The following is a 56,511-nucleotide window of genomic DNA, read 5'->3' as shown; positions in this document are numbered from 1 at the left end:
CCGAAGAGGATCAGCAGCGCGGCGCAGACCAGGGGGTAGGCGTCGACGATCCACAGCAGCGCGGTGGAGCTGGGGCGCAGGTCCTCGGTGAGGGAGGGGACGGCGACATGGAGGATGGTCGCGTCGAGCGCGACGAGCAGCAGGCTGACGCACAGGACGAGCAGGACGACCCAGCGGTTGGTTCCGCCGGCGACGGCGCGCAGGCGTGATCCGGCCGTGGTCGTCCCCGACATGTATGTACCTCCCAGTGCTTCCTCGCGGTCGGCGGGCGCCGGCCGGGGTGGTCAGCCCCCCGGGGCGGCCCGGCATCGACGGGCGAGTGAGCCGTCAGCGTACGCGAGTTCGCGCCGGTGGCGCGTGGTCCAGCTCTCACCTCCACCGGCCACGGAGTGTGGCGTACGCCACTTCGAGCCCGGCCGCGCGTCGCCCGGCGCCGCGCCGGCAATTCCCTCGACGGCGCCGCGCGACGCATTTCACCGGCGTACAAACCGACTTAACGAAACCCCGTCCCCGCCATTAGGGGACGAGGTCACCGCGCTTTCTGGATTGCCCGGGAATAATCCACGGACTGAGACAGACCCCACATCACATGGTCATCACGAAGGGCGCGGATCGACCGGGATCGGCGCTCACTCGCTGTAACGTCGATTGGGTGCGTACCGACATCTTTGCCCGGCTGGACCGGGAGCCGGAACCGCCGAAGATTGAGATCCCGCGGATGACCCGCACGCGTCTCGCCCTCTTCGGCGGGACGCTGGCCTTCTATCTCGCCATCGTCGTCGCCGTGCTCATCACGTCCTGGCTCGTCACGCTCGACTGGAAGATCATGCTCTTCCGGCCGTACCAGCAGTGGCCGCAACTGCACGCCTTCCTCGACTACTACGTGGTCCTCGGCCAGCGCGGCCCGACCGCCGTGATGGTCGCCGCCTGGCTGGGCTGGCGCTCCTGGCGTCAGCACACGCTGCGACCGCTGCTCGCCCTGGGCGCCTCGCTGCTGCTGCTCAATGTCACCGTCGGCTCGGTCAAGCTCGGCCTCGGCCGGCTCGGCCCCCACTACGCGACGCAGATCGGCTCCGCCGAGCTCTTCGCGGGCGGCGATATATTTCCGTCGGGCCATACCGCCAACGCGGTTGTGACCTGGGGAATCCTGGCCTATCTGGCCACCACTCCGCGCGCGAGGCGCTATCTGTCGGCCGTCTCGGCCGTGGTCGCCCTCGGCGTCGGGCTCACCACCGTCTACATCGGTACGCACTGGCTGAGCGATGTGCTGCTCGGCTGGGCCGCGGGTCTGCTGATCCTGCTGGCGCTGCCCTGGTGCGAGCCGCTGATCGCCCGGGCCGAGGCGTTCATCCTCGGGGTGCGCGACCAGCTGCGGGAGCGCCGCCGGCTGGTGCCATCGCTGCCGGTCGCGGCCGGTGGACCGCGGCCCGCGATGTTCCCGCAGCACGGGCCCGCGGCCGTGGACGAGGACGAGGAGCCGACGTGCGCGCCGGTCGGCGCGGGCGGCGGGCGGGTCGCCGCCCGTCCGGCCGCCCATCTCGCCCCGCCGCACGGCCCCCAGCGGGCGCACCCGGTGCGCTCGGAGCGGACGCCGGTCACCCCGGTCGCCGGCCGCCGGCCGCCGCGCTCGCGGCCGGTGGGCACGGGCGGCTGACCGCGGACCGCCGCGCGGGTCCCTGATCCGACCGCGGGGGCGGTACGCACAGCAGCACCTCGCAGGGCGAAGGCCCCGGCTCCGGCCGGGGCCTTCGTCGTACGTGAGGGCCGGTCAGCCGAGCCAGCAGCGGGTCACGGTGCCGTCCTCGACCTCGAAATTGATGCGTTCCGCCATGTACTCCATGGTGATGATCGAGCCCGGGGGCAGGGTGCGCACCAGCGTCCAGCCGCGGGCGTGGGCGAGTTCTTCGGCGCCTTCCGCCTCGAGTCCGACATAGGACTCGGGGGCGTCTTCGGGCGGTACGGGCGAGGTCGGAATCGGTGCCATGTTTCTCACCGTAGGCCGCATCGGACGGTGACGGAAGCCGGGGTCCGACAGATGTGTCAGCACCCTCACGTACCTCACCGGTCACACTTGTGTCACAGGATCTCGACATATGTTTGACACGAACGCCGTCACTCGAACGGGCAGTTCCGGTCCGCTTGCGCGGTAATTCCGAACAGCTCGCACAGCCGCTCGCCCGCGCCCGCGCGAATTCCATCGCGGCAGCCCGTGAAGGGAATTACGGGCCCCTTTCCAGCCCGGTTTCACGGCCCCCCGCGGGCGCCGTACCCCGGTCCGTGAGCCAGTCGGCCTATCCGTCCGGATCGCGCTCTGTCCCGGCCCGCACCGGCGCGCGCATCATGTGGCGATGGTGTCAGCGATGGGTACGGAGACCGACAAGGCGGCGGTCGCACCGGGACCGGTACGGCACGGCAGGATCGTGGTGGACTGGCTCACGACCACCGACCACAAGAAGATCGGCCACCTCTACCTGATCACGTCGTTCTTCTTCTTCCTGGCCGCCGGACTGATGGCCATGCTGATGCGGGCCGAGCTGGCCCGCCCGGGCCTTCAGCTGATGTCGAACCAGGAGTACAACGCGGCGTTCACCCTGCACGGCACGATCATGCTCCTGCTCTTCGCCACGCCCACCTTCGCGGGCTTCGCCAACGAACTGGTGCCGCTGCAGATCGGCTCGCCGGACGTCGCCTTCCCACGGCTGAACATGCTCTCGTACTGGCTCTTCCTCTTCGGCGGTCTGATGGTGATCGCCTCCCTGATCGTGCCCACCGGGCCCCCCGCCTTCGGCTGGACCGCCTACGCCCCGCTCAACAGCATGGAGCGCTCGCCCGGCCTCGGCGCCGACCTGTGGATCATGGGGCTCGCGCTCTCCGGCTTCGGCACCATCCTCACCTCGGTCAACTTCCTGGCGACGATCGTCGGGATGCGCGCCCCGGGCATGACCATGTTCCGGATGCCGATCTTCACCTGGAACGTGCTCTTCACCGCGATCCTGGTGCTCGCGGCCTTCCCCGTCCTCGCGGCGGCGCTGCTGGTCCTGGAGTCCGACCGGCGCCTCGGCTCGGTGGTCTTCCAGTCGGAGAACGGCGGTGCGCTGCTGTGGCAGCACCTGTTCTGGTTCTTCGGCCATCCCGAGGTCTACATCATCGCCCTGCCGTTCTTCGGCATCATCAGCGAGATCATCCCGGTCTTCGCCCGCAAGCCGATCTTCGGCTACGCGACCCTGGTCGCCGCCACCATGGCCATCACCGGACTCTCGCTGGTGGTGTGGGCGCACCACATGTTCGCCACCGGAGCGGTGCTGCTGCCCTTCTTCTCCCTGCTGTCGTTCCTGATCGCCGTGCCGACCGGGGTGAAGTTCTTCAACTGGACGGGCACGATGCTGCGCGGCTCGCTCTCCTTCGAGACCCCGATGCTGTGGTCGGTCGGCTTCCTCGTGACGTTCCTCTTCGGCGGGCTGACCGGGGTGATCCTCGCCTCGCCGCCGCTGGACTTCCATGTCACCGACACGTACTTCGTGGTCGCCCACTTCCACTACACGGTCTTCGGCACGGTCGTCTTCGCGACCTTCGCCGGCTTCTACTTCTGGTGGCCCAAGTTCACCGGCAAGCTCCTCGACGAACGCCTCGGCAAGATCCACTTCTGGACGCTGTTCGCCGGGTTCCAGATCACCTTCCTGGTGCAGCACTGGCTGGGCGCCGAGGGCATGCCCCGGCGGTACTCCGACTACCTGGCCGCCGACGGCTTCACCGCGCTCAACACCGTCTCCAGCATGGGCTCGTTCCTGCTCGGCATCTCCACGCTGCCGTTCCTCTACAACGTATGGAAGACCGGCCGCTACGGCGTGAAGGTCGAGGTGGACGACCCTTGGGGGTACGGGCGTTCGCTGGAGTGGGCGACCTCCTGCCCGCCGCCCCGGCACAACTTCGTGACCATCCCCAAGGTCCGCTCCGAGGCGCCCGCCTTCGATCTGCACCATCCCGAGTACGCCACTTTCGAGGACGTACGCGCCAAGGTCATCGAGAAAGAGCTCGAGACAGACGGTCCCGGACCTTCCTGATGTGCTCCTCCAGGGAGACCGGCTCGATCACCTCGAACTCGAACCCCATCAGCACCACATGGATGACCAGCACATCCAGACTCGTCCCACCGGTGCGCAGCACACACGTCGTGGCGGTCTCGGCCTCCAGGACCCCGTCGGACGGTCCCACGGTCAAGGCCGCCTCCTCCACCGGTACGTGGAGGCGGAACACCGCCCTCGCCGCGTACGCCGTCGTGGAGACACCCTTGGACACATAGGCGGCCAGATCCTCGGCGGGCGGCTCCCGGGGCGGGAAGCGGGGGCCGTGCGGCGGCTTGGGCACGATCCGGTCGGCCCGGAAGGTCCGCCAGTCCGCGCGGTCCACGTCCCAGGCGACCAGGTACCAGCGCCGCTCGGTACACACCAGCCGGTGCGGCTCGACCGTGCGGCGGGTCGCCGAGCCGCCGTGGTCGCGGTACTCGAAGCGCAGCCGCTCGCTGTCGCGGCAGGCGTTGGCCAGCTCGGTGAGCACCGAGGGGTCGAGCGCCTGCGGCTGGGGGGCGCGCAGCATCGGCACGGTGAAGGTGTTCAGGGCGGAGACCCGGCGGCGCAGCCGGCCTGGCAGCACCTGCTCCAGTTTCGACAGGGCCCGTACGGACGTCTCGCCGATGCCCTCGATGCCCTGGCCGGCGGCGGTGCGCAGGCCCACGGCGACGGCGACGGCCTCCTCGTCGTCCAGGAGCAGCGGCGGCAGTTCGGCGCCCGCGCCGAGCTGGTAGCCGCCGCCCGTGCCGGGGCTGGCGTTGACCGGATAGCCGAGCGCGCGGAGCCGGTCGACGTCACGCCGTACGGTGCGCGGGGTGACGCCGAGCCGGTCCGCGAGGTCGGGGCCGGACCATTCGCGGTGGGCCTGCAGCAGTGAGAGCAGGCGGAGCAGTCGTGCCGAGGTCTCCAGCATGCGGCGATTCTCGCAGCCCTCGCGGACAGGGAGTGTCCGCGAGGGTGCCGGGACGGCTCAGGGGGTGACGCGCACGCAGAGGTCGTTGTCGGCGGTGTAGCAGGGGGTGGCCCGGTGGTCGCCGACCGCCGTGACCGGATAGACGAAAACGTTCCTGCGGTCCCAGAGGTCGTCCAGGATCCGGGAGATCCGCACGGACTCGGCGTCCTCGGCGGGGCGCAGCCACAGCTCCCACAGCCGCTCACGGTCGAGCGGCTCCTCCGCGAGCGGCCCGTAGGGCAGCGTCACGGAGAAGACCCCGTCGATGCAGGTGGCCTCGACGCTGTGGACCCGCCCGTCGTGCCGGGCCTCGGCGACCGCGCCCGGGCCGGCCACGGTCCCGTACAGGCGCCCTTCGACGGTGCAGCCGGCCTCGGTGAAGGTCAGGTCTCCGGCTTCGGCGTGCGGGGCGCGCAGCCAGGCGCGTACGGCGAGCCGGCCTTCGGCGGTGGGGTACGGGATCCGGACGGCGACCCGGTCGCCGGAGCCGGGGCGCCGGTCCACCAGTTCGCGTACGTCGCGGATGCCGGCCTCGACGGGCCGCTCGTCGGCGAACAGGTCCCAGCGGCCTTCGGCGAGTTCGGTGCCGGCGGGCAGGACGGCGGTGCCGTCGGGACCGGTCTCCAGCCGCAGCTCCTCGTCGCCGTCGCGCAGCTTCAGTACGAGGTCGCCGGCGCCGTCGGTGAGGGTGAAGCTGATCTCTCCGGTGGCCCGGGCGGTGCAGTCGGCCCGTACGCCGGTGGTGGTCGTGGTCACTTCCGCTTTCCCTTCCGCAGCACGTCGGCGGCCTTGTAGCGCACGGTGTAGGCGGCGTCCAGGACGGCGCCACGCACGCGGTGGAGCCCGTCGCGCAGGGCCCCGCGGGAGCGGGCGCCCTCGCCTTGGGCGACCAGCTCGGCGAAGAGGGCCTCATGGCGCTCGGCGATCCGGGCCGGGTCGAAGCGCTCCGAGGCGGCGAGCGCCGCCTGGCCGGTCTTGCGGCGCAGTTCGTCGTCGTTGATGAGGGCGAGCAGGGCGGCGGCGACCGCGTCCGCGTCGCCGACCGGCACGAGCCGTCCGTCGACCCCGTCCTCGATGATCTCGCGGGGGCCGTGCGGGCAGTCGGTGGAGACCACCGGCACTCCGCAGCGCATAGCCTCCACGATGGTCATGCCGAAGGACTCGATCCGGGAGGTGACGGCGGCGATCGAGCCCTTCACCCACTCCGGCTCCAGCGGGTTGGCCGGGCCCATCAGGAAGACGTGGTTGTGCAGCCGGTGCAGTTCGATCAGGGCGCGCAGGGCGTTCTTCTCGTTGCCGGTGGCGTCCCCCGAGCCGTAGATCCGCAGCCGCCAGTCCGGGCGTTCGGCGACGACCTGGGCGAACGCCTTGACCAGCAGGTCGTACCGCTTGACGTTGGTGAGCCGGCCGGCGGCGACGACCCACTTGGCGGTGGAGTCGGCGGGCGGCACGGACGGGGCGGGCACGCTGTTGGGGACCGCGTCGATCCGTACGCCGGGCAGCTTGAGCCGGGTCCGGTAGGAGCGGGCGTCGGCCTCGGTGACTGTGGTGACGGCGTCCAGGAGGGCGTAGCGGTGCCCTATTTCGCGGCGCAGGCGGTAGCCGTGGCTGTCCAGGGTCAGGTGTTCCTGGCCGACGCGGACCGGGCCGCGCCGGGCCTGGCGGGCGATGTGGACGTTGAGGCCGGGGCGGGTGCCGACGACGACATCGGCCTGAAGGTTCTTCAGGTGCGCGCCGAGCCGGGCGTCGGTGAGGCGGCTGTACTGCTTCCAGCGGCCGTCGCCGCGCGGGAAGACCCGGGCCGGCTTCTTGTAGTCGGGGTGGTCGCCGTCGTAGTCGGGGCTGTTCTTTCGAAGGTCGACCAGGTGCCGCATGGTCACGCCGGGCGGGGCGCCGAGGGTCGGCTCCTCGCGGTGGCGGAAGACGGAGACGATCTCGACGTCGTGCCGCTCGGCCAGGACCTGGGCGAGGTTGAACGTCGTGCGAATCGTGCCGCCAATGCCGTAGGCGTTGTGGAGCAGGAATGAGATGCGCATCGGGCCGCCGTGTCTCCCCCGGTCTTTCATGGTCGTCAAGGGTGGACTGTACTTGGCCGCCCCGGCCCGCCTCAGGGCCGGTAGGCCAGCTGGGGCACGGTGGCGCAGTTGTCGTTCATGTCGCCGCCCTGGGTGACCCAGCCTCGGCCGTCCTGCCAGCGGGCCACGGACAGACAGGTGTGGCGCTCCTTCGGCGGCTCGGCGAGCCGTTCGAAGCGGACGGGCAGCAGGAGCCCGTCGGCGGTGTAGGGCTCGGGGCGGTTCAGGTACCGCTCGACGCACGCGCGCGTGAGGCCGTTCCCGCAGGAGCGGGCGGCGTCGGTGAACCACATGGCGGCGGCCCAGCCCTCCAGTTGCCATTGCGAGACCTCCTTGCCGCGCATGGCGTCGCGGAACGCCTTGACCGCCGGGTGGCCGGTGTCCTCGTAGTTGCGGCTGGCGCCGGTGACCCAGAGGGTGTTGCGGCACACGGGCGCCTTGGCGAACTCCTCGGGCACGGTCGAGGACCAGTTCTGCACATTGGTCACCTTGGCCGTGACCCGCAGGCCGACCGCGTCCATCGCCTCGCAGAGCCGGGCGTTGCCGTGGCTGTCGAGGGCGTCGAAGACGAGGTCGGCGCCCTGCTCGCGCAGGTCGGCGGCGACCGCGCGGAAGTTGGGGAGCGCGAAGTCGACCTGCTCGGACACGACACGGTAGCCCTCCGCCTTCAGTCCTTCGGTGACGAGGCGGGCGTAGGCCGCGGACGAGGCCTGGTTGTAGGCGACGACCCCGGCCGTACGGGCGCCTTGGGTCTGCTTGAAGAAGCGGTAGACCTCGGTGCCGCCGTAGAGCGTCCCGCCCCAGCCGGGGGCCTTGCCGGTGCGCGGGGCGATGCTGCCGTAGATCGAGTACAGATGCGGATAGGTGTCGTAGGCGGGGCCGATGGGCTGGCCGCCGACGTCGGGGACGCCCGCCTCGGCGACCCGCGGCGCGCCCGCGTAGTCGAGGGCGGTGGTGGCGACGAGCGCGAAGACCTTCTCCTCGTCGACGAGCCGGTGGACGCATTCGTTGTTGCCGACGCCGCTGCCGCCGTCGTCGCAGGTGACGACCTCGACCCGGCGTCCGTCGAGGCCACCGCGCGCGTTGAGGGCGTCGAAGTAGGCGCGGGCGCCGTCGCCGGGGCCGGTGAACGCGGCGCCGCCGACCGGGCTGGTGGCGCTGGAGATCACGCCGACCCGGATCGGCTCCGCGCCGGTCGCGCTGGACGGCGCGGGCCGCCGTCCGGGGAAGTCGCTCTCCGGCAGGCGGCTGCCGCATGCGGCGCAGCAGCACAGCAGCGCCGCCAGGAGCAGGACCTCAGCAGCCCGGAACGGCATTGCCGGAGAGCTTGACCAGGCCGCAGAGCGTCTTCACGGACACCTTCCAGGTGTCGTCCTGGAGGACCGCGGTGCCCTTGGAGTCCGGCAGGGTGGGGGTGCCGCCGACCAGCAGGTCGTACGTCACGTTCGCCTCGGTGGCGGAGGTGAAGGCGACGTCGGTGATCTTCGCGGAGGTCTGCGAGGCGGCGGGGTCGCCGGCCATCGCCTCGAGCACCGACCGCATCCGCTCGCCGTTCTCGAGCACCTCGACCTTGTCGTCGGTCGAGGCCTCCGGGTCGAAGAAGGTCGTCCAGTTCTTCTCGATCTCGGCCCGGGCCGCGGCCGGATCGGCCGGACCCGCCGTCCGCCCGCCGTCGGTCGCCGGCGGGCTGGGCTGTGTCACGGCCGGGCTCCGGTTCGACTCCGTCCCGCCGCCGTTGTCGCCGCAGGCCACGGCGGCCGGTGTGACCACGAGGACCGCGGCCGCCGCCAGTGCCGCGATACGTCTGCGCGGGTGTCCGTCGCGTCTGCTGAGGCCCATCTGGCTCACCACCGGGTGTCCGAGCAGGCCGTGCGGCCTGATGCTTCCAGGGTCGGACGGTTCCGGAGATAGCGCAAAAGACGGCCGGCGGACCGGCCGGGCACGGAAGGGGGCGCACCATGTCGGCAACGCGGCTGCTGTGGTGGGGCGGTCTCCTCGCGGCCGTCGCCGGGGCCGTGCTGTGCGTGGTGGGCTGGTACGGCGTGTCGGGGGAACGGTTCGCCGAGCGGCAACTCCCCTACCTGGCGTCCTGCACGGTACCGGGGGGCGCGCTGCTGGTGGCCGGGTCGGTGCTGTGGGCCGCGGCGGTACGGGCTGGGTCCGCGCCGCGGGCCCGCGAGGAGCCCTCCGGGGTGTCCGAGACGTCCGAACCCGAGGCGGCCGGCGGGCCGCCGCCTTCGTCCGACGAGCCGCCGCTGCGTGTCCCCGGCGGCACCCTCGCCCACCGGCCCGACTGCCCGCTCGTGGTGGGCAAACCCGAGGCCGTGCCGGTCGGCGACGCGCGGCTGGCGCCCTGCCCGGTGTGTGAGCCGTGGCCTCGCTGACGTACGAACTCACCCTCGCCGGCCTCGCGATCGGCAGCGCGGCCGCCCTCACCGGAATCGGACTGATCGTCACCTATCGGGCGACCGGGGCGCTCAACCTCGCGCACGGCGCCATCGCGATGGTCTGCGCGTACGTCCTGCGGCAGTTCGTGGTCGGCTGGGGGTGGCCGCTGCCACTGGCCGCGTGTCTGACGCTGCTGGTCGTGGCGCCCGGCATCGGACTCGCCCTGGACCGGGCGGTGTTCCGGCCGCTGTCGGTCCTCGGCTCCGATCCGGCGCGCACGCTGGTCGCCTCGATCGGTGTGTTCGTGCTGCTGGTCGGCGGGGCGGCGCTGGTGTGGGGCGGCGGGGCCCGGGCGGACGCGCCCGTACTGCTCTCGGACGACCCCTGGCTCCAGCTCACGGCCGCCCTGCTGACCGCGGCGGCCGTGGGCGCGGCGACCCGCTGGACGCCCCTCGGGCGGGAGTTGCGGGCGGTCGTCGACAACCGGGAGCTGGCCGCGCTCGGCGGGATCGACGCGGACCGGGTCTCGGCGGCCGGTTGGGCGTTCGGCTCCTTCACGGCCGGGCTGACCGGGGTGCTGCTCGCCCCGTACGTACGGCTGGACCCGTACGGGCTGCCGCTGCTGGTCGTCGAGGTGATCGCGGTCGCCGTGGTGGCCCGGATGCGGAGCCTGCCCGTCGCCGTGGCGAGCGCCCTGGCCATCGGCGTCGCGCAGGCCCAGATGACCCGGCTGCACCCCTCGGGGTGGGCGGGCCCGCTGGTCCAGGCGGTCGGGGCGAACCTGTTCGTGGTCGCCCTGCTGATCGCGGCGCTGGCCATGCCGGGGGTGGGCACGCGCGATGCGCTGCCGCGCACGGCCACGGCGGGCGTCCGGGTCCCGCCGGGCCTGTGGCTGGTGACCGGGGTCCTCTTCCTGCTGCCGCTCGGCCTGGCGGGCGCGGACCTGCACACGTCCGTCCAGGTCCCGGCGCTGGCGCTGATCCTGCTGTCGCTGGTGGTGGTGACGGGGCGGGGCGGGCAGATCTCGCTGGGCCAGGCCGCCTACGCGGGCCTTGGCGCCCTCTTCACGGCCCTCCTCGCGGCGGGCCGCTTCCCCGGGCTGCCCCGGCTGCCGGAGCTGGTGGCGCTGCTGGTGGCGGTGGTGCTGGTGGCCCCGCTGGGGCTGCTCACCGGGTGGTCGGCGATCGGCCGGCGCGGTCTGGCGCTCGCGCTGGCGACGCTGGCGGTGGGGGTCGCGGTGAGCCGGTTCGTCTTCGCCCAGCCGTACGCCACGGCCGGCCTGGAGCTCGGCCGCCCGGCGGGCCTGGCCGACGACCGCGCGTACTACCTCCTGGAGCTGCTCCTCCTGGCCTGCGCCCTGGCCGGGGTGGCCGCGCTGCGCCGGGGCCGTACGGGCAGGGCCCTGGCAGCCCTACGGGACCACGAGTCGGGCGCGGCGGCGGCCGGGGTGCCGGTGCCGTCCCTGAAACTCCTGGCGTTCGTGACCGGCGCGGCGCTGGCGGCCCTGGGCGGCGGGCTGCTGGGAATGGGCCTGCGCGCCTTCGACCCGGAGGCGTACGACCCGGTGCGCGGCCTGCTCTGGTTCGCCGCGATCGTGGTCCTCGGCGCGGACAGCCTCCTGTCCCCCCTGGCCGCGGCGGCCCTCCTCGTGGGCCTCGACGCGGGCACCCGCGGCGGCGTGGCAGCGGCCACGATCGGCCTCCTCGCAGCCCTGACGGGCCGGGTTCCCCCTCTGACCTCCCTCCTGTCCCGCCTCACCACGGCGCTCCCGTGCGGGGCGGGCGGGCCGCGGGCCGTGCGCGACCGGCTGGACCGTGCGCGTCGCGGGCGGGATCGGCAGGAGGGGCCGGCACGGCCGGGGTCCCGGTGGCCCCGGCGCCGCTGGGCAGCGGACACGGCCACGGAGGCCCTGCGGTCCGGCGGCCGCGGGACCGCGGGCGCAGGCACCGGCGCGGAGGCCACGGCCGGGCTGGGGCCCCGGTGGCCCCGGCGCCGCGCAGCGGACACGGCCACGGAGGCCCCGCCCTCCGGCCGCGGCCGGACCGTCCTCCCACGGCTGCGCCTCCCGTGGCCCGCCCGCGGCCTTCGGCCGAGGCCCAGCCGGGCAGCGGGCGCGGGCCCGGCCATCCTGCGGTCCGGCGGCCGCCGGACCGCGGGCGCGCGCACCGGCGCCGAGGCCCCGGCACAGCTGAGGCCTCGATGGCCCCGGCGCCGCGCAGCGGACACGGCCACGGAGGCCCCGCCCTCCGGCCGCGGCCGGACCGTCCTCCCACGGCTGCGCCTCCCGTGGCCCGCCCGCGGCCTTCGGCCGAGGCCCCGCCGGGCAGCGGGCACAACCACTCCCGCCCCTCCGGGTCAGCCTCCCCACGGCCCGCGCCCCGACCAGCCGCTCGGTGACGGTCCCGGCGCCCCGGGGCCGGCGGAGGGGCCACGCGCGCGTGGCGCCCCCGGGAGCGGGGGGTCACGGCCGCGGGCCGGTCGCGGCGCCCCCGGCCCGGGCGGCAAGGCGACGACGGCGCGGCTGTGGGCCGAGGGGCTTGTGGTGCGGTACGCGGGGGTCGTCGCGCTCGACGGGGTGGGGCTCGACGTGGCGCAGGGGCGGGTGACCGCGCTCGTGGGGGCCAACGGGGCCGGGAAGAGCACCCTCTTCCACTGTCTGGCCGGGACCGTGCGCCCCGACGCGGGGCGGGTCGTGCTGGACGGTGTCGAGGTCACCGCCCGGCCCGCGTACGCGCGGAGCCGGCTCGGCGTCGCGCGGACGTTCCAGCAGCTCGCCGTCTTCCCGTCGCTGACCGTCGAGGAGAACGTCCGCGTGGGAGCCGAGCAGGGGCGGGTGCGCGACCCGGGGGCCGTCGAGCAGGCCCTGCGGCTGTTCGCCCTGGACGGGCCCGTACGGCACCGCCCGACCGCCGCGCTGGACACCGGCACCCTGCGCCGGGTCGAGCTCGCCCGGGCGCTCGCCGGACGGCCGCACACCCTGCTGCTCGACGAACCGGCGGCGGGTCTGGACGCCGCCGAGACCGCCGCGCTCGCCCGGGTGCTGCGGGCGCTCGCCGCGGACGGGCTCGCCGTGCTCGTCGTCGAGCACGACCCCGACCTCGTCGCGGGGATCGCCGACGCCGTCCACGTCATGGAGGCGGGGCGGATCGTGTCATGAGCGTCGAGATGGAGCTGCGGGCGGCCAGGGTGCGCTACGGCCCCCTTGAGGCGCTGCACGGCATCGACCTGCCCGTCCCGGCCGGCACCCTCACCGTCCTGCTCGGCCGCAACGGCGCGGGACGCACCACGGCCCTGCGGGCCCTCGCCGGGATCGTCCCCCTCTCGGCCGGGCGGGTCCTGTGGCGTGGCCGCGACGTGACCGGGCTGCGCGCCCACGACCGGGCCCGCCGCGGCCTGTGCTTCGTACCGGACCTGCGGGCCGTCTACGCCGGACTCACCGTCGCCGAGAACCTCGAACTGGCGTCCCCGAAGGGGACGTACGACTCCGCCCTCGGTGTCTACCCGGAGCTGCGCCCCCTGCTGGCCAGGCGCGCGGGCACGCTCTCGGGCGGGGAGCGCCGGATGCTCGCCCTGGCGCGGGTCGCCCTGGCCCCGGCGCGGGTCGTCCTCGTCGACGAGCCGTGCCTGGGCATGGCGCCGGCCGTCGCCGCCCGTACGTACGCCCTGCTCGCCTCCCTCGACGCGGCCGTCGTCGTGGCGGAGCAGCGGCTCCCGGCCGGGCTGCCGGCCGGGAGCCTCGTGCACGAACTGCGGCGCGGTCGCCTCGCCTTCAGCGGGGAGAGCGGGGAGCGCCCACCCGGGTCTTCCCGATAGTCGGCCGCGCGCCCGGGGCTTCCCGATGGTCAGCCGCGCGCCAGGGGCTTCCCGACAGTCAGCATCATGCCCACCTTGATCCGGTTCGGGTCCGCGCCGATCAGCGCCTTGTTCGTGGCGTAGAGCGCCGGCCAGCCGCCCTTGATCTTGAAGCGGCGGGCGATCGACGAGAGCGTGTCCCCCGGCTGGACGGTGTGCACCCGGCCGCTGAGCCCGTACCGCTTGGAGCAGACCGGCCACGCCTCCCAGCCCTGGGTGCGCAGCACCTCCTCGGCGATCTTGATCTGCTGCTGGCGGGTGGCGAGGTCGGCGCGCCGGGCGTAGCGCAGCCCGCCGTGCTCCTCCCAGGTCGGCTGGTAGAACTGCAGGCCGCCGTAGAAGCCGTTGCCGGTGTTGAGATGCCAGCGGCCGCTGCTCTCGCATTGGGCGACGCAGCCCCAGGGCCACTGGTCGGAGGCGCACGCGGGGGCGCGTTTTCGGGGGACGTCAGGAGCCAGGGCGGAAGCCGGCGCGGGAACGAGCGCGAGCAGCGCGGCGGTCAGGACACCCGCCGTACACCATCTGATCTTCGACATCGGGTCACGCTAGGCAGGGCCGCGCGGAGGAGGCGGCGCACCGCGCCCGGCGGAGCCCCCGGCCCACCCGGTCGGCGGTCCGCCGCGCCCCCGGGCGGCCGATTCGGTTGCTCCTCACGCGTGACCCCGGACCTGGCTCCCCCGTTGAACGCTTCATGAGACGAGCCGGGATCCGCCCGCCTCGCACGTACGGATTTCCGAGGAGCCACCCGTGCCGCGCATGCTCGACGTCAGCGAGGACGTACGCGCCGAGATCGGCGATGAAGAGGCCGAACGGCTGCTCGCCGGCGAGAACGCCCCGGGCAGCTACGACTGCACCTCCTGCCGCACCCCGGGCGACTCCGAGCAGGAGCGCACCAGCACGGTGCTGTTCGTCGGCGAGGAGACCGCCGTGCTGGCGTTCGCCCACGCCAGCTGCATCCCCTCGCAGGTCGTGCAGGTCGAGGAGGCCCAGCTGCAGGGCGCCGTCCAGTCGATCACCGGTGGCGTCGCCCCCGCCCCCGTCACGGTCCCGCCGATCGTGCCGGGCTCGCCCGAGCAGGCCGTTCTCGGGATCACCAGCGGTCTGGTGCTGATCCAGGGCGAGCTGCACCCGGCGCTGGTGGTGGAGCCGACCGCGCCGGTCGTCCGCCCCGGCTCGGCCGGTACGACCGACGAGTTCCTCGACCTCCTGGTCGAGCAGGGCTTCCAGGCCACGAGCGACCTGGAGAGCGTCCCTGCGACGCTGCCCGGCTGGTCGGTGCTGGTGGCCATGGGCCAGCTGCACTCCGTGCTCCAGCCCGGTACGGGCGGCAGCGGGCAGGTCGCCTGGTGGCAGGCGCACCAGCCGCTCCAGGTGACCGACGGCTGGCGGGCCGCGGCGAACAAGTCGCACACGGTGCTGGTGTACGCGGCCCCGTCCGGGTTCATCGGCCAGCAGCCGCGCGAGGACCTGCTGCGGGACGCCCTGGAGAAGGCGGCGGCCAACGGCCGTCTGGTGGCGGCCGCGATGCCGCTGGCCGGCACCTGATGGGCGATGCCCGTCCGGGTATAGGACCGGCGTATTTCCCGGGGCTACCAGCCGTTCCGCGCCCGCGGCGGGCACCTCTTTCCGAGACCCGCCCGCATCCGACGGACGGCGGGCTCGTTGGCACCTACGTGCACGCATACGACCCCAGCCGCCAGCCCTACTCGTCCCCGATCCCCTCGATGCGCCCGGCGCACGACACGTCGGCCGGCGCGGGCCAGTCGGCGACGCCGATCTACGACGCGCTGTACTCGGAGTACCGCCGGTCCTTCCGGGCCCTGCCGGGAGACCGCAGCGGTGAGGAGGACCTGGGGTTCCAGGGCTTCGGATCCAGGACCGGGTACGGGTACTCGTCGGCGTCGTCATCGTCGTCCTCGTACACGCCGTACGTCGGACGGTGGCGACCGTACTCGTCCCCCCACACCCCGGCGGCGCTGCCACCGGCCCCGCGCCGGGGGCTCTGAACATCCTCGTACGACGGCTGAGGGCCGGGGCGATCGCCCCGGCCCTCAGCCGTCGTACAGCACATGCCTCAGCTCTTGCGGCCGCGCTTCTCGCGCACCCGCACCGAGATGTGGATCGGGGTGCCCTCGAAGCCGAACTCCTCACGCAGCCGGCGCTCGACGAAGCGGCGGTAGCCGTGCTCCAGGAAGCCGGAGGCGAAGAGGACGAACCGGGGCGGCTTCGTGCCCGCCTGCGTACCGAAGAGGATGCGGGGCTGCTTGCCGCCGCGGATCGGGTGCGGGTGGGCGGCGACGAGCTCACCGAGGAAGGCGTTCAGCCTGCCGGTGGGGACCCGGGTCTCCCAGCCGGCCAGGGCGGTCTCGATCGCCGGGACCAGCTTCTCCATGTGGCGGCCGGTCAGCGCGGAGACGTTGACCCGCGGGGCCCAGGAGACCTGCTGCATCTCGGTCTCGATCTCGCGCTCCAGGTAGTAGCGGCGCTCCTCGTCGAGGGTGTCCCACTTGTTGTACGCGATGACGAGGGCGCGGCCCGCCTCGACGGCCATGGTGAGGATGCGCTGGTCCTGGACGCTGATCGACTCGCTGGCGTCGATCAGGACGACCGCGACCTCGGCCTTCTCGACGGCGGCGGCCGTACGCAGCGAGGCGTAGTAGTCGGCGCCCTGCTGGAGGTGGACGCGCTTGCGGATACCGGCGGTGTCGACGAACTTCCAGGTGACTCCGCCGAGTTCGATCAGTTCGTCGACCGGGTCGCGGGTGGTGCCGGCCAGCTCGTTGACGACCACACGCTCCTCCCGGGCCACCTTGTTGAGCAGGGAGGACTTGCCGACGTTCGGGCGGCCGATGAGGGCGATCCGGCGCGGGCCGCCGACGCCACCGGCGCCGAAGGTCTGGGCGGGGGCCTCGGGCAGCGCCTTGAGGACCTCGTCGAGCATGTCGCCGGTGCCCCGGCCGTGCAGGGCGGAGACGGGCATCGGCTCGCCGAGACCCAGCGACCACAGCGTGGCGGCGTCGGCCTCGCCGGAGGGGCCGTCGACCTTGTTGGCGCAGAGCACGACGGGCTTGCCGGCCCGGCGCAGCAGCTTGACGACGGCCTCGTCGGTGTCGGTGGCGCCGACGGTGGCGTCCACGACGAAGACGACGGCGTCGGCGGCCTCGATGGCGTACTCGGCCTGGGCGGCGACGGAGGCGTCGATGCCGAGGACGTCCTGCTCCCAGCCGCCGGTGTCGACGACCTTGAAGCGGCGGCCGGCCCACTCGGCCTCGTAGGTGACGCGGTCGCGGGTGACGCCCGGCTTGTCCTCGACGACGGCCTCGCGGCGGCCGATGATGCGGTTCACCAGGGTCGACTTGCCGACATTCGGGCGGCCGACGACGGCGAGGACGGGGAGCGGGCCGTGTCCGGCCTCCTCGATCGCGCCCTCGACCTCTTCGATGTCGAAGCCCTCTTCGGCGGCGAGCTCCATGAACTCCGCGTACTCGGCGTCGCCAAGTGCCCCGTGGTCGTGCTGGTCGTTCATGAAGTCCGTTCCTCGTTCATTCATCGTGGTCGGTGACCCTCGGGCCCGGGTGGGCCGGGAGGTTCACTACTCAAGTCTCGCCTAGCGCCCGGTGAGGCGCCTGGCGTTTTCCAGGTGGCCGGTGAGCCGCTGCTGGATCCGTACGGTGGCATCGTCCAGCGCCTTGCGGGTCCGGCGGCCGGAGCCGTCGCCCGCCTGGAAGGGGTCGCCGAAGACGACGTCGACGCGGCTGCGCAGCGGAGGCAGCGCCGGTATCAACCGTCCGCGCCGCTCGGTGCTTCCCAGAACGGCGACCGGGACGATCGGGGCGCCGCTGCGGACGGCGAAGTAGGCGAGCCCGCCGCGGATGGCGGCGAAGTCGCCCTCGCCGCGGGTGCCCTCGGGGAAGATCCCGAGGACGCCGCCGTCGGCGAGGACGCCGAGCGCCCGGGTGACGGCGGTGCGGTCCGTGCTCTCACGGTCCACCTTCAGCTGGCCGATCCCTTCCAGGAACGGCCCGAGAGGCCCGACGAAGGCCTCCTGCTTGATCAGGAAGTGGACCGGGCGGGGCGCGGTGCCCATGAGCATGGGGCCGTCGATGTTGTGCGCGTGGTTGACGGCCAGGATCACCGGGCCGGTGGCCGGGACGCGCCAGGCGCCCAGCACGCGCGGCTTCCACAGCCCGTACATCAGGCCGATGCCGATGGACCGGCCGACGGCGGCACCCCGGGCGGCCCGCGCGGCCGGCGGGGAGGGTTTGGTCACGCCGTGGCCCGCTTCTCCTCGACGAGGGTGACGACGCACTCGATGACCTGCTCCAGGGTGAGCTCGGTGGTGTCGACCTCGACGGCGTCGTCGGCCTTGGCGAGCGGGGAGGTCTTACGGCTGGAGTCGGCCGCGTCCCGCTTGATCAGGGCCTGCTGGGTGGTGACCACGTCGGCGCCCTTGAGCTCGCCGGAGCGGCGGGCGGCGCGGGCCTCCGGGGAGGCGGTCAGGAAGATCTTGAGGTCGGCGTCGGGCAGGACGGTGGTGCCGATGTCCCGGCCTTCGACGACGATGCCGAGCGGGGCGTCGGCGGCGATGGACCGCTGCAGCTCGGTGATGCGCTCGCGCACCTCGGGGACCGCGCTGACCGCGCTGACCTTGGAGGTGACCTCTTCGGTACGGATCGGACCGGCGGCGTCCACGCCGTCGACGGTGATCGTCGGGCGGGCCGGGTCCGTCCCGGAGACGATGACGGGCTTGCCGGCGGCATCGGCGACGGCGACGGCGTCCTGCACGTCGATGCCGTTGCTGATCATCCACCAGGTGATCGCACGGTACTGCGCCCCGGTGTCCAGGTAGCTGAGCCCCAGCTTGGCGGCGACCGCCTTGGAGGTGCTCGACTTGCCCGTGCCGGAGGGGCCGTCGATGGCGACGATCACGGATTCCACGGTGGAGGACACCTTCCTGATACGCGATGAGGGCCCGACGGACTGCCAGGGGCCCCGCCCCAAGGTTACCGATTCCCGACGGCCCCCCGCGCCTGGCCCTTGGGAGGGCGTCGGACCGGGGGGCTCGGGGCGTCCCGTCAGGGGCGATCCGCTCAGCTCGTCCGCAGGGCCCAGCCGCGCTCCCGGAGGGCCGTGCTCAGGGCCTCGGCCGCCGACGGCTCGACCATGAGCTGGACCAGGCCCGCCTGCTGGCCCGTCGCGTGCTCGATGCGGACGTCCTCGATGTTGACGCCCGCCCGGCCCGCGTCGGCGAAGATACGGGCCAGCTCGCCGGGCTGGTCGCTGATCAGGACCGCGACCGTCTCGTAGACCGTCGGCGCCGCGCCGTGCTTGCCGGGGACCCGGGCGCGGCCGGCGTTGCCACGGCGCAGGACGTCCTCGACGCCCGTCGCGCCGCCGCGGCGCTTGTCCTCGTCGGAGGACTGGAGCGCCCGCAGCGCCTGGACCGTCTCGTCGAGGTCCGCCGCCACCCCGGCGAGGACGTCGGCCACCGGTCCGGGGTTGGCGGAGAGGATCTCGATCCACATCCGGGGGTCGGACGCGGCGATCCGGGTGACGTCCCGGATGCCCTGGCCGCACAGCCGTACCGCCGTCTCGTCGGCATCCTCCAGCCGCGCCGCGACCATCGAGGAGATCAGCTGAGGGGTGTGCGAGACAAGGGCGACGGCCCGGTCGTGGGCGTCGGCGTCCATGACGACGGGCACGGCGCGGCAGAGCGCGACCAGCTCCAGGGCGAGGTTCAGGACCTCGGTGTCGGTGTCGCGGGTGGGGGTGAGCACCCACGGCCGACCCTCGAAGAGGTCGGCGGTGGCCGCGAGGGGGCCCGAGCGCTCCTTGCCGGACATGGGGTGGGTCCCGATGTACGCGGTGAGGTCGAGGCCCAGCTGTTCCAGCTCCCGCTTGGGGCCGCCCTTGACGCTGGCCACGTCCAGGTAGCCGCGGGCGATGCCGCCGCGGATCGCCTCGGCGAGGGTGGCGGCGACATGCGCGGGCGGTACGGCGACGATCGCCAGGTCGACCGGGCCCTCGGGCGGCTCGTCCGTGCCGGCGCCGAGCGCCGCCGCGGTCCTGGCCCGGGCCGGGTCGTGGTCGGTGAGGTGGACCGTGACGCCCCGGCCGGCCAGGGCGAGGGCGGCCGACGTGCCGATGAGGCCCGTCCCGATGACGACGGCGGTCCTCACTGGGCGATGTCCTTGCGCAGGGCCGCCGCGGCGCCGAGGTAGACGTGCGCGATGCGGGACTTCGGCAGATCGGACTCGACGTGCGCGAGAAGGCGGACGACCCGGGGCATGGCGCCCTCGATGTCGAGCTCCTGCGCGCAGATGAGGGGCACGTCCACGATGCCCAGCTTGCGCGCGGCCGCGGCGGGGAAGTCGCTGTGCAGATCGGGGGTGGCCGTGAACCAGACGCTGATCAGGTCGTCCGCGGTGAGGCCGTTGCGCTCCAGCACGGCGGTCAGCAGCTCTTCCACCTGCTCATGCATGTGTACGGCGTCGTCCCGCTCCAGCTGGACGGCTCCCCGGACCGCTCGTACCGCCACGTCGTGCTCCTTCACCTCGGCGAGTGCTGCCGTCTCCAGCCTAGTCAGCCGCTCGGACACACCGGCGCGGCGACCACCTCCATGTGCGCTACAACTGTCGGCATGCTGTTTCATGTCGTGCCCCGGGACGAATGGACCGCGGAGCCGGGCGGCCCGTACGCCCCCGCGTCGCTGGCCGCCGAGGGCTTCGTGCACTGTTCGCCGGACGAGTCCGCGGCGCTGGCGATCGCCGACGCCCACTACCGGGACGTACCGGGCCCGCTGCTGGTGCTGGTCCTCGACGAGGAGCGGCTGGGCGGCGAGGTCCGCTGGGAGGGCTCGGGAGACCAGGTGTTCCCGCATGTGTACGGGGCGATCGAGCGGGCCGCCGTGAGCGCCGTGCTGGAGGTCCGCCGGGACGGGGACGGCCGTGCGAGGGAGCTGGCACCCTGGTCGTAGGCGTGTTTGCCGGGCTCGGGAGGGGCCGCCGAGCAAGCTGGGCGGCATGAGTACTGATGCCACACCCCGTCGTACCGTGCTGCTGGCCGGTGCGGGTTCAGTCGCCGCGCTGGCGACCGGCTGCGGAGACGACGGCCAGGAGACCGCCCCCGAACCGGAAACCGCCCCCGAACTCGGGTCGCCGCCGCCCGAGCCCCCGGCGTCCGCGCCCGCATCCCCCGGGCAGACGCTCGCGAAGACGTCCGAGATCCCGGTCGGCGGGGGGACGATCTTCGAAGAGCAGAAGGTCGTCGTGACGCAGCCCGAGGCGGGCCAGTTCAAGGCCTTCTCGGCGGTCTGCACCCATCAGGCGTGCCTGGTCAGCAGGGTGGCGGACGGCACCATCAACTGCCCGTGCCATGCCTCCCGGTTCAGCATCACGGACGGCTCGGTGGCCGGCGGCCCGGCGCGGCGGCCGCTGCCGGAGGAGGAGATCACGGTGTCGGGGGACGTCATCAGCCTCGCGTAGCCTGGCGCGCATGACTCCGGAAGAGCTGGTGCGCGACCACACGATCTACTCCTGTGTCATGGGGTCGCGTGCCTTCGGTCTGGCGACCGAGGGCAGCGACACCGACCGCCGGGGGGTGTTCCTCGCCCCGACGCCGCTCTTCTGGCGCTTCGACAAGCCGCCGACGCATGTGGACGGGCCTGCGGAGGAGCAGTTCAGCTGGGAGCTGGAACGTTTCTGCGAACTGGCGCTGCGGGCCAACCCGAACATCTTGGAGTGTCTCCACTCCCCCGTCGTGGAGCGCATCGACGACACGGGCCGTGAACTGCTCTCCCTGCGGGAGGCGTTCCTCTCCCGCCAGGTCCACCAGACCTTCGTCCGCTACGCGCTCGGGCAGCGCAAGAAGCTCGACGCGGACATGCGCCAGTACGGCGCGCCCCGCTGGAAGCACGCGATGCACCTGCTGCGCCTGCTGACGAGCTGCCGCGACCTGCTGCGCACGGGCCGCCTGGCCCTGGACGTCGGCCCCGACCGCGAGCGTCTGCTCGCGGTCAAGCACGGCGAGGTCTCCTGGCCCGAGGTCGACTCCTGGATGACCCGCCTCTCCGAGGAGGCCGACCGTGCGGCCCTGACGACCCCACTGCCGTCGGAGCCCGACCGCCCCCGCGTCGAGGCCTTCCTCCTGCGCACCCGCCGCGCCTCGGCGGCGGGCTAGCGCCGGCGCCCGCACCGGTCAGGCGTCCCAGAGCGCCCCCAGCGTCAGCAGCTCGCTGCGGTACTCGATGCGTTCCGCCCATTCCTTCGGCCACACGCCCGCACCCAGGTGCGCCCCCGCGAACGCGCCCGTCAGGCAGGCGATGGAGTCCGAATCGCCCTTCGTGCAGGCCGCGCGGCGCAGGGCGGTGAGGGGCGATTCGGGGAAGAGGAGGAAGCAGAGCAGTCCGGTGGTGAGGGCCTCTTCGGCGATCCAGCCGTCGCCGGTGTAGAGACACGGGTCGACCTCCGGGCTCGCCGTGCGCAAGGCGGAGGCGAGGGTCTCCAGGGCGGCCAGGCATTCGTCCCAGCCGCGTTCGATGAAGGCGGTGGGGCTCGCGTCATGGGAGTACGTCCACAGGTCGCCGAGCCAGGTGTGGTGGTAGCGGGAGCGGTTCTCGTAGGCGTACGAGCGCAGCTGGCCCACGAGGCCGAGCGGCTCCGCGCCCTGGGCCAGGAGGTGGACGGCCCGGGCGGTCAGGTCGGAGGCGGCCAGTGCGGTGGGGTGGCCGTGGGTGAGCGCCGACTGGAGCTGGGCCGCGCCCGCGCGCTGTTCGGCGCTCAGGCCGGGGACCAGGCCGATCGGCGCGACCCGCATGTTGGCGCCGCAGCCCTTGGAGCCGATCTGGCTGGCCTGCTGCCAGGGCCGGTCGCTGTCGAGCGCGGCGCAGGCGACCATGCACGTACGGCCGGGCGCGCGGTTGTTCTCCGGCGAGTGGTACCAGTCGACGAACTCCTCCCGCACGGGCTGGGCCAGCCGCAGCGGTGCGAGCACGCCCCGGTCCATGGCGGTCCGTATGCCGCGCGCGAGGGCGAGCGTCATCTGGGTGTCGTCCGTGACGATCGCCGGGTCGGGCAGGCTCATCTCCCGCCAGGGCCCGCACTTGGCGAGGATGGAGGGCACGTCGTTGAACTCGGTGGGGAAGCCCAGCGCGTCCCCGAGGGCCAGCCCGACGAGCGCCCCCGTCGCGGCCTGCTTGGTGATGGTCCGTGCGGCGATCACGAGGAACGTCCTTCCGGTCGCAGAAGTGGCGGGTGCAGCGCGCTCGCCGCGCCCGCCCGGTAGAGAGCGGCCGGTTTCCCCCGTCCGCCGGTGCGGCGCGGCGGTCCTTCCACGGCTTCGACGAAGCCGGGCGTGGTGAGGACCTTGCGCCGGAAGTTGGGGCGGTCGAGTGCGACGCCCCAGACGGTCTCGTACACCTGCCGCAGCTCGCCGAGGGTGAACTCGGGCGGGCAGAAGGCGGTGGCGAGACAGGTGTATTCGAGCTTGGCGCCGATGCGCTCGTGCGCGTCGGCGAGGATCCGCTCGTGGTCGAAGGCGAGCGGCCCGTCGGTGCCGTAGGGCGTCCACCGCGCGCGTGCCGCGTCGCCGCCGCCGCGCGGTTCGGGCAGGTCGGGCACGAGCGCGGTGTACGCGACGGAGACCACCCGCATCCTGGGATCGCGGTCCGGGTCGCTGTACGTACGCAGCTGTTCCAGGTGGAGGCCGGCCACGGTCCGCGGCAGGAGGCCGGTCTCCTCGGCCAGTTCGCGCCGCGCGGCCTGTTCGGCGGACTCCTGGGGCAGGACGAACCCGCCGGGCAGCGCCCAGGCCCCCCGGAAGGGCTCCTGGCCGCGTTCGACGAGCAGGACGTGGAGCCGTTCGTCGCGGACGGTGAAGACGGCGAGGTCGACGGTGACGGCGAACGGCTCGAAGGCGTAAGGGTCGTACCCCTCGGGCCGCCCGGCGGCGGGCGCGGTCATCGGGTCTCCGGTACGGGCGTGAGGTGCGGGGCCTCGGCGAGCAGGGCGTCCACGGCGGCGACGGCCGTCCCCATCCGCACCTCGTGCGGTCCGGTCAGCAGGACGGTCCGGCGCCCGGTGTGGGCGAGCTGGGTCCGCAGGCGTGCCGTGGTCCAGGCCCGCAGGGTGTCCTCACGGGCGAGCGGCACGTCGCGGTGGTCGGTGAGCAGCCACAGGTGGTGCCTGCCGCGGGCGGCGATGCGTGCGGTCTCGGCGCTGGCGGCGCCCACGTACCGCTCGTGCCAGATGGTGGCGGCGAAGGCGTCGCCGTCGCAGAAGAGGACGGGCGATCCGGTCCGGGCGGCCGCCTCTTCGCGTTCGCTGCGGCGCAGTGCGATCAGCGGGAAGTCCTCGCTGGTGAGGCCCGCTCCGGGGGCGGGGCGGTATTCGGGCACGTAACGGGTCGTGCTCCAGACGCCGCCACGCCGCCGGTAGTGCTCGGCGAGCGCCCTGGCCATCGTGGTGGCGCCGGAGGACTCGGCGCCGAGGACGACCACCCGCCGGGCGAGCGCGGCCCGTACGGGCGGCTCCAGGTAGTCCCAGCAGGCGATGGGGTCCTTGCGGACGGCGGCGGCCGACACCGGGAAGACGGTGTGGCCGGGGTCGACGCACACGCTCTGCGCGCCCAGGTGCCGGGCGAGCGCGTCGGCGTAGGCGCCCGGGCCCGCGTCCGCGCCGAAGACGGCGTCGACAGGCCCGGCGATGTCGTCGAGACGGCCGGCGACCTGGACGCGAGGGTGGATCTCGCGCATCCACTCGACCCGGTCGCCGTGCGGCAGGGGGTCGTCGGCGTGGGCCCGTACGAGCACGGTCAGCCGCCGGCAGCGGTCCTCGGCGGTGCGGACGAGGTGGTGGTGGCCCGCGTGCGGGGGGCAGAACCTGCCGGGGACCAGCCCGTGTCCGTAGCGCGTCATGTCCGTACCCCCTTCACCCGCCGAGCGCGTTCTTTAAAGTCATTCTGACTATAAAGCAGCGGGCGTGGTCCGACAAGCCGAAAAGCCCGCGGCTGGTGGCCGCGGGCTTTTCGCAGGGGGCGGGGCGAGGGCCTACAGGCCGACTTCCTTCATCAGCATGCCGACCTCGGTGTTGGTCAGACGGCGCAGCCAGCCCGACTTCTGGTCGCCCAGCGCGATCGGACCGAAGGCGGTCCGGACGAGCTTCTCCACCGGGAAGCCCGCCTCGGCCAGCATGCGGCGCACGATGTGCTTGCGGCCCTCGTGCAGCTGCACCTCGACCAGGTAGTTCTTGCCGGTCTGCTCGACGACCCGGAAGTGGTCGGCGCGGGCGTAGCCGTCCTCCAGCTGGATGCCCTCCTTGAGCCGCTTGCCGACCTCGCGCGGCAGCGGGCCCGTGATGGCGGCCAGGTAGGTCTTCTTCACGCCGTACTTCGGGTGGGTGAGGCGGTGGGCCAGCTCGCCGTGGTTGGTGAGCAGGATGATGCCCTCGGTCTCGGTGTCCAGCCGGCCGACGTGGAAGAGCCGCGTCTCGCGGTTGGTCACGTAGTCACCGAGGCACTGGCGGCCGTCCGGGTCCTCCATGGTGGAGACGACACCGGCGGGCTTGTTCAGGGCGAAGAAGAGGTACGACTGGGTGGCGACCGTCAGGCCGTCCACCTTGATCTCGTCCTTCTCCGGGTCGACCCGGGTGCCCTGCTCGATGACGATCTTGCCGTTGACCTCGACCCGGCCGGCGTCGATCAGCTCCTCGCAGGCGCGCCGCGAGCCCATGCCCGCACGGGCCAGGACCTTCTGCAGCCGCTCACCCTCCTGGTCACCGAAGGTCTTGGGGGTCTTGATCTCCGGCTTGCCCGCGTACCGCTCCCGGTTGCGCTCCTCCGCGCGGGCGTCGTACTCCCGCGAACGGGCCGGGGCCGTACGGCCGCCGCCGCGCTGCGGGGACTGCCGCGGCCCGCCCTTGGCGCCACCGCGCGCGGCAGAGCCCCGGCCCTTCTTCGGGCCGTCGGAGGGGCCACCGACGTCGTACGTGCGCTCCTCGGGGCGCGGGCGGCGCGGGTTGCCGCCGCCCTGCCGGTCGTCCCGGTTGTTGCCGGCACCCCGGTAGTTGCCGCGGCCGCCGCTCTTGGCACCACGGCTCCCGCCGTTGTTTCCGCTGTTCCTGCCGCTGCTGCTTCGCATCAAAATTCCGTCTTGTCGTCTGCGTCTGCGTCCTCGCGATCCGGCGCATCGGGCGCGTCCGGATCGAACGACGGGACCCCTTCCAGCGTGTCCGCCTCGATCGCGTCCGCCTCTGGGAGGAAGGGCGCGAGCTCCGGGAGCTCGTCCAGGCCGCGCAGGCCCATCCGCTCCAGGAAGTAGTTCGTCGTCCTGTACAGGATCGCACCTGTTTCGGGTTCCGCGCCCGCCTCCTCGACCAGACCGCGCTGAAGGAGGGTGCGCATGACGCCGTCGCAGTTCACCCCGCGGACCGCGGATACCCGGGAACGGCTGACCGGCTGGCGGTACGCGACGACGGCGAGGGTCTCCAGGGCCGCCTGGGTGAGGCGGGCCTGCTGGCCGTCGAGGACGAACCGCTCGACGGCGTCTGCGTGCTCGGGGCGGGTGTAGAAACGCCAGCCGCCGGCCACCAGCCGCAGTTCGAAGCCGCGGCCCTGGGCGGTGTACTCGTCGGCGAGTTCGCGCAGCGCGTCCGCGACCTCCCGGCGGGGGGTGTCAAGGACCTTGGCGAGGTGATCTTCGGTGGCCGGCTCGTCGACGACCATGAGGACGGCCTCAAGGGCGGGCTTGAGCGCGGTCATACCTTCTCCTGGGCGGGTGCGGGCTGGTCGAATTCGTCGGTCACGGTGACGTCCCCGTCGCCGTGGCCGGTCCAGGTGACGGTGAGGTCGCCCAGGGCATCCTCCTGGTCGAGGGCGACGGCCTTCTCGCGGTAGAGCTCCAGCAGCGCGAGGAACCGGGCGACGACGGTGAGGGTGTCACCGGCCCCCTCGGTGATCTCGCGGAAGCTGACCGCGCCCCGCTCCCGCAGCAGCGCGACGACCACGGCGGCCTGCTCCTGGACGCTGACCAGGGGGGCGTGGATGTGGTCGACGTACACCTGGGGCTTGGCCCGGGGCTGCATCGCCTTCACGGCGAGCTTGGCGAACCCCTCGGCGCCGATGCTGATGACGACCTCGGGGAGCAGCTCGGCGTGGTGCGGTTCCAGGCCGACGGTACGGGGATGGCGCCGGCCCTCCGCCTCCCACCGGTCCTCGAAGATCGCGGCGATCTGTTTGTACGCGCGGTACTGGAGGAGCCGGGCGAACAGCAGGTCGCGCGCCTCCAGGAGGGCGAGGTCGGCCTCGTCCTCCACCTCGGCGGCGGGCAGCAGCCGGGCGGCCTTGAGGTCGAGCAGGGTGGCGGCGACGACGAGGAACTCGGTGGTCTGGTCGAGGTCCCAGTCGGGGCCCATGGCGCGGATGTGGGCCATGAACTCGTCGGTGACCTTGGAGAGGGCGACCTCGGTGACGTCCAGCTTGTGCTTGGAGATCAGCTGGAGGAGGAGGTCGAAGGGCCCCTCGAAGTTGGCGAGCCGCACGGTGAAACGCCCGTCACCGGCCTCGGGTACCTCGGCCGCGTCGGGAGCCTCAGGAGCGTCGGGAGCCGCAGGAGCCTCGGCCGATTCAGGAGCCTCAGGCGCCTCGGGTGGCGCAGCCTCAGCCTCAGCGGGCTCGGGCTCTGCGGGCCCCGGCTCGACCGGCTCAGAGACCTCGACCGGCTCGGGCTCGACCGGTACCGCCGGCGGCGCGGCCGTCCCCGGCCCCCGCCCCAGGGCACGGCGGCGTACGGGGCGGGCGGCGGGGTCGTCGGTCGGGGGCAAGGGCGGTCCAGACGGGAGCAGGGGCGCGGCAGCCCGCAAGGCTACCGTCAGCGCCCGCGAAGCCGCCGTACGAGGATGCTCGCGTCGCCCCGGGACTCCAGGTCCGCCAGGACCACGGCGACGGCCTCGCGGACGATCCGGCCGCGGTCGACGGCGAGGCCGTGCTCACCGCGCAGGACGAGCCGGGCGTGTTCGAGGTCCATGAGCTCCTCGGCGGAGACGTAGACCGTGATCTTCTCGTCGTGGCGCTCGCGGCCGCTGGGCCGCCGGTTGGCCGCGCGGCCCCGGCGGCGAACCGGTTCGCCGGATGCCGGTGCGGCTCGTCGCGGTGGATCGGCGGGGGCGGGCTCCGGGGTGCGGGTGCGCGGCTCGGCGGCCTCCTCGTCGGCGGAGGAGTGCTCCTCCGCCGACGACGCGGCCGAGGAGGTCGCGGGCGCCGCCGGGGAGGCCGCCGCGGCCTCCGTGTCGCTCTCGGCCGCCGGCGGCGGTACCCGTGGTTCCCCGTTGGCGGATCTCCGGGGGGACGAGGCCTGCAGCGCCATCCCCCCGGTCGTACGGAACAGCTCGTCGGCCCCGGGCAGACTCACTCGGCGTGACACCGGGCGAGCACCTCCCTGGCGAGCTGGCGGTATGCGGCGGCACCGACGGAGTTCGAGGCGTACGTGGTGATCGGCTCACCCGCGACCGTGGTCTCCGGGAAGCGCACGGTCCGGCCGATCACGGTGTGGTAGACGTGATCGTCGAAGGCCTCGACCACGCGGGCGAGGACCTCGCGGCTGTGCACGGTCCGCGAGTCGTACATCGTGGCGAGGATGCCGTCGAGCTCCAGGTCGGGGTTGAGCCGCTCCTGGACCTTCTCGATCGTCTCGGTCAGCAGGGCGACGCCGCGCAGCGCGAAGAACTCGCATTCCAGCGGCACGATGACCTTGTGAGCCGCCGTCAGGGCGTTGACCGTCAGCAGGCCGAGCGAGGGCTGACAGTCGATCACGATGTAGTCGTAGTCGTTCAGCAGCGGCTTGAGGGCGCGCTGGAGCGTGGACTCGCGCGCGACCTCGCTGACCAGCTGAACCTCGGCGGCCGAGAGGTCGATGTTGCTCGGCAGCAGGTCCATGTTGGGCACGGCCGTCTTGAGCAGCACCTCGTCCGCCGACATGCCCCGCTCCATGAGCAGGTTGTAGACGGTGAGGTCGAGCTCCATCGGGTTCACGCCGAGGCCGACGGAGAGGGCGCCCTGCGGGTCGAAGTCGACGAGCAGGACCCGGCGTCCGTACTCGGCGAGCGCGGCGCCCAGGTTGATGGTCGACGTCGTCTTGCCGACGCCGCCCTTCTGGTTGCACATCGCGATGATCTTCGCGGGGCCGTGTTCGGCCAGCGGGCCCGGGATCGGGAAGTACGGCAGCGGCCGTCCGGTCGGGCCGATCCGCTCACGGCGCTGCCGGGCGGCGTCGGGGGCGAGCGTGGCCGCGTACTCGGGGTCGGGCTCGTACTCGGCGTCAGGGTCATAGAAGTGCCCCTCGGGCACCTCGTCATAGGCGGCGAAGTGGGTGGACTCTCGGCCACTCTCGTTGCCGGCCGTGGCGTTCACGTGTAGGCCGTCCATCATCTTCATCGTGTGGGCTGTCGTCGGGTGCTGGTGGGTCGCGTTGCCCCTCGCAGCCATTCCTGGTTGCCCGCCCCCGGGAGTAATTGTCGACTCATTCACAAGTCGTCTTACCTCCTTGGACGTGACCAGGAAACTTATCGATTCGTCAGCGTGGCACCATGCCGACGGTTGGCGACTCTATGGCGTGTCACCGCTCCGCAGCAACACAATCCGCCGGACCCGGCCCGATGTGTCGGCAACGGAACACCCCGATGTCAAGGGTGCACAGCCATGGATCGCCACGTTTCGGGGGTGCGCGAAACGGTTAAAGGGTTACGTTCGAGGCGAGTTGATCGAGGCTCGCAAAGTGGCCCGACACACATTCGGCCGGACCTTGGTCGACAAGGTCCGGCCGGATGCGTGACGTTGACGGCGGTCATTGACGCCGCCCGTCGGAAGGTCAGCCGAGAAGGGTGCTCAGCTCGAGGTGGTCGAGGCCGTGCGCCTCGGCGACCTCCTTGTAAACCACCTTGCCGTCATGGGTGTTGAGACCCTTGGCGAGCGCGGCGTCGCGGCGCAGCGCCTCGGCCCAGCCGTTGTTGGCCAGCGACACGATGTAGGGCAGCGTGGCGTTGGTGAGGGCGTAGGTGGAGGTGTTCGGCACCGCGCCCGGCATGTTGGCGACGCAGTAGAAGACCGAGTTGTGGACGGTGAACGTCGGCTCGGCGTGGGTGGTGGGACGGGAGTCCTCGAAGCAGCCGCCCTGGTCGATCGCGATGTCGACAAGGACACTTCCGGGCTTCATCTTGGCGACGAGCTCGTTGGTGACCAGCTTCGGGGCCTTGGCGCCCGGGATGAGGACGGCGCCGATGACGAGGTCGGCCTCGACGACGGCCTTCTCCAGCTCGAAGGCGTTGGAGACGATCGTCTTCACCTTGGTGCCGAAGATCCGGTCGGCCTCGCGCAGCTTGTTGATGTCACGGTCGAGCAGGGTGACGTGGAAGCCCATGCCGACGGCGATCTGGGTGGCGTTCCAGCCGGAGACGCCGCCGCCGATGACGACGCACTCGCCGGCGTGGGTGCCGGGCACGCCGCCGGGGAGGACGCCGCGGCCGCCGACCGAGCGCATCAGGTGGTAGGCGCCGACCTGCGGGGCCAGCCGGCCCGCGACCTCGGACATCGGGGCGAGCAGCGGCAGGGCGCGGTTCGCGGTCTCGACGGTCTCGTACGCGATGGCGGTGGTGCCGGACTCGAGCAGGGCGTCCGTGCACTCGCGGGACGCGGCGAGGTGCAGGTAGGTGAAGAGGGTCTGGTCCTTGCGGAGGCGGTGGTACTCCTCCGCGATGGGCTCCTTGACCTTGAGCAGCAGGTCGGCGGTGGCCCAGACCTCGTCGGCGGTGGGCAGGATCTGCGCGCCGGCCGAGACGAACTCGCCGTCCGTGATCGAGGAGCCCACACCGGCGTTCTGCTCGATGAAGACCTCGTGGCCGTTGCGGACGAGCTCGTGCACGCCGGCAGGGGTGATGGCCACCCGGAACTCGTTGTTCTTGACCTCGCGGGGGATTCCGACCTTCATCGTCGATCACGGTCCTTGAATCAGGGGGTGACGGGGGTGCACTGCAATACATACCCGGATGGATACATACCCGGATGCAATGGGGCGCACCAGGGCAGACCGCGATCGAGCGCGGCGCACCCAGTCTAATGAAGGAGTTCCCCGTGTCTAGCCTTGCAAAGCATTAATCTTCGACGGAAGCACTACGGATTTCGCAGGCGGAAGGCTCGCCTCCGAGGAGTCTTTCGGCCGCGGCCCGGTGCAGCCGGGCGGCGGCCGGGTCGCCGAGCCGGTCGAGGGTGTCGGCCAGCCTGAGCTGCAGCGCGGCCTGGAGCCGTACATCCCCGGCCCTGCGCGCCCACTCCACCGCCTCCTCGCAGGTGCGCAGGCATTCCTCGGGCCGGCCCGCGTACTCCTGGACCCGGGCCGCCTCGCTCAACGCCCGCGCGTAGGACGGGAGATCGGCGAGCCGGCGGTGGCCGGAAGCGGCCGCACGCCAGTTGCGCAGCGCCTCGCCGTACCGGCCCGCGTAGGTGTTCACGGCGGCGAGGCGGCCGTACAGCCGCGCCTGGTCGGCGCGCTCGTCCCGGGCCAGGCGGTGGGCGAGGGCCCGGCCGTACCAGTCGGCGGCCCGCAGCCAGTCCCCCAGTTCCTGGTAGGAACCGCCTACGGATTCCATCGCCCGGCCGATCGCGTACGGGTCGCCCGCGGCCCGGCCGGCGTCCAGGGCCGCGCGGTAGCGGGCGAGGGCGTCCTCGGTACGGCCGGTCCCGGCGTCGAGATCGGCCAGATTCAGCAGGGCAGCGGCCCGCTCGCGGTGCAGTCCTCGCCGCTCGGCGACGTCGAGCACCAGGCTGTGCAGCCCGTACAGCTCGGGCGCGGCGGCCTCGGTGCCCCGGTGCGCGGCGAGCGCCCGTACCAGCGCCGCGACCAGCCGCCGGGCCAGGGTGTCCAGCTCGCCGTCGGCGACCGCGAGCCGCGCGCAGGCCAGCAGCACGGGCTGGCGGGCCCGCAGCCACTCGGCGGCCGACCGTGGAGTGGTGAAGCGCAGGGCCCGGGGCAGTCCGGCGAGCCGGCGCCGGGCGGGGGACCCTTCGGGTTCGGTGACGGCCCGGCACGACTGGAGCAGCCGTACGGTCCGCTCCAGCATCCGGGCCCGGGCGAGCTGCACCTCGGCGGGCCGCTCCACCTCCTCCACCAGCTGCCGCAGCAGCGGGACGATGTGGCCGGGCACCTCGTACTCGCCGTTCTCCGCGGTGCGCAGCATCCCCAGGGCGGCGAATTCGTCCAGGGTCGTCTGGGCGCTGGAGACCGAGCAGCCGGCCAGCGCCGAGGCGGTGTGGGCGTCTGCGAGGCCGAGCGGGGCGAGCGAGAGCAGCCGCAGGATCCGGGCGGAGGGCTGCGGCAGGGAGTCGTGGAGGAGGCGGAAGGCCCGGGCGACCGGTTCGCCGGGCTGGGCGTGCAGCCGCTTGGAGAGGTCGGCGACGGACGCCTTGGGCCGGGCGCCGAGCCAGGCTCCGGCCAGGACCAGGGCGGCGGGCTGGCCGCCGCAGACCTCGGTGAGGGTTTCGGCGGCCTGGGGGTCGACGGTGATCCGTACGGAGCCGGTGTGGCTCTGCAGCAGTTCGATCGCGGACTTGGGGTCGAGGCCGCCGAGTGTGCAGGGCCGTACGTCGGGGATGCCGGTGAGGGGGCCCCGAGCGACGGCGACGACCAGGCAGTCGGGGTTCTCCGGCAGGAGGGGGTCGACCTGTGCGGCGTCGACGGCGTCGTCGAGGAGCAGCAGCACGCGGCGTACGGCGAGCGCCTCGCGCACCATCTCGGCGAGCTCGTCGCCGTCGGCGCCGGCCGGGCCGGCGATGTCCAGGGCGTCGAGCAGCTCGCGGGCGGTGCGTTCGGTGGGGACGGGGGTCCCGCCGGGTTCGGTCAGCCGGGCGCGGAGCACCCCGTCGGGGTACTTCGCGGCGAGGGAGGCGACGAGCTCCTCGGCGAGCGAGGTCCGTCCGGATCCTGGCCGTCCGGCGATCAGCAGGACGCGGGCGCGGGGGGCCTTGCGGCCGGAGAGCGTGTCGAGGCCGGCGCGCTCGATGTCGGCCCGAAGGGCCTTCAACTCGCGCTGCCGCCCGAAGAACTGTCCCGCACCCGCCACCGGCCGGTCCACCACCTGATCCGCCACGGGGCCACACTCCCGTCCGCCTGCCGCACCGCCGAGCCCGCCGGGTCTCCGGACGGGCGATCCCGAGCGTAGTTCAGGGTGACGGACGTTCAGGCCGGGGCGTGGCGGGGGGATCCCCCGATCGGATCAGCGGATCTTCATACCCCGGGCAAGGTGCTAGGAGGCGAACGGCCGGGCCGGCCACGGCGCCTCCGCCGGGCGCAGCGCGTCCATGCCGCCCTCCAGCGAGCGGGCGGTGAGCAGCGAGAGCACACCGACCACGAGGCAGTTGTTGTGGAGTTCACCCGCGAGGACCCCCCGGGCCAGCTCCTCCAGCGGGATCCGGGCGAGCTCCATGTCGGCCTCCTCCTCGGCGACCTCGAAGCGGTCGCCGTCCGCCGCCGACAGATCGCGGGCGAGGAAGATCCGTACGGCCTCGTCGCAGCCGCCGGGTGTGGTGTAGACGTCGGTCAGCACCCGCCAGTCCTCGGCCTTGACGTGGGCCTCCTCGTACAGCTCGCGCTGGGCGGCGTGCAGCGGGTTCTCGCCGGGGACGTCGAGCAGCCCGGCCGGGATCTCCCAGAGCTTGTGGCGTACGGGGTGGCGGTACTGACGCAGGACCAGAACCCGGTCCTCGCCGTCGAGGGCGAGGACGGCCACCGATCCGGGGTGGACCTGGTAGTCGCGCCGGGCGACCTTCCCGTCCGGCATGACCACGTCGTCCGCGCGGACACTCGTCTTGTTCCCCCGGTACGGCGTCGCCGACTCGGTGACCCGCCACTCCTCGGGGGTGTCCTTGATGGTCATGCACGTCCTCCCTCATACGAAAACCGGGGTACGGAACGCGTCCGTACCCCGGTCAACCGTAACGCTACGGGCTACTTGCCCTTGCGGGCGGCCTGCTGGCGCTCGACGGCGGCCTTGACCAGGCCGGCGAAGAGCGGGTGCGGGCGGGTCGGGCGGGAGCGCAGCTCCGGGTGGGCCTGGGTGGCGACCAGGTAGGGGTGGACCTCGCGCGGGTACTCGACGTACTCGACGAGCTTGTTGTCCGGGGAGGTGCCCGAGAAGACGATGCCCGCCTTCTTCTCCAGCTCCGCGCGGTAGGCGTTGTTCACCTCGTAGCGGTGGCGGTGGCGCTCCTCGACGTACGGCTGGTCGCCGTAGACCTCGCGGACGATGGAGCCCTCGGCCAGCTTGGCCGGGTACAGGCCCAGGCGCATCGTTCCGCCCAGGTCGCCGGCGCCCTCCACGTAGGCGAGCTGCTCCTCCATCGTGGAGACGACGGGGTGCGCGGTGGCGGAGTCGAACTCGGTGGAGTTGGCCTCGGGGATGCCGGCCAGGTTCCGCGCCGCCTCGATCACGATGCACTGCAGGCCCAGGCAGAGGCCGAGCAGCGGCACCTTGTTCTCACGGGCGTACTGGATGGCGCCGACCTTGCCGCTCACACCGCGGTCGCCGAAGCCGCCGGGGATGAGGATGGCGTCGACGTCGCCGAGCTGCTTCTTGGCGTCGGCCGGGGTCTTGCAGTCGTCGGAGGTGACCCACTTGACCTTGACGCGGGCCTTGTTGGCGAAACCGCCGGCGCGCATGGCCTCGGTCACCGACAGGTAGGCGTCGGGCAGGTCGATGTACTTGCCGACGAGCGCGACGGTGACCTCGTGCTCGGGGTTGTGGACCCGGTCGAGCAGGTCGTCCCAGGTGGTCCAGTCGACGTCGCGGAACGGCAGGTCCAGCTTGCGCACGACGTAGGCGTCCAGGCCCTCGGTGTGCAGGACCTTCGGGATGTCGTAGATCGACTTGGCGTCGATGGCGGCGACGACCGCGGCCTCGTCCACGTCGCACATCAGCGAGATCTTGCGCTTGATGGCGGTGGGCACGTCACGGTCGGCGCGCAGCACGATCGCGTCGGGCTGGATGCCGATGTTGCGCAGGGCGGCGACCGAGTGCTGGGTCGGCTTGGTCTTCAGCTCGCCGGACGGGCCGATGTACGGCAGCAGCGAGATGTGCACCACGAAGACGTTGTCCCGGCCGACCTCGTGGCGGACCTGGCGGACGGTCTCCAGGAACGGCAGCGACTCGATGTCGCCGACCGTGCCGCCGACCTCGGTGATGACGACGTCGACGTCGTCGGTCGCCATCCGCCGGATGCGGTGCTTGATCTCGTTGGTGATGTGCGGGATGACCTGGACGGTGTCGCCGAGGTACTCGCCGCGCCGCTCCTTGGCGATGACCTGCGAGTAGACCTGGCCGGTGGTGACGTTGGCCGAGCCGTCGAGGTCGACGTCGAGGAAGCGCTCGTAGTGGCCGATGTCCAGGTCGGTCTCGGCGCCGTCGTTGGTGACGAACACCTCACCGTGCTGGAAGGGGTTCATCGTGCCCGGGTCGACGTTGAGGTACGGGTCGAGCTTCTGCATGGTGACGCGCAGGCCCCGGGCCTTGAGCAGCGCACCCAGGCTGGAGGCGGTCAGGCCCTTGCCGAGGGAGGAGGCGACACCCCCGGTGACGAAGATGTGCTTGGTCGTCGAGGATGACAAGGATCGTGCCGGCATCGCCAAGAGGGGGCTCCCGTGGTCGCGTAGTGATGTGCGTACCGGCTCTCCACCCAATGTCGGGGGCGCCGTCGCTGCGGTTCGGGGGTGCCGTTCACATGTGAGGGGCCCACCGGTCCACGGGGTACCAGGGTATCAGCGACGGCGGGCGACCGCGTCCGGCCACGCGCGGCGCACGCGCGTGCGCGTGGCGCGACGGCCGCCCGGGGTTCGCCCGGTGTTGTCCCCTGTGTCACGCTCGACGCGGTGGTGGGGCCGCGCCGCGTGGTCGGCACGGTCGCGCGGATCACTACGGTGCGTCGTATCCTGCTCGGACCCCTTGACCGCTGACCTGCAAGTCGCCCTGCGGGGCGAACGTGGCCGTTCGACTGGAGATGCACGTGGCCGGGCGCATCGAGGATTACGCACTCATCGGAGACATGCAGACCGCCGCCCTGGTCTGCCGGGACGGGTCGGTCGACTGGCTCTGCCTCCCACGCTTCGACTCTCACGCCATCTTCGCCGGGCTCCTCGGCACCGAGGACCACGGCTTCTGGCGCGTCGGTCCGGTGTACCCCGAGGGCACCACCCCTCCCCCCGCCGACCGGCGCCGCTACGTGGGCGACTCGCTGATCCTGGAATCCGAGTGGGACACCCCGCGCGGCACCGTCCGGATCACCGACTTCATGCCGCCGCGCGACGGCGCACCCCAGCTCGTACGGATCGTGGAGGGCGTGAGCGGGCGCGTGCCGATGCGCTCGGCGCTGCGGATGCGCTTCAGCTACGGCCGGGTGGTGCCGTGGGTCCACAAGGTCGACGCGCGTACGGTCGCCGTCGCCGGGCCCGACTCCGTCTGGCTGGACACCGACGCCGACACCTACGGCGAGCACCTCACCACGTACTCCGACTTCACCGTCTCGGCGGGCGAGCGGTTCGCCTTCACGATCAGCTGGCAGCCCTCGCACAAGGAGCAGCCGCCGCTGCCGGACCCGCACGGCTCGCTGGAGGCGACCGCGGACTTCTGGCGCGAATGGGTCGCGCACTGCACGTACCACGGCCCCTACCGGGAGGCCGTCGTCCGCTCCCTGATCACCCTGAAGGCGCTGACCTACGCGCCCACCGGCGGCATCGTCGCCGCGCCCACCACCTCGCTGCCGGAGGAGATCGGCGGCGTACGCAACTGGGACTACCGCTACACCTGGCTGCGGGACGCCGCCATCACCCTCTCCTCGCTGCTGCGCACGGGCTACCGCGAGGAGGCGCGTGCCTGGCGGGAGTGGCTGCTGCGGGCGGTCGCCGGTGACCCGGAGAACCTCCAGATCATGTACGGCATCGCGGGCGAGCGGGAGCTCGGCGAGACCGAGCTGGACTGGCTGCCGGGGTACGAGGACTCCCAGCCGGTCCGGATCGGCAACGGCGCCGCGCACCAGCTCCAGCTGGACGTCTACGGCGAGGTCACCGAGGCGCTGCACCTGGCGCACATGACCGGGCTCGCCCGCAACGACTACGCCTCGCTGCTCCAGCTCAAGCTGATCCGCTACCTGGAGACGCACTGGGACCAGCCGGACGAGGGCATCTGGGAGGTGCGCGGGCCACGTCGGCACTTCGTGCACTCCAAGGTCATGGCGTGGGTCGCCGTCGACCGCACCATCAAGCTGATCGAGTCCGGGGACGCGGACGGGCCGCTGGAGCGCTGGCGCGAGCTGCGCGACGAGATTCACCGGGACGTCTGCGAGAAGGGCTACGACGCGGAACGCAACACCTTCACGCAGTCCTACGGCTCGCAGGAGCTGGACGCCTCGCTGCTGCTGATCCCGCAGATGGGCTTCCTGCCGCCGGACGACAAGCGGGTCATCGGCACGATCGAGGCGATCCAGCGGGAGCTGTCCACGGAGGACGGCTTCGTGCTGCGCTACCCGACGGCCGGCGAGGACGCGGGCGTCGACGGCCTGGAGGGCGACGAGGGCGCGTTCCTGGCGTGTTCGTTCTGGCTCGCGGACGACCTGGCGATGATCGGCCGGGTGGACGAGGCCCGCAAGCTCTTCGAGCGGCTGCTGGCCCTCCGTAACGACCTGGGTCTGCTGGCGGAGGAGTGGGACGCGCGCCTGCAGCGGCAGGTCGGCAACTTCCCGCAGGCGTTCAGCCACGTGCCCCTGATCGACACGGCGCTGCGGCTGACGGCGAGCGGGGCGTACGGAGGCTGACCCGGCCGACGCGCAGGACCCCGTTGCGGGCCGGGGGCCGCCACCCCGGGGCTATCGCCGACGCGCAGGGGCCGCCGGGCCGGGGCTACGCTGAAAAAGAGTCCTGTCGCCCCTGGGAAGGGGGGCACCATGACCGCCCCCAGCGTGAAGGCCCCGGCGCTCGCCGGTCTCCGCGAGGATCTGACCGGCGAAGTCCACGTCCCCGGTGATCCCGGGTACGACGAAGCCCGGGCGATCTTCAACAGCATGATCGACCGTCGGCCGGCGGTGATCGCCGGGTGCGCCTCCGAGGAGGACGTGGCGCGGGCGATCCGGTTCGGCCGGGAGAACGACCTGGAGATCGCCGTCCGCGGCGGCGGCCACAGCGTCGCCGGCATGTCCCTGAACGACAGCGGTCTGGTGGTGGACCTGCGCCGGATGAGGTCCGCGGACGTCGACACCGAGGTCCGCGCGATACGGGTCGGCGGCGGGGCAACCATGAGCGACCTGGACCGGGCCGCGCAGCCGCACGGTCTGGCGACCACCGGCGGGCGGGTCTCCACCACGGGCGTGGGCGGCTTCACGCTCGGCGGCGGTTCCGGCTGGCTGGAGCGGCGGTTCGGGCTGGCCTGCGACAACCTCGTCTCCGTGGACCTGGTGACCGCCGACGGCGAGTCCGTCCACGCCAGCGGGGACGAGAACCCCGAGCTGTTCTGGGCGCTGCACGGCGGCGGCGGGAACTTCGGCGTGGCCACGGCGATGACGCTGCGGCTGCATCCGCTGCCCTCGTTCTCCTTCGTGCTGCTGATGTTCACGCCCGAGGCGGGCTTCGAGGTGGTCACCACCTACCGGGAGCTGATGGAGTCCGCGCCGGACGAGGCGGGCGGCGGGGCGATCTACCTGACGGGGCCGCCCGAGGACTTCGTACCCCCCGACCTGGTCGGCACGCTGCTGTGCGCGGCGCTGGTCACGTACGCCGGCACCGAGGCGCAGGCCCGGGCGGTGGCCGCGCCGCTCCTGGACATCCCGCACGTGGCCGAGGTCGTCGCCGAGCTGCCGTACGCCGACTTCCAGTGCATGCTCGACGACCCGCCGGGCATGCGGAACTACTGGTCGGCGGAGTACCTGGAGCTGTTCCCCGACGAGGCCGCCGAGCAGTTCTGCGACCTGGCGACGTCGATGCCGATGCCGTCGCCGAGTCAGCACGCGCTGCTCCCGATGGGCGGCGCGGTGGCGCGCTCGGGCGGGCAGTACCCGGTGCCCTGGCGGCAGTCGCCGTGGGCCGTGCACCCCTTCGGAGTGTGGGAGGACCCGGCGGACGACGAACGCGGCCGGCAGTGGGTACGGGACGTACGCAAGGGCGTGCAGCCGTGGACGGCCGGCCACGTCTATCTCAACTTCATCGGGCAGGAGGGCCGGGAGCGGGTCGTCGCGGGCTTCGGCGCCGGCAACTACCGGCGCCTGGCCGCGGTCAAGGCGGAGTACGACCCCGACAACGTCTTCCACCTCAACCACAACATCGAGCCGACATCGGAGAGCTGACGCGTCGTCTGCTCAAGGCGGCGATCACCTCCCGCTCCGCAAGCTCGCGGATGTAGCCGTAGAGGGCGCCCGCCGCGGTGATCCATTTCGCCATGGCGACGTAACCGACCGAGTTCGCCTTGAGCCGCTGCACCTGCGAGGTGGGGTTCTCTGCCTTGGCGCGACACCATCCTCCGCAGTGACGTACGCCACAATCGACAGGAGGTGGCGCAATTGCGCCACCGATGCGACGAGTTGTCGCCGCGCGGCGGGGCCCGTCACGGCGGGGGGATGTTGCGGAAACAGCTACCGCGGGTAGCGTCCGGCCTCATGGACAATCAGGGCGGGATCACCGTGCAGCGGGCGCTTGAGCTGCCCGGACTCCGCGGCGGGCTCCCGGAAGTGGTCGTCGGCGCCGACCGGCTGCACCGCACCGTGCGCTGGGTGCACGCGGGCGAGGTGCCGAACATCGCGTCGCTGCTCAAGGGCGGCGAGCTGCTGCTCACCACCGGGCTCGGGCTGGGCACCCGCCCGGCCGAGCAGCGGGCGTTCGTCCGCAGGCTGGCGGACCGGGGCATCGCGGCGCTGGTCGTGGAGCTGGGCCCGCGGTTCAGCAGGCTGCCGGCCACGATCGTGGAGACGGCGCGGGCGGCGGGCCTGCCGCTGGTGCAGCTGCACCGCGAGGTCCCGTTCGTCTCGGTGACGGAGGAGGTCCATACCGAGATCGTCAACGGCCATTACGCGCTGCTGCGGCAGGCCGAGGAGGTGCACCGGCAGTGCACGGAGGCACTGCTCGGCGGCGGTGGGGTGCCGCAGGTGCTGCGGATCCTGGCCGACTTCACGGCGAACCCGGTGTTCCTGGAGACCGCGGACGGGCAGCTGCTGTACGCGGCGGGCACGGAGGCCGGACCGGCCGACCCGCTCCAGGTGTGGGACGGGCTGCGCGGCCAGCGTGCGGCGAGGGAGTCGGGGCCGCCGACGGGCTCGGTGCTGGTGGACGTCCCGGGCGGCGGCCCGGGTACGGGCAGTGTGCGCGCCCGCCTGGTACTGCTGTCCGTGGCGGGCCCGCTGTCGCCGGTGCACCGGATGGCGGCGGAGCGGGCGGCGGGGATCCTGGCGGTCGTCCTGATGCAGGCGCGTCAGGAGGAGGAGCTGGCGGCCCGCGGCCGGGGCGACTTTCTCACGGACCTGGCGGAGGGCCGCATCACGGCGGAGGACGCGCCGGCGCAGGCGCGGGTGCTGGGCTTCAAGCCCGGCGAGGGCCCGCTGCTGCCGGTGGTGATGCGCCTCGCCTCCGAGCTCTCCCCCTCCGGCAACTGGGCGCTCCTTGCCCGGGCGGTCCTGGAGGAGCTGTCATCGGTGGGTGTGCCGGTGCTGCTGGGCGTACGGCCGGTGGAGGGGCGGGTCCCGCTGCTGCTGGGCCTGCGCTCGGAGTCGGAGCGTACGGCGGTCGCGGACCGGGTCGCGGCGGCGCTGCGGGCGGGCGTCGAACGGGCGGGCCTGTCCCGGGCGGGCGCGGGGGCGCACCCGCCGGTCGTGGTGGTCGGCGTCGCGGGCGGCTGGGCGGCGGCCTCGGCGAGTCTGCGCCACGCGGCGGAGACCGCGACGGCGGCGCAGGGCCTCTCGGACCGCCCTTGGTACGACGCGCGCCGCCTCGACATCGACCTGCTCCTGTGGCGCCTGCGGGACCACCCCGACCTGGCGGCCTTCGTCGATCGCGCGATCGGCCCCCTCCGCGACCACGACCGCACCTCCCGCCCGCCACTCCTCCCCACCCTGCAGACCTACCTGGCCCATGCGGGCCGCAAGGCCGAAACGGCCCGCGAACTCCACCTCAACCGCCAAACCCTCTACAACCGCCTGGCCCGCATCTCCGACCTCCTCGGCACGGACCTGGACGACCCCCAGACGGTCCTGGCCCTGTCACTGGCGCTGCGGGCGCGGAGGCATACGGCGGGGTAGGGGGCGGGGGGGCTCCGCCGGGCGCGCGGGGGCCCGGGGTGGGCCCGAACCCTTGGCCGGGCGCGAGGCCCGTCGGGGCGGGCCGGGACGGAAAGGGCGCCGCCTGTCGGGGCGTTGTGCCCACCCGTCCCGCCCTGCGGGACGATTGCCCACAACCGGGTCCGACGTTGCCGCCGCATGGCGGGGGGTGGCGCTCCGTCCGGGGGGACCGCCAGCCCCGGCGGAACGCATGCCCTACAACGAGGTCCGACGTTGCCGCCGCATGGCGGGGGGCGCTCCGTTCGGGAGGACCGCCACCCCCGGCGGAACGCATGCCCTACAACGAGGTCCGACGTTGCCGCCGCATGGCGGGGGGCGCTCCGTTCGGGAGGACCGCCAGCCCCGGCGGAACGCATGCCCTACAACGAGGTCCGACGGCCCCCGCCGCGCCCGCGACAGGGGCCGAAACGGCCGTCTCCGCGGCGCGAAGCTGCCGCGCCCGGGGCCCGGGGCCTCGGCCCCGGATCCCTGCCTCCCGCTCCCCGGGCCAGGGTTCCCCCCAGCCGCCCCCGGCAGGGTTTCGGGAAGGGGCGGGGTGGGGGAGACAACCCGCCCCCACCCCCTACGCGCCCGCCAGCTCGTCGTACACGCTCAGTACCTGCGCGATCGTCTCGTCCTCCGTCGGCCACGTCGCCGCCTGTGCCCGGCCCGCCGTGGCGAGTGCTTCGCGGCGGGGGCGGTCCGACAGGAGGGACGTGACCGCCGCGGCGAGGGCGGGGGCGTCGCCGTAGGGGACGAGTTCCGCCGCGTCGCCGACGAGTTCGGGGACGCCGCCCACCGCCGTCGCCACCAGCGGGACGCCGAGGCGCAGGGCCTCCTGGGCGAGCAGGGAGCGGGCCTCCCAGCGGCTGGGGAGGACCGCGAGGTCCGCCGAGGCGAGCAGCTCGGTGACGTCGTCGCGGCGGCCGATCAGCCGCACCGGCAGCCGCTCCTCCTCGATCCGCCGCTGCAGGGCGCCCCGCTCCCGCCCCTCCCCCGCGATCGCCAGCAGCGGCTGCGGGTCGAGGTCCCGCCATTCCCGCGCCGCGTCGAGGAGCGTCCCGTACCCCCGGTGCGGCTCCAGGCTGCCGACCGCCATCAGCAACGGCCGCCCCACCGCGCCCAGTTCGGCCCGCGCCTTGGCCTCGTCCCCGCCGGTCTCGGCCGATGGCACCCGCCCGGGCGGGATCGTGATCGGCGCGAGGCGGGCGTCGCGCGCACCCCGCCGGCGCGCCCGGTCGACGAGTTCGGAGGAGGTCCCGAGGACCACCGCCGCCGCCCGTACCGTCCTGCGTTCCAGCAGCCGCAGCAGCCCTCCGCGCGCCCCGTCGGCGTGGCTGCGCGTGTGCCATGTGACGACGAACGGGGTCGACCCGCCGCCGAGCGCGAGACCGGTGCGTACGGCGGCGTGCAGGCCGTGCGCGTGCACGATGTCCGCGCCGGCGCACGCCACCCGCAAGGCCCCCACCGCCGCGGGGTCGTTGCGCCGCGGCACGGGGACGAAATGGGCCCCGGCGCCGAGGAAGTCGTAGACACGGTCGAGTTCGGGCGGAGCGCACACGGTCACCCGCACCCCCCTCGCCACCAGCCCCGCGGCGAGTGATCTGACGTGTGCGCTGCTGCCCGCGCTGCCGCCGCCCAGCACTTGGACCGTACGCAGCTGTGTCACGCGCCCAAGGATGCCAGTCCGTACGCACGTTCCGGCACCGATGCGCCGTCCTTCCCGTGTCGCCGCTGGCAACTCCCATCCGCGTATCACTCACATGGGTGAGCGCGCGACCCCCGTGCCGCTCCGCTCGCCGTACACCGCCGCGGCGACGAGGCCCGCCGCGTGGGCGGCGAGACCGAGACGTCCGTTCCCGGCGGCGACGGCGGCGCCGAGGGCCGCGCCGAGCGCGTGGGCGCCGGTGTCGCCGAGCATGGTGCGCTCGCCGAGGTCGTCGACGAGGACGGCGGCCGCGGCGCCCATGGGTGCGGCGACGGCGGAGCCTCGGAGCAGCCCGGGGGCGCCGAGGGCGAGGACGGTCAGCGCCGCCCGGCCGGGGCGTACGTCCACGAGGTTGACGAGGTGCGCGGTACCGGCGACGACGACGCCGGCGAGGAGCTTGTCCAGGGTCCGTTCCTTGAGCAGGGCTCCGGCGACGAGCCCGGCGGCGCCGATGCCGGCGAGTTTGACGGTCCCGCTGGTGATCTCGCCGTCGCGCAGGGCCGTCAGGTGGGCCCGGAAGCCGCGCCGCTCGTCGCCGTTCAGGTCATCGTGGCGCCCGCACGCCCCGGCGACCAGGATCGCCAGCGTGGCGGGGACGGCGCCGGCCGCGAGGGCGCTGCCCGCGACGACGGCGGATCCGGCGTACAGGTCGACGGTCCGTCCGGCGTAGTTCCGCCGGTGCCATGGCCCGACGCCGCACGAGCTGTCCTGGCGGCGCCGCAGCCCCGCGTACATCGCGCGCGCGACCCCCGCGGCGACGGCGAACGTACCGATCCTGCCGGCCCTGCTCAGCGATCCGATCATATGAAGCACCCTATGAGGGCGCCTTGGAGCAGTCGCAGGCGCGCCCGCCGAGCCGCACGCCCTGCCGGCTACGCGTCCGCCCGCGCCGTCGCCAGCAGTTCCTCCGCGTGCGCCCGCGCCGTCTCCGAGTCCTCCTGACCGGCCAGCATCCGGGACAGCTCGCGCACCCGGTCCTCGCCCTCCAGGACCGTGACCCCGGACCGCGTCACGGACCCGTCGTTGGTCTTCTCGACCAGCAACTGCCGGTCCGCGAAGGCAGCCACCTGCGGAAGGTGGGTGACGACGACCACCTGCGCGGACTTGGCGAGCTTGGCCAGACGGCGGCCGATCTCCACCGCCGCCTTGCCGCCGACACCCGCGTCGACCTCGTCGAAGAGATACGTCGGCACCGGGTCCGTACCGGCGAAGACGACCTCCACGGCCAGCATCACGCGGGACAGCTCACCGCCGGAGGCGCCCTTGGCGATCGGCCGCGGCGGGGCGCCCGGGTGCGGGGCGAGGAGGAGTTCGACCTCGTCGGCGCCGGTGGGGCCGTAGGCGACCGTACGGCCGCCGACCTCGACGCCTTCCGGATCCTCCAGCTGGCGGATGTCGAAGGACACGCGCGCGTGGGGCATGGCGAGCGAGGCGAGCTCGGCGGTGACGGCGTCGGCGAACCGCGCCGCCGCCTCCGTACGGGCGTCGGTCAACGCCTGGGCGAGCCCGGACAGTTCCGTCCGCAGCGTGTCCCGCTCGGCGGTCAGCTCGCCGATCCGGTCGTCGTCGCCGTCCAGTTCGGTGAGCCGGGTGGCGCTCTCCTCGGCCCAGGCGAGGACGGCGCCGATGTTCTCGCCGTACTTACGGGTCAGGGCGGTGAGCGCGGCGCGGCGCTCCTCGACGGCGGCGAGCCGCCGCGGGTCGGCGTCCAGGTTGTCGGCGTACCCGGCCAGCTCCCCGGCCACGTCCGCCAGCAGGATGGCGATCTCGCCCATCCGGTCGGCGAGCGCGGCGAGCGCCGGGTCGTGGGCGCGTACGGCTTCCAGGGCCCGGCCCGCGCCGCCGACGAGGGTCGTCGCGTCGACGGCCTCCGGGTCCTCGGGGTTGCCGGCGAGGGCGCCGTGGGCCAGTGCCGCGGCGGAGGCCAGGGCCTCGGCGTGGCCGAGCCGTTCGGCCTCGGCGGCCAGCTCCACGTCCTCGCCCGGCAGCGGCTCCACGGCCTCGATCTCGGCGAGCCCGAAGCGCAGCAGATCCGCCTCCTGCGCCCGCTCCCGCGCGCGCGTGGTCAGTTCGTCGAGTTCGGCGGTGACGGCCCGCAGACGGCGGTACGCCTCGCCGTACGCGGCCAGCGGGCGGGCGACGGCGTCTCCCGCGTACCGGTCCAGCGCCCCACGCTGCCGCGCCGGCTTGAGAAGGCCCTGCTGGTCGGTCTGGCCATGGACGGCGACGAGCTCGTCGGCCAGCTCGGCGAGCAGGCCCACGGGCACCGCGCGCCCGCCCAGGTGCGCCCGGGAGCGTCCCTCGGCCGAGATCGTGCGGCTGACGAGCAGCGCGCCCTCGTCGAGTTCGGCGCCGGCCTCCTCGGCCCGCGCCGCCACGGAGGCGCCCTCGGGCAGGCTGATGCGGCCCTCGACCACGGCGGCGCCCGCGCCGATCCGCACCAGGGCGGGGTCGGCGCGCCCGCCGAGCAGCAGCCCCAGGCTGGTCACGACCATGGTCTTGCCCGCACCGGTCTCACCGGTCACCGCGGTGAAACCGGGTGACAGCTCGACGACCGCGTCGTCGATGACTCCGAGCGACCGTATCCGCATCTCCTCCAACACGGAGAAGACCTTACGAGGTCGGGGGGCGTGCGTGCGACGGCCCCCGCCCCGCGCCGACGAAGACGCAGGTCGTGGCGGGCTCTCGTCACCCGCCGGGGTGGGGATTTCCCCCCTGCGGTCCGGGTGCCCGCCGCATGTCGCCGGGGCCCCGCCTTCCCGGACCATGATCAACATGACGACCACACGCCTGGCGCTCGCCGCACTGCGCGCCCACCGACCCGCCTTCGCCGGAACGGCGGTGGCCGCCCTCTTCGCCTCGGCGGTGATGAGCGCGTCGACCACGATGCTGTGGGCGACCAGCGGGGTCCGCACGGAGGGCGTGGGCGACATGGCGCTCGTCCTGCTCATCGGATCCATCTACATGTCGATTTTCGTGGTCGTCTCGACGATGGGGACGGCCGTCACGCAGCAGCACCGCGAACTGGCGCTGGTACGGGCCGTGGGCGCCCGCAGCGGTCAGGTCCGCCGCGCGGTCGCCGCGCAGGCGCTCGCGGCGTCGGTCCCGGCGGCGCTGCTGGGCTGCGCGGGCGGCTGCGCCCTGGCGCGGGTGTGGTTCGACGGGATGGTGGAGCACGGGCTGATCCCGGCCGGGACGGCCTTCTCCCTGACCTGGCTCGCCGTGCCCCTGTCCGTGGGGGTGACGGCGGTGACGTCGACGCTCGCGGCCGTCCTGTCCGTGCTGCGCTTCTCGCTGCTGCGCCCGGCGCGCGCCCTGGAGGAGGCGGCGACCGGGCGGCGGACGCTCGGCCTGGTCCGCACCCCGCTGGGCCTGGCGGCCGTGGCGGGCGGTGTGGCGCTGTCGGTGCTGCTGTCCCGCGGACCGGCCGACAAGGCGGGTCAGGGAGCCTTCCTGGTCCTGATCCTCTTCTGCGTGGGGACGGGCCTGCTCGGCCCCCGGATCATCGGCCCGGCGGCCTGGCTGGTGTCCGCGCTCGTGGGCCGCTTCGGCAGCAGCGCGCGGCTGGCGATGCTCAACATCCGTACGCAGCCGAGGCGTTTCGCAGCCGCGGTGGTGCCTCTGGTGCTGGTGGTCGGCTTCGGCCTCACCAAGATCGGGGTCCGTACGACGGCGGAGCACCGCACCGGATCGGCCGGGGCCCGCGGCGAGGTGTGGCTGGACTACTTCGGCACGGGGCTGTACGCCGGCTTCGCGGCGATCGCCGCCGCCAACACTCTGGCCATGATCTCCTTCGAGCGCCGCCGCGATGTGGCGCTGCTGCGGGTCGTGGGGAGCCGGCGCCGACAGGTGCGGGCCATGGCGGCCTGGGAGGCTGCCATGGTGGCGCTGACGTCTCTGCTGCTGGGCACGGCGATCGCGCTGGCCACCCTCGCCCCGCTGCTCGACGCGGCCTTCGGCTCGCCGCTGCCGTACCTGCCGTGGCCGGTCGCCGCCTCGATCGCCGCAGGGACCCTGCTGCTGACCCTGCTCGCCACCGGCCTGCCGGTCCGCTCGGTGCTGCGGAGCCGGGCCGTCCACGTGCTGCAGGCGGCCTAGGACGGCCGTCGGCCGCTAGTGCGGCGCGCCCCGCCAGCCCGAGACGGGCAGCGCGAACTTGGCGACCAGACGGTCCGTGAAGGAGGCGTGGTGGAGCCGGGCCAGCCGGACCGGGACCACACCGCGGCGCACCTCCACGCGCGCGCCGGCGGGCAGTTCGACCGTACGGCGGCCGTCGCACCACAGCACGCCGTTCGGCGTGTGCGGCTCGACCTCGACCGCGAGGACCGAGTCGGGGGTGGTCACCAGCGGCTTGGCGAACAGCGCGTGCGCCCCGATCGGCACCATCAGCAGCGCCTCCACCTCGGGCCAGATCACCGGCCCGCCCGCCGAGAAGGCGTATGCCGTCGAGCCGGTCGGCGTCGCGCAGATCACGCCGTCGCAGCCGAAGCCGGTCACCGGCCGCCCGTCGATCGCGACCACGACCTCCATCATCCGCTCCGGCGACACCTTCTGGACGGCCGCCTCGTTCAGCGCCCAGTCGCTGTGGAGCAGATCGCCGTTCTGGTAGACGCCGACATCGAGGGTCATCCGCTCCTCGACCTCGTACGCGCGCGTGACGACCCGGTCGACGACCTTGTCCAGGTCGTCGCGCTCGGCCTCGGCGAGGAAGCCGACCCGCCCGAGGTTGACGCCGAGCATCGGCACCCCCGAGGCGCGGGCGAACTCCGCGCCGCGCAGCAGCGTCCCGTCGCCGCCGAGCACGATGAGCAGCTCGCAGCCCTCGAGGACGTCCGAGCAGGCCTCCGGGACGGTCTCGACCTCCGGCGGCAGCGGCGGCAGATCGGCCGCCTCCGCCGCCAGGACGCGTACGCCCAGGCCGCTGCGGAGCAGCCCCTGCACGACGAGTTCGGCGCTGCGGACGGCGGCCGGCCGACCGGTGTGCAGGAGCAGGAAGACAGTACGAGGTGTTGAACTCAACGAGGTCCCTCCGCCACGGCGCGGTCCACATCCGCCGGATCGAGCGCGGGCGCCCCGGCCCGCAGCCACAGAAAGTACTCGACGTTGCCGGAGGGGCCGGGCAGCGGGCTGGCGGTAACACCCAGCACCCCGAGCCCGAGCTCGGCCGCCTGCCGCGCCACGTTCCGTACCGCGTCCGCGCGCAGCTCGGTACTGCGCACGACACCACCGCTGCCGAGCCGCTCCTTGCCCACCTCGAACTGCGGCTTGACCATCAGCACCAGGTCGGCGTCGGGCGCCGTGCAGCGGACCAGCGCGGGCAGCACGAGTCCGAGCGGGATGAACGACAGATCTCCGACGACCAGGTCGACGGGCTGGTCGTCGATGAGTTCGAGGGTCAACTCACGGACGTTCGTGCGGTCCTTGACGGTGACCCGCTCGTCGCTCTGGAGCGACCAGGCGAGCTGGCCGTAGCCGACGTCCACGGCGACGACGTGGGCGGCTCCGGCGCGCAGCAGCACATCGGTGAACCCGCCGGTGGACGCGCCCGCGTCCAGCGCGCGCCGGCCCTCGACCCTGAGTCCCTGGGGAACGAAGGCGGCGAAGGCCCCGGCCAGCTTGTGGCCGCCGCGCGAGACGTACTCGGGGTCGCTGTCGTCCTGGGTGACGACGATCGCCGCGGCGGTCTCCACCTGCGTGGCGGGCTTCGTCGCGAGGGTCTTGCCGACGGTGACCCGTCCCGCGGCGATCAGCTGGCTCGCGTGCTCGCGCGAGCGGGCGAGCTTACGACGGACCAGCTCGGCGTCGAGGCGGCGGCGTGCCACTCCTGCCACGTTCGGTTCAGCTCCTGTTGTCGTTGGACGGCCTGTACAGCGACGGCCGGTGGGGCGGTGCGGGCTCGGGGCGGGCGTCCAGCGCGGTCAGCGCGTCACGCAAGCCCTGGTGTACATCCTCGTACACGTCCAGGTGTCCGTCGGCCGGGAGGTGGTCCGCATCGGCGAGACGCTCCAGGCCGGCGTCGACGACGGGGTGCCCGGTGGGGGTGCGGACCACGCCGAGGGGCGCCGGGGCGGCTGGGTCGTACGCCTCCGCGGGGTCGTACTCCTCCACGGTCTCGGCCTCGGTCTCGGTCTGGCCGTCGCCGGGGGCGTGCGTCGGTTCGGGCGCTTCGCTCATGCCCAGACGCTACCGCGAAGCCCTGGGGTACGGTCGGTCACGATGGCAACGACGGAGGAGTGCCGCAGCGCACTCGACACGCTCTCTGACAACCTGGCGGGGGCGGACGGCGACGTCCGCGGCGCCGTGGCGCTCGACCGTACGGTCAGCTGCCACATCACCGACCTCGACATCACCTTCGTGGGACGGCTGCGGGCCGGCCGGATCGAGGTCGATGACACCCTGCCCGGGCCGCCGCCCGGCCAGGCCCAGATCCGGCTCGCGATGAAGGGCGACGACCTCGTCGCGATGGTGAACGGCGACCTGAACTTCGCCAAGGCCTGGGCCTCGGGCCGGATCCGCCTGGAGGCGAGCTTCGGCGACCTGCTGCGGCTGCGGAAGCTGCTGTAGGGGTGTTGGCCCTGGCCCGGCGGCATGCCGGGCAGGCCGCTGCGGCGGGGGGACGGGGCCCGGCCGTCGTGAACGGCCGCGTGCGGTACGTACGGGCCGACGCCAGGCCACCGCCACTGCGGGCCCCTGCGGCGTACACCGGCACGGCAGCCGCGTGCGGCCCCGGCGTCCGTGCCACGGCCCTCCACAGACCGCGCCCGGCCTGGCGTGAGACGGCCGGCGGTACGTACGGGGAGGACGCCCAGGCCACCGCCCCCCGCGGGGACCCGCTGACAACCGGGTCCGGCGCTGAGGGCACTCACGTGGCGGACCGGCCGTGCGGCGGCCTGCGCAGACCGTGCCGAGCCCGTCGTGAAGCGACCGCGTGCGGTACGTACCGGAACGGCGCCGCGCCCCCACCGCCCCCGTCAGTCGCTCAGCTCGCCGGCATCCGCGCGGCGCCCGCCTTCGCGCGGGCCTCGCGGGCCGCCGGGACCACCAGGGGCGTGGCCGTCTCCGGGTCGGCGATGACCTGGCAGCGAAGGCCGAAGACCCGCTCGACCAGTTCCGCGGTGACGACCTCGGACGGCGGGCCCTCGGCGACGATCTCGCCGTCCCGGACCGCGATCAGGTGCGTTGCGTACCGCGCGGCGTGGTTGAGGTCGTGGAGCACGGCGACCAGGGTCCGGCCCTGGGTCTCGTGCAGCTCGGCGCAGAGGTCGAGGACGTCGATCTGGTGCTGGATGTCGAGGAAGGTCGTCGGCTCGTCGAGCAGCAGCAGCGGTGTCTGCTGCGCGAGGGCCATCGCGATCCAGACTCGCTGGCGCTGGCCGCCGGAGAGCTCGTCGACGTACCGCTCCCCCAGCTCGCCGACCCCGGTCGCCGCCATCGACTCCTGCACGATCCGCTCGTCCTCGGGCGACCACTGCCGCAGCAGGCCCTGGTGCGGGTAGCGGCCGCGCGCGACGAGGTCGGCGACGGTGATGCCGTCGGGTGCGATGGACGACTGCGGGAGCAGCCCGAGGGTCTTGGCGACCTTCTTCGCGGGCATGGTGTGGATGGCCTGGCCGTCGAGGAGGACCTGGCCCTGGGTCGGCTTGAGCATCCGGGACAGCGCGCGCAGCAGGGTCGACTTGCCGCAGGCGTTCGGGCCGACGATCACCGTGAAGGAGTTGTCGGGGATCTCCACCGACAGGTCGCGGGCGATGACCCGCTGGTCGTAGGAGAGGGTGACCGATTCCGCGCTGAGGCGCTGACGCCGGCTCTGCATGGACGTACTCCTGGACTTCTTCTCGGAAATGGGGGTCGACGGCGTCGAGGTCATATCCGGCCTGCCTTGCGTTCGGTGACCAGCAGCCAGAGCAGGTAGACACCGCCGACGACTCCGGTGACGACGCCGACCGGCAGCTCCCGTTCGCCGAAGGCGTTGCTCGCGGTCCAGTCGGCGACGAGCAGCAGGGCGGCGCCCATCAGGGCGGACGCGCCGAGGCCGGGGCCGGGCGAGCGGGTGAGGCGACGGGCCAGCTGGGGGGCGCTGAGCGCGACGAAGGTGATGGGTCCGGCGGCCGCCGCGGCGACGGAGACCAGGACGACGGCGGAGGCCATGAGGACGATCCGGGTCCGCTCGACCCGTACGCCGAGCGCGTACGCCGCGTCGTCGCCCATCTCCAGCATCCGCAGCGGCCGGCCGAGGGCCAGCACCAGCGGGATCAGGACGGCGCACACGTTGAGCAGCGGCCGGAACTCGGCCCAGTCGCGGCCGTCGAGCGAACCGGTCATCCAGACCACGGCGCGGGTGGCGTCCTCCAGCTTCGCCATGGTGAGCAGGTAGTGGATGACGGCCGTGAGGATGGCGGCGACGCCGATGCCGATGAGGACGAGCCGGAAGCCGTGCACCCCGCGCTTCCAGGCCAGCAGGTAGATGGCGGCGCCGGTGACCAGGCCGCCGACGGCCGCGCCGCCCGCGACGTCGGCGGCGCTGCCCTGGAAGAGCACGATCACGGTCAGCGCGCCGACGGTGGCGCCCTGCCCGAAGCCGATGACGTCCGGGCTGCCCAGCGGGTTGCGGGAGACGGACTGGAAGACGGCGCCGCTGATGCCGAGCGCGGCGCCGACGAGGATGGCGACGAGGACCCGCGGCATCCGCAGGTGCTGGACGACGAACTCCTGGGCGGCGGTGCCGTTGCCGAGCAGGGTGGCGACGACGTCGGCGGGCGCGATGGGGAAGTCTCCGCTGCCGATGAGGACGACGGAGACGGCGAGGATCACGGCGAGCAGCAGCAGCGCGGAGAGCGCCGCCCGGGGCTCGATCCGCAGCGAGAGCCCGCCGGCGGTGCGGACGGCCTTCACCGTACGGGTGGAGGGCGCCGGCCGCCGCGCGGGCGCCTCCGGCGCGGGGGACGGCTGGGTCGCGGTCACAGCTGGGCCATCCTCTTGCGGCGTACGAGGTGGATGAAGACGGGCCCGCCGACGAGGGCGGTGACGATGCCGACCTGGAGCTCGGAGGGCCGGGTGACGACCCGGCCGAGCACGTCCGAGCCGAGCAGCAGGACGGGCGAGAGGACGGCGGCGTACGGCAGGATCCACCGCATGTCGGGCCCGGTGATGGCACGTACGAGGTACGGCACCATCAGGCCGATGAAGACGATCGGTCCGCAGGCGGCGGTCGCCGCACCGCAGAGAAGGGTCACGGCCAGCATGGCGAGGACCCGGGTGCGGTTGAGGTCGGCGCCGAGCGCGCGGGCGGTGTCCTCGCCCAGCTCCATCGCGTTGAGGGGGCGGCAGATCAGCAGGGCGAGGACGACTCCGGCCACGATGAACGGCGTGACGTTGCGGACCGTCTCCATGTTCGCGGTGGCGAGCGAGCCGACGGTCCAGAACCGGATCCGGTCCAGCGCGGCCGCGTCGAGGAGCTGGACGGCGTTGACGTAGCCGTAGAGCGCGGCGGTGGCGGCGGTGCCGGCGAGGGCGAGCCGTACGGGCGTGGCGCCGCGGCTCCCTCCGAGCACGTACACGGCAACGGAGACGACGGCCGCGCCGAGGAAGGCGAACCACACGTACCCGGTGATCGAGGTGACCCCGAAGAAGCTGATCGCGGTGACGACGGCGGCGGACGCGCCCGCGTTCACGCCCAACAGGCCGGGTTCGGCGAGCGGGTTGCGGGTGAGGGCCTGCATGACTGCGCCGGAGAGACCGAGGGCGATGCCGACCAGGAGCCCGAGCAGGGTCCGCGGCACCCGCAGATCCCTGATGATCACGTCGTTGCCGGTGCCGTCGTTCTGGAACAGTCCGTGCCACACCTCACCGAGCGGCACCTCTTTCGCGCCGACCATGATGCTCAGCACACAGATCAGCAGCAGGACACCGACGGCGGCGAACAGCCCGAGCGCGCGTATGGAGTTGCGCCGGGACGGCTGAGCAGCGGCTATCGGTTCCGCGCTCGTTTGAGGGGGACTCTCGACCAACACCCAGTTAGGTTAGCCTACCCAACTAAGCGACCGGCCGAGAGCTCCGCCTCAAGATCACCTCACCACCCGAGCCGGGCCAGCGCCTTTCCGGAGTCGAGGCCGCACGAGCCGTCCCCGGCGTGGGTCCAGGCGGCCGCGCACAGCGCCCGCAACCCGTCCAGCGGCGTCCCGTCCCCGTCGAGCGCGAGCGCGTCGCCGCGCACCACCGCCGTCCAGCCCCCGCAGCCGAAGCCGCCCTCGGCCCCGGCCGCCTCCGTGACCTCCGGCTGCCCGGTCAGCAACCCCCGCAGATCGGCGTCGACATACGTCGGCCGGTGCCGCGGCACGGCGGCGAGCAGCTGCGCCGCGTCGGTCACCCCGGTCAGGACGAGCAGCGAGTCCACACCCCCGTTGAACGCCCCCTCGATGTCCGTGTCCAGCCGGTCGCCGACCACCAGCGGCCGCTCGGCACCGGTCCGCAGGATCGTTTCGCGGTGCATCGGCGGCAGCGGCTTGCCCGCCACCTGCGGATCGGCGCCCGTCGCGATCCGTACGACCTCCACGGCCGCACCGTTGCCCGGTCCGATCCCCCGGGGGCCGGGAATCGTCAGGTCGGTGTTGGACGCGAACCACGGCACCCCGCGCGCGACGGCGTAGCACGCCTCCGCGAACCTGCCCCAGGGCAGCTCCGGCCCGCCGTACCCCTGCACCACCGCCGCCGGATCGTCGTCCGCCGACTCCACCGGCTCCAGACCACGCTCGCGCAGCGCGACCCGCAGCCCCTCGCCGCCGATCACCAGCACCCGCGCCCCGGCCGGCACCTGCTCGGCGATCAGCCGCGCCACCGCCTGCGCCGACGTGATCACGTCCCCGGCCTCGGCCGGCACACCCAGCTCGGTCAGATGCCGGGCCACCGCGTCCGGCGTCCGCAGCGCGTTGTTGGTGACGTACGCGAGATGCATCCCGCCGTCCCGGGCCGCCGTGAGCGACTCCACCGCGTACCCGATCGCCTCCCCGCCCGCGTACACCACACCGTCGAGATCGAGCAGCGCCGTGTCGTACGCCTCATGAAGCGCGGTCGCACTCCCCCGCGGCCTTCCGTCCGGACGATTCCTGCCCTGCTGCCCCATAGATCCCTGCTCCTCGCTGGTTGCCACTGCCCCGATCATCGCTCATCGTCGTCACCCACTTACGATGACGGGATGAACAACGGTCCCGCGGCCAACGACGGTCTGCAGCTGGTCCCGTTCCGCGGACTCCGCTATGTCCCCGAACGGGTCGGCAGCCTGGCCGCGGTGACTTCCCCGCCGTACGACGTCGTCGTCCGGCCCGACGGCCTCGACCACCTCGAGTCGGCCGACCCGTACAACATCGTCCGCCTCATCCTGCCGCAGGCCGACACCGCCGCCGAACGCCACCGCCAGGCCGCGAAGACCCTGGACCGCTGGCTCTCCGACGGCGTCCTCGCCCCCGACCCCGAGCCCGCGCTCTACGTGTACGAGCAGCGCAGCGGCGAGCTCCTCCAGCGCGGCATCATCGGCGCGCTGAAGCTCTCCACCGCCGAGGAGGGCGTGATCCTGCCGCACGAGGACGTCATGCCGCACGTCGTCGAGGACCGCGCCGCGCTGATGAGGACGACCGCCGCCAATCTGGAGCCGCTGCTCCTGACGTACCGCGGCGACGGCGACCCCAACGGCGCGACCGCCGTCATCGAACGCGCCATCCAGCACCCCCCGCTGCTCTCCACGACCACCGAGGACGGCTTCCACCACCAGCTGTGGTCGGTCACGGACCCGGACGACCTCGCCGCGATCACCCGTGACCTGACGCACCACCAGGCCCTCATCGCCGACGGCCACCACCGCTGCGCCGCCTACCTGCGCCTGCGCGAGGAACACCCCGGCGCCTCCGGCCCGTGGGACTACGGCCTGGTCCTGCTCATCGACACCGCCCGCTACCCGCTGCGGGTACGCGCCATCCACCGCCTCCTCAACCGCCTCCCGGTCGCCGACGCGCTCGCCGCCCTGGAGGGCAGTTTCCGCGTACGGCCGGTCGACGGCCCGCTGCCGCACGCCCTGGAGGTCCTCGCGACCGCCGCGGCCGACGGCAACGCCTTCCTGCTCGCCGGGGACGGCGCCTTCCACCTGGTCGACCGCCCGGACCAGGACCTGCTGGCCCGTACGATCCGCACGGACCGCCCGCAGGCCTGGCGGACCCTGGACGCGACGGTGCTGCACTCGACGATGCTCGACCACCTGTGGCGCATCCCGGACGCCCCGGAGGACATCGCCTACCTCCACGACACGGAGGCGGCGATCGCCCTCGCGGAACGCCGGGGCGGCACGGCGGTGCTCATGCATCCGGTACGCGAGGAAGTCGTCCGCGACCTCGCCCGCCAGGGCGTCACGATGCCTCGCAAGTCCACGTCGTTCGGCCCGAAGCCGGCGACCGGCCTGGTGCTGCGCAGCCTGAACCTGGACTGAGCGGACCGGCGCATACGGGAAAGGGCGGCGCCCCCGAGGGGGTGCCGCCCTTTCCTGCGCCGATGGCTCAGGCCTTGTCGCCGTCCTCGTCGTCCTCGGAGTCGTCGGACTCCTCCGAGTCGGACGGCTCCTGGATGAAGCCGGCGTCGGCGTCCGTGTCGCTCTCGTCGGCCGCGTCGACGAACTCGATGCCGTCCATCTCGGCGAGCCGGTCGGAGGCGTTGGTCGTGCCGTCCTTGTCGGCCTCGACCGCCTTGGCGAACCACTCGCGGGCCTCGTCCTCGCGGCCGGCCGCGAGGAGGGCGTCGGCGTACGCGTACCGCAGGCGCGCGGTCCACGGCTGGACGGAGCTGGACGCCAGCTCGGGGCTCTGCAGGGTGACGATGGCGGCGTCGAGCTGCCCCATGTCCCGGCGGGCGCCGGCGGCGACGAGCCGCATCTCGACCTGTCCGGCCTTGTCCAGCTTCTGCACCTCGGGCTCACCGGCCATGGCGAGGGCCCGCTCGGGACGGCCCATGCCGCGCTCGCAGTCGGCCATGACGGGCCAGAACTCCACGCTGCCGGTCATCCGCTTGGCGGCCCGGAACTCGGCGAGGGCCTCGGAGTACTTCTGGTTCGCGTACGCGGCGAAGCCGGCGGCCTCACGCACGGCGGCGACACGGGAGGCGAGCCGCAGGGCGACGCGGGAGTACCCGTACGCCTTCTCCGGCTCCTCGTCGATGAGCTGAGCGACCATCACGAGGTTACGGGCCACGTCCTCGGCGAGGGTCTTCGGCAGGCTCATGAGCTCCTGGCGCACGTCCTGGTCGATCTCGTCACCGGTGACGTCCTGCGGGATCGGCAGCCGCTTGATCGGCTCGCGGTCGCGGTCGCGGTCCCGGTCGTCCCGGCGACCGTACCCACGGTCCCGGTCGTCGCGGCGGGGGCCGCGGTCGTCGCGGCGGTCATCACGGCGACCGTACCCACGGTCGCGGTCGTCCCGACGGGGGCCGCGGTCGTCACGCCGGTCATCACGGCGGTCGTCACGGCGGAACGAGGGTCGGTCGTCACGGCGGTCGTCACGACGGAAGCCACCGCCACGGTTGTCGTCGCGACGGGGGCCGCGGTCGTCGCGGGGGCGCTCGTCACGACGGTCGTCACGACGGAAGGCCGGCCGGTCGTCGCGGCGGCCATAGCCACCACGGCCTCGGTCGTCGTCACGACGGAAGGACGGACGCTCGTCACGCCGGTCATCACGCGGCCGATCGTCACGCCGGTCGTCCCGACGGAACGTAGGACGGTCGTCGCGACGGTCGTCACGCCGGAAGCCACCGCCCCGGTTGTCATCACGGCGGAAGGACGGACGCTCGTCACGCCGGTCATCACGCGGCCGATCGTCACGGCGGAACGAGGGCCGGTCGTCACGGCGGTCGTCACGACGGAAACCGCCGCCACGGTTGTCGTCACGGCGGGGGCCGCGGTCGTCGCGGGGGCGCTCGTCACGACGGTCGTCACGCCGGAAGGCCGGCCGGTCGTCGCGGCGGCCATAGCCACCACGGCCTCGGTCGTCGTCACGACGGAAGGACGGACGCTCGTCACGCCGGTCATCACGCGGCCGATCGTCACGCCGGAACGAAGGACGGTCACCACCGCGGTTGTCATCGCGGCGGAAGCCGCCGCCACCACCACGGTTGTCGTCA

The 56,511-nt window shown here is 73.3% G+C and carries 53 protein-coding genes (1 of these 53 running past the window's edge); 16 read left to right on the top strand and 37 right to left on the bottom strand.

All coding sequences use genetic code 11. The annotated features are described in order from the left end of the window. A protein-coding gene (locus IEZ01_RS18965) for an MFS transporter (RefSeq protein ID WP_019885136.1) crosses the window boundary here: on the bottom strand, positions 1–233 show its start. 1,429 nt of this gene lie to the left of the window's left edge; only the first 233 of its 1,662 coding nucleotides appear in the window; it begins with the start codon at positions 231–233; the stop codon falls past the left edge of the window. A 419-nt stretch (positions 234–652) separates the two neighbouring features. Here IEZ01_RS18965 and IEZ01_RS18960 point away from each other — a divergent pair, with 419 nt between their 5' ends. After that, positions 653–1,654, top strand: a complete 1,002-nt coding sequence (locus IEZ01_RS18960; RefSeq protein ID WP_019885137.1) for a phosphatase PAP2 family protein — start codon at positions 653–655, stop codon at positions 1,652–1,654. A gap of 114 nt (positions 1,655–1,768) precedes the next feature. Here the strand turns inward: IEZ01_RS18960 and IEZ01_RS18955 are convergent, their stop codons facing one another. After that, positions 1,769–1,984 carry an I78 family peptidase inhibitor gene (locus tag IEZ01_RS18955; protein WP_019885138.1) on the bottom strand — a complete coding sequence of 72 codons (216 nt, stop codon included), beginning with the start codon at positions 1,982–1,984 and terminating at the stop codon, positions 1,769–1,771. 376 nt (positions 1,985–2,360) lie between these two features. On the opposite strand from IEZ01_RS18955, the gene ctaD reads away from it, so the two are divergent. Continuing rightward, entirely contained in the window at positions 2,361–4,061 is a 1,701-nt protein-coding gene (gene ctaD / locus IEZ01_RS18950) for an aa3-type cytochrome oxidase subunit I (protein ID WP_019885139.1), read from the top strand. On the opposite strand, the gene IEZ01_RS18945 is transcribed toward ctaD, so the two are convergent. The 5 genes from IEZ01_RS18945 to IEZ01_RS18925 all read right to left on the bottom strand — a co-directional run bounded on the left by IEZ01_RS18945 (position 4,018) and on the right by IEZ01_RS18925 (position 8,933). After that, on the bottom strand, positions 4,018–4,980 hold the full coding sequence (locus IEZ01_RS18945; protein WP_189202722.1) for a helix-turn-helix transcriptional regulator: 963 nt from the start codon (positions 4,978–4,980) through the stop codon (positions 4,018–4,020). The genes ctaD and IEZ01_RS18945 overlap by 44 nt on opposite strands. A 57-nt stretch (positions 4,981–5,037) precedes the next feature. Next, on the bottom strand, positions 5,038–5,775 hold the full coding sequence (locus IEZ01_RS18940) for a hypothetical protein (protein WP_189202720.1): 738 nt from the start codon (positions 5,773–5,775) through the stop codon (positions 5,038–5,040). Then, the gene (locus tag IEZ01_RS18935) at positions 5,772–7,055 is read right to left on the bottom strand and encodes a glycosyltransferase family 4 protein (RefSeq protein WP_019885142.1); all 1,284 of its coding nucleotides are present in this window, start codon (positions 7,053–7,055) and stop codon (positions 5,772–5,774) included. The genes IEZ01_RS18940 and IEZ01_RS18935 overlap by 4 nt, the downstream gene beginning before the upstream one ends. 71 nt (positions 7,056–7,126) lie before the next feature. Next, positions 7,127–8,410, bottom strand: a complete 1,284-nt coding sequence (locus IEZ01_RS18930) for an ABC transporter substrate-binding protein (protein WP_019885143.1) — start codon at positions 8,408–8,410, stop codon at positions 7,127–7,129. Beyond that, complete coding sequence (locus IEZ01_RS18925) at positions 8,391–8,933, bottom strand: MTB12 C-terminal domain-containing protein (RefSeq protein WP_229833060.1); 543 nt, start codon at positions 8,931–8,933, stop codon at positions 8,391–8,393. Before IEZ01_RS18925 ends, IEZ01_RS18930 begins: the two co-directional genes overlap by 20 nt. Before the next feature lie 119 nt (positions 8,934–9,052). Between IEZ01_RS18925 and IEZ01_RS18920 the strand changes: the two genes are divergently transcribed. From IEZ01_RS18920 to IEZ01_RS18910, 3 genes are read left to right on the top strand one after another with little or no spacing between them, the layout of a single operon-like run. Beyond that, positions 9,053–9,478: a hypothetical protein gene (locus IEZ01_RS18920; protein WP_189202718.1), complete on the top strand. Its 426-nt coding sequence runs from the start codon at positions 9,053–9,055 to the stop codon at positions 9,476–9,478. Beyond that, positions 9,466–12,639 (top strand): ABC transporter permease subunit, encoded by a 3,174-nt coding sequence (locus IEZ01_RS18915; RefSeq protein ID WP_189202716.1) that lies wholly within the window; start codon positions 9,466–9,468, stop codon positions 12,637–12,639. Before IEZ01_RS18920 ends, IEZ01_RS18915 begins: the two co-directional genes overlap by 13 nt. Further along, positions 12,636–13,295 carry an ABC transporter ATP-binding protein gene (locus IEZ01_RS18910; RefSeq protein ID WP_189202714.1) on the top strand — a complete coding sequence of 220 codons (660 nt, stop codon included), beginning with the start codon at positions 12,636–12,638 and terminating at the stop codon, positions 13,293–13,295. The genes IEZ01_RS18915 and IEZ01_RS18910 overlap by 4 nt, the downstream gene beginning before the upstream one ends. A 29-nt stretch (positions 13,296–13,324) precedes the next feature. Here IEZ01_RS18910 and IEZ01_RS18905 read toward each other — a convergent pair whose 3' ends face one another. Beyond that, a complete protein-coding gene (locus IEZ01_RS18905; RefSeq protein WP_189202713.1) occupies positions 13,325–13,870 on the bottom strand; it encodes a LysM peptidoglycan-binding domain-containing protein in 546 nt (181 codons plus the stop codon). A 211-nt stretch (positions 13,871–14,081) separates the two neighbouring features. On the opposite strand from IEZ01_RS18905, the gene IEZ01_RS18900 reads away from it, so the two are divergent. Together IEZ01_RS18900 and IEZ01_RS18895 are read left to right on the top strand one after the other, a co-directional pair. After that, the gene (locus IEZ01_RS18900) at positions 14,082–14,879 is read left to right on the top strand and encodes a DUF8842 C-terminal domain-containing protein (protein ID WP_189202711.1); all 798 of its coding nucleotides are present in this window, start codon (positions 14,082–14,084) and stop codon (positions 14,877–14,879) included. 128 nt (positions 14,880–15,007) lie between these two features. Further along, on the top strand, positions 15,008–15,340 hold the full coding sequence (locus IEZ01_RS18895) for a hypothetical protein (protein WP_189202709.1): 333 nt from the start codon (positions 15,008–15,010) through the stop codon (positions 15,338–15,340). Positions 15,341–15,408: 68 nt separating this feature from the next. Here the strand turns inward: IEZ01_RS18895 and der are convergent, their stop codons facing one another. From der to aroH, 5 genes are all read right to left on the bottom strand, one after another. Next, complete coding sequence (gene der / locus IEZ01_RS18890) at positions 15,409–16,860, bottom strand: ribosome biogenesis GTPase Der (RefSeq protein ID WP_019885153.1); 1,452 nt, start codon at positions 16,858–16,860, stop codon at positions 15,409–15,411. Between the two features lie 81 nt (positions 16,861–16,941). Next, on the bottom strand, positions 16,942–17,643 hold the full coding sequence (locus IEZ01_RS18885) for a lysophospholipid acyltransferase family protein (RefSeq protein WP_189202707.1): 702 nt from the start codon (positions 17,641–17,643) through the stop codon (positions 16,942–16,944). Then, a complete protein-coding gene (gene cmk / locus IEZ01_RS18880; protein WP_078513506.1) occupies positions 17,601–18,263 on the bottom strand; it encodes a (d)CMP kinase in 663 nt (220 codons plus the stop codon). Before cmk ends, IEZ01_RS18885 begins: the two co-directional genes overlap by 43 nt. A gap of 161 nt (positions 18,264–18,424) precedes the next feature. Next, positions 18,425–19,513: a prephenate dehydrogenase gene (locus IEZ01_RS18875; protein WP_189202705.1), complete on the bottom strand. Its 1,089-nt coding sequence runs from the start codon at positions 19,511–19,513 to the stop codon at positions 18,425–18,427. Next, on the bottom strand, positions 19,510–19,872 hold the full coding sequence (gene aroH / locus IEZ01_RS18870) for a chorismate mutase (protein WP_028797362.1): 363 nt from the start codon (positions 19,870–19,872) through the stop codon (positions 19,510–19,512). Before aroH ends, IEZ01_RS18875 begins: the two co-directional genes overlap by 4 nt. Positions 19,873–19,974: 102 nt before the next feature. On the opposite strand from aroH, the gene IEZ01_RS18865 reads away from it, so the two are divergent. From IEZ01_RS18865 to IEZ01_RS18855, 3 genes are read left to right on the top strand one after another with little or no spacing between them, the layout of a single operon-like run. Beyond that, a complete protein-coding gene (locus IEZ01_RS18865) occupies positions 19,975–20,310 on the top strand; it encodes a DUF952 domain-containing protein (protein ID WP_189202703.1) in 336 nt (111 codons plus the stop codon). Positions 20,311–20,356: 46 nt separating this feature from the next. Further along, entirely contained in the window at positions 20,357–20,818 is a 462-nt protein-coding gene (locus IEZ01_RS18860; protein ID WP_189202701.1) for a Rieske (2Fe-2S) protein, read from the top strand. A gap of 10 nt (positions 20,819–20,828) precedes the next feature. After that, positions 20,829–21,512 carry a nucleotidyltransferase domain-containing protein gene (locus IEZ01_RS18855; RefSeq protein WP_189202699.1) on the top strand — a complete coding sequence of 228 codons (684 nt, stop codon included), beginning with the start codon at positions 20,829–20,831 and terminating at the stop codon, positions 21,510–21,512. 18 nt (positions 21,513–21,530) lie between these two features. Here the strand turns inward: IEZ01_RS18855 and IEZ01_RS18850 are convergent, their stop codons facing one another. From IEZ01_RS18850 to pyrG, 12 genes are all read right to left on the bottom strand, one after another. After that, positions 21,531–22,553 carry an ADP-ribosylglycohydrolase family protein gene (locus IEZ01_RS18850; protein ID WP_019885161.1) on the bottom strand — a complete coding sequence of 341 codons (1,023 nt, stop codon included), beginning with the start codon at positions 22,551–22,553 and terminating at the stop codon, positions 21,531–21,533. Next, on the bottom strand, positions 22,550–23,293 hold the full coding sequence (locus tag IEZ01_RS18845; RefSeq protein WP_019885162.1) for an NUDIX hydrolase: 744 nt from the start codon (positions 23,291–23,293) through the stop codon (positions 22,550–22,552). The genes IEZ01_RS18850 and IEZ01_RS18845 overlap by 4 nt, the downstream gene beginning before the upstream one ends. After that, positions 23,290–24,246: an AAA family ATPase gene (locus IEZ01_RS18840; protein ID WP_019885163.1), complete on the bottom strand. Its 957-nt coding sequence runs from the start codon at positions 24,244–24,246 to the stop codon at positions 23,290–23,292. The genes IEZ01_RS18845 and IEZ01_RS18840 overlap by 4 nt, the downstream gene beginning before the upstream one ends. Before the next feature lie 132 nt (positions 24,247–24,378). Further along, positions 24,379–25,467: a pseudouridine synthase gene (locus IEZ01_RS18835; RefSeq protein WP_019885164.1), complete on the bottom strand. Its 1,089-nt coding sequence runs from the start codon at positions 25,465–25,467 to the stop codon at positions 24,379–24,381. Beyond that, positions 25,467–26,087 (bottom strand): SMC-Scp complex subunit ScpB, encoded by a 621-nt coding sequence (scpB, locus tag IEZ01_RS18830; RefSeq protein WP_019885165.1) that lies wholly within the window; start codon positions 26,085–26,087, stop codon positions 25,467–25,469. The genes IEZ01_RS18835 and scpB overlap by 1 nt, the downstream gene beginning before the upstream one ends. Further along, positions 26,084–27,148, bottom strand: a complete 1,065-nt coding sequence (locus IEZ01_RS18825) for a segregation and condensation protein A (protein ID WP_189202697.1) — start codon at positions 27,146–27,148, stop codon at positions 26,084–26,086. The genes scpB and IEZ01_RS18825 overlap by 4 nt, the downstream gene beginning before the upstream one ends. A 47-nt stretch (positions 27,149–27,195) precedes the next feature. Then, the gene (locus tag IEZ01_RS18820) at positions 27,196–27,747 is read right to left on the bottom strand and encodes a hypothetical protein (RefSeq protein WP_189202695.1); all 552 of its coding nucleotides are present in this window, start codon (positions 27,745–27,747) and stop codon (positions 27,196–27,198) included. Then, the gene (locus IEZ01_RS18815) at positions 27,732–28,808 is read right to left on the bottom strand and encodes a ParA family protein (RefSeq protein WP_106959785.1); all 1,077 of its coding nucleotides are present in this window, start codon (positions 28,806–28,808) and stop codon (positions 27,732–27,734) included. Before IEZ01_RS18815 ends, IEZ01_RS18820 begins: the two co-directional genes overlap by 16 nt. A gap of 382 nt (positions 28,809–29,190) precedes the next feature. Then, a complete protein-coding gene (ald, locus tag IEZ01_RS18810; RefSeq protein ID WP_019885169.1) occupies positions 29,191–30,306 on the bottom strand; it encodes an alanine dehydrogenase in 1,116 nt (371 codons plus the stop codon). 163 nt (positions 30,307–30,469) lie between these two features. Further along, positions 30,470–32,461, bottom strand: a complete 1,992-nt coding sequence (locus tag IEZ01_RS18805; RefSeq protein WP_189202693.1) for a tetratricopeptide repeat protein — start codon at positions 32,459–32,461, stop codon at positions 30,470–30,472. A 156-nt stretch (positions 32,462–32,617) separates the two neighbouring features. Continuing rightward, positions 32,618–33,247, bottom strand: coding sequence for an NUDIX domain-containing protein (locus tag IEZ01_RS18800; RefSeq protein WP_189202691.1), 630 nt, complete (start codon positions 33,245–33,247; stop codon positions 32,618–32,620). A 71-nt stretch (positions 33,248–33,318) separates the two neighbouring features. Next, on the bottom strand, positions 33,319–34,989 hold the full coding sequence (gene pyrG / locus IEZ01_RS18795) for a CTP synthase (RefSeq protein ID WP_028797367.1): 1,671 nt from the start codon (positions 34,987–34,989) through the stop codon (positions 33,319–33,321). Between the two features lie 380 nt (positions 34,990–35,369). Here pyrG and IEZ01_RS18790 point away from each other — a divergent pair, with 380 nt between their 5' ends. From IEZ01_RS18790 to IEZ01_RS18780, 3 genes are all read left to right on the top strand, one after another. Next, positions 35,370–37,172, top strand: coding sequence for a glycoside hydrolase family 15 protein (locus IEZ01_RS18790; protein ID WP_028797368.1), 1,803 nt, complete (start codon positions 35,370–35,372; stop codon positions 37,170–37,172). A gap of 129 nt (positions 37,173–37,301) precedes the next feature. Then, a complete protein-coding gene (locus IEZ01_RS18785; protein WP_189202689.1) occupies positions 37,302–38,693 on the top strand; it encodes an FAD-binding oxidoreductase in 1,392 nt (463 codons plus the stop codon). A gap of 309 nt (positions 38,694–39,002) precedes the next feature. Then, positions 39,003–40,634, top strand: a complete 1,632-nt coding sequence (locus IEZ01_RS18780) for a PucR family transcriptional regulator (RefSeq protein ID WP_019885175.1) — start codon at positions 39,003–39,005, stop codon at positions 40,632–40,634. Between the two features lie 601 nt (positions 40,635–41,235). On the opposite strand, the gene IEZ01_RS18775 is transcribed toward IEZ01_RS18780, so the two are convergent. From IEZ01_RS18775 to recN, 3 genes are all read right to left on the bottom strand, one after another. Beyond that, entirely contained in the window at positions 41,236–42,321 is a 1,086-nt protein-coding gene (locus IEZ01_RS18775; RefSeq protein ID WP_189202687.1) for a glycosyltransferase family 4 protein, read from the bottom strand. A gap of 90 nt (positions 42,322–42,411) precedes the next feature. Beyond that, entirely contained in the window at positions 42,412–43,164 is a 753-nt protein-coding gene (locus tag IEZ01_RS18770) for a hypothetical protein (RefSeq protein ID WP_189202685.1), read from the bottom strand. Between the two features lie 68 nt (positions 43,165–43,232). Continuing rightward, positions 43,233–44,951, bottom strand: a complete 1,719-nt coding sequence (gene recN / locus IEZ01_RS18765) for a DNA repair protein RecN (RefSeq protein WP_019885178.1) — start codon at positions 44,949–44,951, stop codon at positions 43,233–43,235. Between the two features lie 184 nt (positions 44,952–45,135). Here recN and IEZ01_RS18760 point away from each other — a divergent pair, with 184 nt between their 5' ends. Continuing rightward, complete coding sequence (locus IEZ01_RS18760) at positions 45,136–46,458, top strand: FtsX-like permease family protein (protein WP_229833057.1); 1,323 nt, start codon at positions 45,136–45,138, stop codon at positions 46,456–46,458. Positions 46,459–46,473: 15 nt separating this feature from the next. Here IEZ01_RS18760 and IEZ01_RS18755 read toward each other — a convergent pair whose 3' ends face one another. From IEZ01_RS18755 to IEZ01_RS18745, 3 genes are read right to left on the bottom strand one after another with little or no spacing between them, the layout of a single operon-like run. Beyond that, positions 46,474–47,379, bottom strand: a complete 906-nt coding sequence (locus IEZ01_RS18755) for an NAD kinase (RefSeq protein ID WP_028797370.1) — start codon at positions 47,377–47,379, stop codon at positions 46,474–46,476. Then, the gene (locus tag IEZ01_RS18750) at positions 47,376–48,191 is read right to left on the bottom strand and encodes a TlyA family RNA methyltransferase (protein WP_189202683.1); all 816 of its coding nucleotides are present in this window, start codon (positions 48,189–48,191) and stop codon (positions 47,376–47,378) included. Before IEZ01_RS18750 ends, IEZ01_RS18755 begins: the two co-directional genes overlap by 4 nt. Before the next feature lie 7 nt (positions 48,192–48,198). Next, positions 48,199–48,534: a hypothetical protein gene (locus tag IEZ01_RS18745; protein WP_189202681.1), complete on the bottom strand. Its 336-nt coding sequence runs from the start codon at positions 48,532–48,534 to the stop codon at positions 48,199–48,201. Between the two features lie 42 nt (positions 48,535–48,576). Between IEZ01_RS18745 and IEZ01_RS18740 the strand changes: the two genes are divergently transcribed. After that, positions 48,577–48,924 carry an SCP2 sterol-binding domain-containing protein gene (locus IEZ01_RS18740; protein WP_019885183.1) on the top strand — a complete coding sequence of 116 codons (348 nt, stop codon included), beginning with the start codon at positions 48,577–48,579 and terminating at the stop codon, positions 48,922–48,924. A gap of 415 nt (positions 48,925–49,339) precedes the next feature. On the opposite strand, the gene IEZ01_RS18735 is transcribed toward IEZ01_RS18740, so the two are convergent. From IEZ01_RS18735 to IEZ01_RS18720, 4 genes are all read right to left on the bottom strand, one after another. Beyond that, positions 49,340–50,173, bottom strand: coding sequence for an ABC transporter ATP-binding protein (locus IEZ01_RS18735; protein WP_189202679.1), 834 nt, complete (start codon positions 50,171–50,173; stop codon positions 49,340–49,342). A gap of 50 nt (positions 50,174–50,223) precedes the next feature. Continuing rightward, positions 50,224–51,252 (bottom strand): FecCD family ABC transporter permease, encoded by a 1,029-nt coding sequence (locus IEZ01_RS18730; protein WP_189202808.1) that lies wholly within the window; start codon positions 51,250–51,252, stop codon positions 50,224–50,226. Between the two features lie 65 nt (positions 51,253–51,317). Further along, positions 51,318–52,370 (bottom strand): FecCD family ABC transporter permease, encoded by a 1,053-nt coding sequence (locus tag IEZ01_RS18725; RefSeq protein WP_373287634.1) that lies wholly within the window; start codon positions 52,368–52,370, stop codon positions 51,318–51,320. A 59-nt stretch (positions 52,371–52,429) separates the two neighbouring features. Then, positions 52,430–53,479 carry an HAD hydrolase-like protein gene (locus tag IEZ01_RS18720; protein ID WP_189202805.1) on the bottom strand — a complete coding sequence of 350 codons (1,050 nt, stop codon included), beginning with the start codon at positions 53,477–53,479 and terminating at the stop codon, positions 52,430–52,432. A gap of 72 nt (positions 53,480–53,551) precedes the next feature. On the opposite strand from IEZ01_RS18720, the gene IEZ01_RS18715 reads away from it, so the two are divergent. Continuing rightward, on the top strand, positions 53,552–54,832 hold the full coding sequence (locus IEZ01_RS18715; RefSeq protein ID WP_189202677.1) for a DUF1015 domain-containing protein: 1,281 nt from the start codon (positions 53,552–53,554) through the stop codon (positions 54,830–54,832). 67 nt (positions 54,833–54,899) lie between these two features. Here IEZ01_RS18715 and IEZ01_RS34530 read toward each other — a convergent pair whose 3' ends face one another. Continuing rightward, on the bottom strand, positions 54,900–55,676 hold the full coding sequence (locus tag IEZ01_RS34530) for a tetratricopeptide repeat protein (RefSeq protein ID WP_194523916.1): 777 nt from the start codon (positions 55,674–55,676) through the stop codon (positions 54,900–54,902). Continuing rightward, on the bottom strand, positions 55,613–56,511 hold an 899-nt coding region (locus IEZ01_RS34525), incomplete at its 5' end, for a hypothetical protein (protein WP_267907274.1). The genes IEZ01_RS34525 and IEZ01_RS34530, both read right to left, overlap by 64 nt.

Origin of the sequence: Streptomyces purpureus (assembly GCF_014648195.1) — a bacterium.
Taxonomy (GTDB): domain Bacteria; phylum Actinomycetota; class Actinomycetes; order Streptomycetales; family Streptomycetaceae; genus Streptomyces; species Streptomyces purpureus.
This window is presented reverse-complemented; position numbering and strand designations above follow the sequence as displayed.

Coding starts and splice junctions, on each gene's coding strand:
- IEZ01_RS18945 (WP_189202722.1), bottom strand. CDS start 4,980: ATGCTGGAGACCTCGGCACGACTGCTCCGCCTGCTCTCACTGCTGCAG.
- IEZ01_RS18780 (WP_019885175.1), top strand. CDS start 39,003: ATGGACAATCAGGGCGGGATCACCGTGCAGCGGGCGCTTGAGCTGCCC.
- IEZ01_RS18770 (WP_189202685.1), bottom strand. CDS start 43,164: ATGATCGGATCGCTGAGCAGGGCCGGCAGGATCGGTACGTTCGCCGTC.
- IEZ01_RS18925 (WP_229833060.1), bottom strand. CDS start 8,933: ATGGGCCTCAGCAGACGCGACGGACACCCGCGCAGACGTATCGCGGCA.
- IEZ01_RS18800 (WP_189202691.1), bottom strand. CDS start 33,247: ATGACCATCAAGGACACCCCCGAGGAGTGGCGGGTCACCGAGTCGGCG.
- IEZ01_RS18865 (WP_189202703.1), top strand. CDS start 19,975: ATGCTGTTTCATGTCGTGCCCCGGGACGAATGGACCGCGGAGCCGGGC.
- IEZ01_RS18715 (WP_189202677.1), top strand. CDS start 53,552: ATGAACAACGGTCCCGCGGCCAACGACGGTCTGCAGCTGGTCCCGTTC.
- IEZ01_RS18930 (WP_019885143.1), bottom strand. CDS start 8,410: ATGCCGTTCCGGGCTGCTGAGGTCCTGCTCCTGGCGGCGCTGCTGTGC.
- ald (WP_019885169.1), bottom strand. CDS start 30,306: ATGAAGGTCGGAATCCCCCGCGAGGTCAAGAACAACGAGTTCCGGGTG.
- IEZ01_RS18740 (WP_019885183.1), top strand. CDS start 48,577: ATGGCAACGACGGAGGAGTGCCGCAGCGCACTCGACACGCTCTCTGAC.
- IEZ01_RS18835 (WP_019885164.1), bottom strand. CDS start 25,467: ATGCGAAGCAGCAGCGGCAGGAACAGCGGAAACAACGGCGGGAGCCGT.
- IEZ01_RS18920 (WP_189202718.1), top strand. CDS start 9,053: ATGTCGGCAACGCGGCTGCTGTGGTGGGGCGGTCTCCTCGCGGCCGTC.
- IEZ01_RS18855 (WP_189202699.1), top strand. CDS start 20,829: ATGACTCCGGAAGAGCTGGTGCGCGACCACACGATCTACTCCTGTGTC.
- IEZ01_RS18840 (WP_019885163.1), bottom strand. CDS start 24,246: ATGACGCGCTACGGACACGGGCTGGTCCCCGGCAGGTTCTGCCCCCCG.
- IEZ01_RS18905 (WP_189202713.1), bottom strand. CDS start 13,870: ATGTCGAAGATCAGATGGTGTACGGCGGGTGTCCTGACCGCCGCGCTG.
- der (WP_019885153.1), bottom strand. CDS start 16,860: ATGAACGACCAGCACGACCACGGGGCACTTGGCGACGCCGAGTACGCG.
- IEZ01_RS18735 (WP_189202679.1), bottom strand. CDS start 50,173: ATGCAGAGCCGGCGTCAGCGCCTCAGCGCGGAATCGGTCACCCTCTCC.
- IEZ01_RS18935 (WP_019885142.1), bottom strand. CDS start 7,055: ATGCGCATCTCATTCCTGCTCCACAACGCCTACGGCATTGGCGGCACG.
- scpB (WP_019885165.1), bottom strand. CDS start 26,087: ATGACCGCGCTCAAGCCCGCCCTTGAGGCCGTCCTCATGGTCGTCGAC.
- recN (WP_019885178.1), bottom strand. CDS start 44,951: ATGCGGATACGGTCGCTCGGAGTCATCGACGACGCGGTCGTCGAGCTG.
- ctaD (WP_019885139.1), top strand. CDS start 2,361: ATGGGTACGGAGACCGACAAGGCGGCGGTCGCACCGGGACCGGTACGG.
- IEZ01_RS18760 (WP_229833057.1), top strand. CDS start 45,136: ATGACGACCACACGCCTGGCGCTCGCCGCACTGCGCGCCCACCGACCC.
- pyrG (WP_028797367.1), bottom strand. CDS start 34,989: ATGCCGGCACGATCCTTGTCATCCTCGACGACCAAGCACATCTTCGTC.
- IEZ01_RS18815 (WP_106959785.1), bottom strand. CDS start 28,808: ATGGCTGCGAGGGGCAACGCGACCCACCAGCACCCGACGACAGCCCAC.
- IEZ01_RS18860 (WP_189202701.1), top strand. CDS start 20,357: ATGAGTACTGATGCCACACCCCGTCGTACCGTGCTGCTGGCCGGTGCG.
- IEZ01_RS18955 (WP_019885138.1), bottom strand. CDS start 1,984: ATGGCACCGATTCCGACCTCGCCCGTACCGCCCGAAGACGCCCCCGAG.
- IEZ01_RS18845 (WP_019885162.1), bottom strand. CDS start 23,293: ATGACCGCGCCCGCCGCCGGGCGGCCCGAGGGGTACGACCCTTACGCC.
- IEZ01_RS18910 (WP_189202714.1), top strand. CDS start 12,636: ATGAGCGTCGAGATGGAGCTGCGGGCGGCCAGGGTGCGCTACGGCCCC.
- IEZ01_RS18785 (WP_189202689.1), top strand. CDS start 37,302: ATGACCGCCCCCAGCGTGAAGGCCCCGGCGCTCGCCGGTCTCCGCGAG.
- IEZ01_RS18720 (WP_189202805.1), bottom strand. CDS start 53,479: ATGGGGCAGCAGGGCAGGAATCGTCCGGACGGAAGGCCGCGGGGGAGT.
- IEZ01_RS18745 (WP_189202681.1), bottom strand. CDS start 48,534: ATGAGCGAAGCGCCCGAACCGACGCACGCCCCCGGCGACGGCCAGACC.